We start from the raw sequence: 57,137 nt of genomic DNA, 5'->3' as shown, positions 1-57,137 counted from the left end.
GAATTTGGGTTGGCCTCGCGTCCATTGCTCCAGGCAATCGAGAAATCGGCGGGGCCGACGAAGACACCGTCAATGCCGCGCACATCGAGAATGGCATCCAGCGCATCATAAGCGTCACGCGTTTCGATCATCGCGAAAGCCAGCGTGTCCTGATTTGCCGTGGTCAGATAATCGTTGGAGCCGGGTGTGCCATAATCGGCATTGGCGCGGAAAACACCCCATGAACGTTCGCCCACCGGCGGATATTTCATGGCTGCTGCGAACTTGCGCGCATCTTCGGCGGAATTGATCATTGGAGCGATCACCGCCTCCGCGCCGAAATCCAGTGCGCGGCTTGCCATGTCGAAGCGTCCCACCGGAATACGCACCACCGGCGGCTTTCCGGCATTCAGCACGTGACCGACGCTGCGCAGCACACTCGCCTCGTCATGACCGCCATGCTGCATGTCCAGCGTCACGGCGTCAAAGGCGGTGTGTGCAAGGATTTCGACCGTCAGCGGCTCAGGGAGAGACGACCACGCGGAGAGCACGGTTTCACCGGCACGCAGACGCGAAGACAGGGACATAGGAATTTCCTTCATTTCATAAGAACGGCATTTCACAATAGCAGGTAAATAAAAATGGGGTGGAAGCACTAGCCGCACTTCCACCCCATGATATCAATCCTGCTGTATCTGACGGATCGCTTCCTCTAGGAACAGTTGCATTTTTTCGCGGATCGTTTCGTCGCTATCGGTGACACCGCCTTCGTCGAAATCGGTGCGGATCTTGCGAAACACATCGTCATCACCGGCCTCGATGAAATCGGCTGCTATGACATCGCGGGCATAGGTCTCGGCCTCGCCATCCTTTTTGCCAAGACGCTCGGCAGCCCACAATCCGAGGAGCTTGTTTCTGCGCGCTTCGGCCTTGAAGCGTAAATCAGCATCGTGCGCGAATTTCTTTTCGAAAGCATCGCGGCGATCATCCATACCTGTCGTCATTCACAAAACTCCCAACAACTGCCATTAGGAATGAGATCGTCACCCATTCTCTTGCCTAAAGCTGGCAAGGGGCGCAAGATTATACAAGAGCGGCAAATCAATTTCTTGCTGTTCGTCCATAATCTTGCATGAGAACGCATCCCGAAAAGGGTAAAACCGTTTTCGGAGAAGATGCGCACCAAAACAAAGGATTGGAGTGCCAGGCTGATAGAATCGGATCGAAACGCGTTTCAGAATCACCGAAAACGGGGGAACGGGCACGAAGCAGGATTGTTAAAAGCCCTTATTTGCTATAGGTAGCCCGCGAGAATAGCGGCTTAGAGCCGATCACCATAGATATGGAAATCCGAGAAAAGCCATGAACCGTCGCCGCCGTATTTACGAGGGCAAGGCCAAGATTCTTTACGAAGGCCCCGAGCCAGGAACGCTTGTCCAGTTCTTCAAGGACGATGCAACCGCGTTCAACAAGAAAAAGCACGAAGTCGTGGACGGAAAGGGTGTACTCAACAACCGCATTTCCGAATATATTTTTACGCAGCTGAACCGCATTGGAATTCCGACCCACTTCATCCGCCGTCTCAACATGCGTGAGCAGCTGATCAAGGAAGTGGAAATCATTCCGCTTGAAGTCGTGATCCGCAACGTTGCAGCAGGCTCGCTGTCCAAGCGCCTCGGCATCGAGGAAGGCACGGTTCTGCCGCGCTCGATCATCGAGTTCTATTACAAGGCCGATGCGCTCGAAGACCCGCTGGTCACCGAAGAACACATCACGGCATTCGGCTGGGCCAGCCCGCAGGAAATCGATGACATCATGGCGCTTGCCATTCGCGTCAACGACTTCCTTTCCGGTCTGTTTCTTGGCGTTGGCATCCAGCTTGTCGATTTCAAAATCGAATGCGGACGTCTGTGGGAAGGCGACATGATGCGTATCGTCGTCGCCGACGAAATCTCCCCGGACTCGGCTCGTCTCTGGGATATCAATACCAATGACAAGCTCGACAAGGACCGTTTCCGCCGCGATATGGGCGGATTGGTCGAGGCCTATCAGGAAGTGGCGCGCCGTCTCGGCATCATGAACGAGAATGACTCGCCCCGTCCTTCCGGCCCTGTGCTTGTGAAGTAATCCGATCGGCCCGGGAGCCGCCAAGACAGACACCTTCCGGGCTGTTTCGTTCGCGACAGGCAATTCCAGATTTTCATCTGAAGTTGTAAGAACCAAATCTAGAGCTACAGGAACTTAAGAGTGATCAAGGCACGCGTCACCGTTACACTGAAAAACGGCGTTCTGGACCCGCAGGGCAAAGCTATCGTCGGCGCACTCGGCAGCCTCGGTTTCGCCGGCGTCAATTCGGTCCGTCAGGGCAAGGTTTTCGACCTCGAACTCGAAGGCACCGACAAGGCCAAGGCCGAAGCAGACCTGAAGGCCATGTGCGACAAGCTCCTCGCCAATACGGTGATCGAAGATTATTCCATCGCCATCGGCTGAGCCAAACAAAGGAAGCAGACGCCCATGAAATCCGCTGTCATTCTCCTTCCCGGCCTCAATCGTGACCGCGACATGATCGCAGCGCTCACCAAGATCACCGGTCAGGCTCCTGTCACTGTCTGGCAGACCGACACCAGCATTCCGGACGATGTCGACCTGATCCTCATCCCCGGCGGCTTCTCCTACGGCGACTATCTGCGCTGCGGCGCAATTGCTGCCCGTATGCCGGTTCTTCAGGCCGTGCGTGAGAAGGCCGACAAGGGCGTCATGGTCATGGGCGTTTGCAACGGCTTCCAGATTCTCGTTGAAGCCGGACTGCTGCCGGGCGCGCTGATGCGCAACGCGTCGCTTAAGTTCGTCTGCCGCGAAGTGAAGCTTGAAGTCAGCAATGCGAACACCGCCTTCACCCGTGGCTATCAGCCGAACCAGATCATCCGCTGCCCGGTCGCGCATCATGACGGCAATTATTTCGCCGATGCCGAGACGCTGAAGCGTATCGAAGGCGAAGGTCAGGTCGTGTTCCGTTATGCGGAAGGCACCAATCCAAACGGTTCGGTCAATGATATTGCCGGTATCGTCAATGCGCGCGGCAATGTGCTTGGCATGATGCCGCATCCGGAAAATCTGATCGAAGCGGCCCATGGCGGCGACGATGGGCGGGCGCTTTTTGCGGGCGCGCTGGGCATCGCAGCCTGATAAGTTTCGAAAAGGGCGGTCGCTATAAGGCCGCCCTTTTTCATTTTCTTCACCGAATTGCATTGCCGGTAAGATAACGTTCCCTGCCCGCACCCTCGGCAACGAAAACCAGTCTAGCTTGTCGCCTGCATTCGTGGCAGTTTTGCCTTCGGAGAATTCCTTGGCAACCGAATCGGGGGGACAAAATCATGCAGCTTTATTCTCGGCCTCTGTCTCCTTACTCCGCTTTCGTGCGCAGCGTTCTCTATCTGAAGGACCTGCCTTTCAAGCCGATCACACTGCCCTATCCCTTCCCGGCCGATTTCGGTGAAATCACGCCTTTGCGCCGTGTTCCCGTGCTGATTACCAGTTCCGGCGAAACGCTTTTTGAAGCCGTTGTGATTGCCGAATATCTCGAAGATCATTTTCCTGAAAAGCCGCTCCTGCCCGGCACGCCGCGCCAGCGCGCGCTGATCCGGCTTCTGGCCCGCGTTGTGGAACTGGAAGTTCTTGGACCGGCGATGAAGCTGTTCATCCTGCTGAGCAAACCGGAGCGTGACAGCGCAACCATCGACCGCCTGTTCGAAAAACTGAATACCGGCCTTTCGGTGATCGAACATCGCCTCCCGGATACGTTTTATGCCGTTGGCGAAGAGCCGACGCTGGCTGATGCCTGGCTGCTGCCGGTGCGCTTTCTCATGGAACCGTTGAAGAAGCTTTCGGGAAAGCCGGATTTGCTGGACGCGTTTCCAAAATTCGATGCCTATGCCGCGAAGGCAAAGCAACATCCGGCTTTTGAGCGCATCTGGAACGAGATGAGCGATGGACTAAAAGCCTTCATGCCGCAGCTGGCCTGAGAGCCCGCTGCGCCGCCCCTTCCTGTCATTATTCCCCCTCTGCGCGCCTCCAGTCCTCCCCGGTGGCACGCCCTTTTGGAGTTCGTTTCTTGACGAAAAAGACCATCGCTTTCATCGCCTTGCCTGCGATTGCGCTTCTTGCGGCCTGTACGCCGCGCCCAGCCAGTGGACCAGTCACGCAGAATGTCAGCAAGGCTGCGCTACCGACGATGGAACGCATTGCACTGGCAGCCAACAGCTGCTGGTTCAAATCGAAGGACAAGGATTTCCGCAGCTATTCGCTGGCGCCGGAACTCAATTCTTTCAGCGGTCGTCCGCGTATCCTCGTCGTGCCGGGGCACAATCCGGCAGCGCGCCCGCTGCTAGTCGTTCAGGCGGAAGGCAATCCCGCCCGTGTCGAAACCTTCGGCCCGATGCTCCAGGAAAGCCACGGCAACCGCATTCTCAGTGACGTCAACCGCTGGGCATCTGGCCAGAAGGGCTGCTAAAATTGAAACCCTCCCGCAAAAATGCGGGAGGGGTCATCTCTATAACAGCTGTCGACGACAGCGAATGTGTGTTTCAGTTCTTCACATCGAATTCGTTCTTGGCAGCGCAGGCGGTCGCTTCCCGTTTCAAAGCTTCAGATTTCGTCCCGCCTGATGCCAATGTCTTTAAGCTGTCTATCGTCCAGCTCCATAAGCATCTTCCGGGTCCGACGTCTTGACGAAGATGCCCGGACTTTATCGACAAGCCCTGTCCAAGCCTTGCGTATCCTGTGCGGCACAACCGAAACTGACCGAGCGCGCAAGCCCTTGCTTAAATCACTCGCAATATCGACTTCCGGCAGAATAGTAATTGCGTCAATCACATCATTGGTTGGCCTGATGTAGTTCATTACAGCAGCCTCCTCTTTTCAAACATTAGCTTCATGCGAATGGATTGATAATTAGGATGCTACCAAATTCACCAATATGAACAATTACAAGTACTTGCGCTGGATTTCTGCCTCGCTATTTTGCCATAGCCATTATTTCGATACTGCTCATATAGAACTCGACGATTGCAGGCATGTTCCTGCACGCGCGTAAGCCCGGAGCGGGTTTGGGAATTTCAGCGCAGATGAAAACGTACCTTGCGCGCTTCCCGCTCGGCTTCGCTTCTTCTGAGGCCAATATCGCGCAACTGCTCCTCGGTCATTTCGAACAGCGCGAGGCGACTGCGACGCATCATGCTTTTGTGTGACAGCCAGTTGAAGAGCCGACGCAGCAGGCCCGCATCCGTCGCTTCCCCCGACGCAGCCTCCAGCTGAGCATGCAACCCACGGGGCAGTTCGCTTATACGATCCGCATCCGGCATGGGGGAAATTGTATCTATTGTCTCTGTCTGCAGTCTGAAGTAAAACATCGTCCCGTCCATTCATGTGCGCGCCTGATGCCATAGGGGGGCCAGATTTGAAGGTGATTCACGGCAAATCTGGATATAGGGGCATCAATCGGCTGTGAAATGACTCTATAATTGACTCCGCAACCGATACAATTTATAAGTTGTCACCATGACAAATTGGATTCCTGACCTATCGAGCAAAACCGGCCCGCTTTACCTGCAATTGGCGGATGCCATTGAGGAAGCGATCGGCAATGGTGGATTGCCTGCGGGCGTGAAACTGCCGCCGCAGCGCAATCTCGCTTACGATTTGAAGGTGACAATCGGTACAATCGGGCGCGCCTATGCGCTTGCCCATGAGCGTGGCCTCGTCACCGGTGAAGTCGGGCGCGGCACCTATGTGCTGAGCGAAGAGCCGTCCGAATCCGGGCTGGTTCCGCCCGGACTGATCGGCACGAAACCCGCTGACGTGCCGACGGGCAAAATCCGGCTTGATTCCACGTCGGCGCCAGAAGTCGGCCAGCATGATGTGCTGGCGCGGATCAGCGCCGACATTCACCGCGATTTTCCGCAGGAGATCGCCAATTATTCGCGTCAGTTTCCGCAGCATTGGCTGGAAGCGGGCCAAAAATGGCTCGGCAGGGCCAACTGGCAGCCGGATCTCGACAATATCGTCATCACCAATGGCGCGCAGGCCGCAAGCATTGCCATCATCACGGCTTTCACCAATCCGGGCGACCGCATTCTGTTCGAAAACCTGACCTATGCGCAGATCAGCCGTTCGGTGCGACTTCTCGGTCGTCGCACTATTCAGGCGGCGCATGATGAATATGGCCTTATCCCGGATGAATTCGAGCGTGCCTGCCGCCAGCAGCACCCGACTTTGGCGTTTCTCATGCCAACGCTGCACAATCCAACGCTTGCGACCATGACGGCGGAGCGCCGTCGCGCGATAGCCGATATTGCGCGGCGGTATAATGTCTGGCTCATCGAGGACGACATTTACGGCAGCATGTGCGAAAGCGACATTCCGCTCTTGGCAAGCTTTGCACCGGAGCGCACTTTCGTGGTGTCTAGTCTCTCCAAGGCGGTTGCCGCTGGCATACGCAGCGGCTGGGCCGCCTGCCCTTCGCATTGCGCGCAACGGGTCAAGGTCACGCACAAGATGATGACGGGCGGCGTGGCTTTTCTGCTGGCTGAAACCGGCGCACAGCTTGTGCTGTCCGGCGCCGCCGACGATATCCGCCAAAAAAGCCGTATAGAAACAAGAGCGCGTGAAGAAATAGCGCGCCGCGTGTTTTCCGGCTTCGATTTCGTATCCCGCCCCAATATCCCGTTTCTCTGGATGGGACTGCCCGAGCCATGGCTATCCGGCACATTCAAGGCTGCGGCCTATGAAAGCGGCATTCTGATTGACGATGAGGACGAATTCAAAGCCGGTCGCGTCGATCAGATTTACCACCGCGTGCGCGTCGCCTTCTCGTCACCGATAGACAGGAACATTGTCGAAGACAGCTTTCTGACGTTGCGGCGTCTGCTTGAAAACGAACAGGCGGGCTATGAGGGCAGCGTGTAAACGCCGCCCCTTGCCGGTCTGATAGAGTTTCGATGCAATCAGATGCTGAATCAGGCCGGGAAAGCGGCATTTTCCTGTCGCGCTTCCAACAGAGTTGGGTTAAAGAGACCCCTTGAAACCTTAGGTGTCCGCCCTTCGCCAGAAGTTTCCGGGTGCCACAGCCTGCGACGGGGTCCCTCATCTCCATGACTATTTCCAATAAGCGCGATATCACGCCGGAACTTATCGAAGCCCACGGTCTCAAGCCGGACGAGTATCAGCGCATCCTCGAATTGATCGGCCGCGAGCCGAGCTTTACTGAACTCGGCATTTTCTCGGCCATGTGGAACGAGCATTGTTCCTACAAGTCCTCGAAGAAATGGCTGCGCACGCTGCCGACCACCGGTCCGCGCGTCATTCAGGGCCCCGGCGAAAATGCAGGCGTCGTGGACATTGGTGACGGCGATTGCGTCGTCTTCAAAATGGAAAGCCACAACCACCCGTCTTATATCGAGCCCTATCAGGGCGCGGCGACCGGCGTGGGCGGCATTTTGCGTGACGTGTTCACTATGGGCGCGCGTCCCGTTGCTGCGATGAATGCGCTGCGCTTTGGCGAGCCGGATCATCCGAAGACCCGCCATCTGGTGTCCGGTGTCGTGTCCGGCGTCGGCGGCTATGGCAACGCGTTTGGCGTGCCGACCGTTGGCGGCGAAGTGAACTTCGACAAGCGTTATAACGGCAATATCCTCGTCAATGCTTTTGCAGCTGGTCTTGCCAAGCATGACGGCATCTTTTTGTCGGAAGCCAAGGGCGTCGGCCTGCCGGTCGTCTATCTGGGTGCCAAGACGGGCCGTGACGGCGTCGGCGGCGCGACCATGGCTTCGGCTGAATTCGACGAATCGATTGAAGAAAAGCGCCCCACCGTTCAGGTCGGCGACCCATTTACCGAAAAATGCCTGCTTGAAGCCTGCCTTGAGCTGATGGCGTCGGGCGCAGTTATCGCCATTCAGGACATGGGTGCGGCGGGCCTCACCTGTTCTGCTGTTGAAATGGGCGCAAAGGGCGACCTCGGTATCGAACTCATTCTCGATCATGTTCCGGTTCGCGAAGAGAACATGACCGCCTATGAAATGATGCTTTCGGAAAGCCAGGAGCGCATGCTCATGGTTCTGAAGCCGGAAAAGGAAGCCGAAGCCCAGGCGATCTTTCGCAAATGGGGTCTCGACTTCGCCATTGTCGGCAAGACGACTGACGATCTGCGTTTCCGTGTCATCCATCAAGGCGAAGAAGTCGCCAATCTGCCGATCAAGGATCTGGGCGACGAAGCGCCGGAATATGATCGTCCGTGGATGGAACCGGGCAAGCATGCGCCACTCCCGGCCAGCAATGTGCCGCAGGTGGAAGACTATTCGGCAGCGCTTCTCAAGCTCATCGGCTCGCCTGACCTTTCGTCGCGCCGCTGGGTCTACGAGCAATATGATACGCTCATTCAAGGCAATTCGCTGCAGGTTCCGGGCGGCGACGCCGGTGTGATCCGCGTTGAAGGCCATGACACCAAGGCGCTCGCCTTCTCGTCGGACGTGACGCCACGCTATTGCGAAGCCGATCCCTTCGAAGGTGGCAAGCAGGCGGTTGCCGAATGCTGGCGCAACATCACCGCGACTGGCGCAGAGCCGCTGGCTTCGACCGACAATCTCAACTTCGGCAATCCTGAAAAGCCGGAAATCATGGGCCAGCTCGTCAAGGCCATCGAAGGCATTGGCGAAGCCTGCCGTGCGCTCGATTTCCCGATCGTTTCGGGCAATGTCTCGCTTTATAACGAGACCAACGGTCAGGCCATTCTGCCGACACCGACCATTGCCGGTGTCGGCCTTATTCCGGACTGGACGCAAACGGCCAAGATCGGCGGCATGCAGGACGGCGACGCGCTGGTTCTGCTTGGCGGCGACGGCACGCATCTCGGCCAGTCGATCTATCTGCGCGATCTCTTCGACCGTGCCGACGGCCCTGCCCCGTTCGTCGATCTCGCGCTTGAAAAGCGCAATGGCGAATTCGTCCGCTCGGCAATCCGCAATGGTCAGGTTACGGCCTGCCACGATCTTTCCGATGGCGGTCTGGCAATCGCTGTTGCCGAAATGGCGATCAAGTCCGGCAAGGGCGCAACCCTCAATGCTGGCGATGGCCTGCCGCACGCTGTTCTGTTCGGTGAAGATCAGGCGCGCTATGTGATCGCCGCCACGCCAGAAATGGCCAAGCTCATCGCGCTCAATGCCGAGGGAGCAGGCATTCCGTTCCGCATTCTGGGTCAGGTCGGCGGCGACCGTCTGACCATCGGCGATAGCGTCAATGTCGGCGTTACCGAACTGACGCAGGCTTTCGAAGGCTGGTTCCCGGGCTTCATGAGCGGTGAGTTGGTCAGCGATAACTGATAGTTGCTAAACCGGCAGAAGTTAAAACGCCCGGATGAACATCTCATCCGGGCGTTTTGCCTGTATGGACCACCTGTGTGGCATTTAAACATTAGACAGATACACATTGACGTTCCACGATGGTGCGGTACGATTCGATGGGTAACAAGAAGCTGGAAACGGCGGGAGTATTTGCATGGCTATGGACGCACATGAGATCGAAAAACTGATACGCGAAGGGATTCCCGGCGCAAAGGTGACGATCCGCGACCTTGCCGGTGACGGGGATCATTATGCAGCCGAAGTGGTCGCGGAGAGCTTCCGCGGCAAATCGCGCGTGCAGCAGCACCAGATGGTCTATGACGCGCTGAAGGGCAATATGGGCGGCGTGCTTCACGCGCTTGCCTTGCAGACCAGCGTTCCGGAGTGAACCGAAGCGCTTATTGAGCGGACAGCATCTGCTGCGGCAAGATGTTGCCCCTTCAATCCTGCACTTCGCGCGTATTTGACTTGCTTTCACCCGCACGGGGTGGTTACGAGCATGGAAATGATTATATTGGGAGAGACCTCCCAATTAAGCCGGAAATCGACCCGGCGAGTTTGTTTGAAGCGTGATGCGGCCCCATATGTTCCAACGACATTGGGCACACGCTCTGAAAGGAAACGAGATGACCGGCATTAACGATTTCATCGACAATGAAGTGAAGACCAACGACGTCGTGCTTTTCATGAAGGGCACGCCCGGCTTTCCGCAGTGCGGCTTTTCCGGTCAGGTCGTTCAGATCCTCGACTATCTTGGCGTCGACTATAAGGGCGTGAACGTGCTTGCCTCCGACGAGATTCGCCAGGGCATCAAGGAATATTCCAGCTGGCCGACCATCCCGCAGCTTTATGTGAAGGGTGAATTCGTCGGTGGCTGCGATATCGTGCGCGAAATGTTCCAGTCCAACGAATTACAAGCACTTTTTACCGATAAAGGTATTGCCACCAAGGCTGCTTGAGGATTAATAGCCGGTCATACGGCTTTAGTCTTAGCTTTTTACAAAAGGCGCCGTTTATCGGCGCCTTTTCGTTTTTATCCGACGGCAGTTTCTGCCGGGTGCCTCATTTTCGAGATTTCGACGTTCGTACCGCCCTTTACTGGCGCGGCGCGTCATTATGCCAAGGAATGTCAGTCATGCCGATCGACATAAAGAACGCCTCGCCGGACCAGAAGACCTCCATACACGGGCGCGGCGAATTCATTGCACTGATCGCGGCCATCATGGCCATCAATGCGCTGGCAGTTGATATCATGCTGCCCGGCCTGCCGCAGATTGGCGCGAGCCTCGGCGTGCAGTCGGAAAACCATGTGCAATTCGTGATCACCGCCTATCTGCTGGGATTCGGTGTCTCGCAGCTGTTCTATGGGCCGCTGAGCGACCGGTTCGGTCGCCGTCTGCCGCTGTTCGGCGGCTTGGTGATCTATGTGCTGGCTGCGCTCGGTGCCGCCATGGTCACGGATTTCACCACGCTCATCATATTGCGCGTGCTTCAGGGACTGGGTGCCGCGGGCACCCGCGTCATTGCCGTTTCAGTGGTGCGCGACCGTTTTGCCGGTCGCCAGATGGCGGAAGTCATGTCGCTGGTGATGATGATCTTCATGATCCTGCCGGTCGTCGCACCCGCCACCGGACAGCTGATCATGCTGTTTGGCGAATGGCACCTGATCTTCCTGTCCATGGCCGTGATGGCGCTGATCGTCGGCATATGGGCCTTCATCCGCCTGCCTGAAACGCTGCCCACAGACCAGCGCCGCCCGCTGACCATCAAAAGCGTGATCGGCGGCTTCGGTATCGTGCTGTCGAACCGCGTCGCGCTGTTCTACATGCTTGGCACGTCGTTCATCCTCGGCGCGCTGTTCGGCTATATCAATTCCGCCCAACAAATCTTCGTGGATATCTACAAGCTCGGCTCCTACTTTCCGCTGGCGTTTGCTGCGGTCGCCATGACACTGGCGCTGGCGTCGTTCCTCAACTCCCGCCTCGTCGGACGGTACGGCATGCGCCGCATCTCCCAGTCCATGCTGCTGGTTTTCACCAGTTTCAGCCTGCTCTGGATGGTGCTGTCGATTGTGCTGGTCGATCCGGTGCCGTTCCCGCTGCTGATGGCGATCTACATGACCATCATGTTCTCGTTCAGCCTCGTGACGGCCAATTTCAACGCGCTTGCGATGGAGCCGCTTGGCGAAGTTGCAGGCACGGCATCGTCCGTTCTCGGCTTTGCCCAGACGGTCATCGGTGCTGCGCTGGGTGCGATCATCGGTCAGGCCTTCGACGGCACCACGACCCCGGTCGCCATGGGCTATGGCGTTCTTGGCTTCGTCGCGCTGATCTGCGTGCTGATCGCCGAACGCGGCAAACTCTTCCGGGTGCAGAACCCGCCTGCCGAACATGTGGTCGGTTGATTTTCAACGAGAATAAAAAACCCGCCATTCCGGCGGGTTTTGTTTTTACTCTTCCCAGAGCGCGGCCTGAATGGTCTGCCAGCTTTCCTTGCTCGGCGCGGCCAGTATGCCCCCGCCGATATGCGACGGGTGATAATCGCTACCGTCCCAGCGAGCGAGATGGCCGCCTGCTTCCTGATGGATCAATGCGCCGGGCAGATGGTCCCAGGGCATCAGCTTGTTATAGACCGCGAAATGCGCGCCGCCGGTCGCGAGAATGCGATAGTCATGCGCTGCACAGCGATACCCGATCTGCGACAGGAATTTCGTATGATTGCGCGCAAGACGTGACCGTAGCGGTTCCGCCATGTACTGCCACGAGATCGTGCCTGTCATCTGGTCGATACCAGCAGGTTCGGCAACGCGGACCTTGCGCGTGCTGCCAGTGCCATGGCGAATATAGCTGCCGCTGCCCTTTGTGGCCATGATCCAGTCATTGCCGACCGGATCATGAATGATGCCGGCGACGGTCTCGCCTTTCGACACGACCGCTAGCATCACACCGAACAGCGGTACGCCGGATGCGAAATTGAACGTGCCGTCCACCGGATCAATGGTGAAAGCAAAATCTGCATCCCCGAGTCCGTCGAGCAAGGCTGGATTGTCGGAGCACGCTTCCTCGCCCACAATCATCGCATCGGGATAGCGTTCTTTCAGCTTTGCAGTGATAAAGCGCTCTGCATTGATGTCGGCTTCCGTCACCAGATCGGCGGGGGACGTTTTCTGCCGGATATCGTCCGCGTCGAGCGTGCGGAAACGCGGCATGATTTCTTGCTGGGCAGCTTCTGCCAGAAGATCGGCAAGCCAGTCGAGCTGGCCTTCATCAAAGCGCACTGTCATTCCCTTCATTCTTCTCGTCATGCGGACCAGCCATCAGGCCCGCGAAATCGAACAGTTTGCGGTCCAGAAGATGGCTCGGGCGCACATTGGTCATGGCGCGGATCATCGTGTCCTTGCGGCCCGGCATGCGCTTTTCAATATCCGTCAGCATGGCCTTCATGGCATTGCGCTGAAGCCCTTCCTGGCTACCGCACAGGTCGCAGGGAATGATCGGAAACTGCATGGAGGTTGCAAATTTTTCCAGATCGTCTTCCGCCGCATAAGCCAGCGGGCGGAACACCATCAGATCGCCTTCGTCGTTCAGAAGTTTCGGCGGCATGGCGGCAAGGCGTCCGCCATGAAACAGGTTCATGAAGAAGGTTTCGAGAATATCCTCGCGATGATGGCCGAGAACGATGGCCGAGCAGCCCTCCTCGCGCGCAATGCGATAGAGATTTCCGCGACGAAGGCGCGAACAGAGCGAGCAATAGGTGCTGTTCTCTGGTAGCTTGTCCGTCACAATGGAATAGGTGTCCTGATATTCGATGCGATGCTCGATACCATAACGGTTCAGGAAATCCGGCAGAATGTGCTTTGGAAAATTCGGCTGTCCCTGATCCAGATTGACGGCCAGCAGTTCGACCGGCAGCAATCCGCGCCATTTGAGATCAAGCAGCAGCGCCAGCAGACCATAGGAATCCTTGCCGCCGGAAAGACAGATCATCCAGCGCTCGCCGGACTTCACCATAGCAAAGTCTTCGATAGCCTGACGCGTCAGACGCAGAAGGCGCTTGCGCAGCTTGTTGAATTCGACCGTGGCGGGCACGTCGCGAAACAGCGGATGGCAACCGTCTCCACCGGTCTCTTCCGAGATACCGGGCAAATTATCTGGCGCAATATTCGGATCAAAAGCGTTCATGGTTCTTCTCGGATACTGTCTCGTACTGCGCTTTACATACAGAAAAGCCGCCCATGGGGAAACCATGGGCGGCCATTTCTTTGCGATAAGTGGTGCCCGAAGGCGACCAGATTAACGCGAGTAGAATTCGACCACGAGGTTCGGTTCCATCTGGACGGCGTAAGGCACATCCGTAAGGGTCGGAACGCGGGCGTAGGTCGCAACCATCTTGTTGTGATCAACTTCGATGTAGTCCGGCACATCGCGTTCTGCGAGCTGAACAGCTTCGAGAACAACAACCAGCTGCTTCGACTTTTCGCGAACTTCAACAACGTCACCAGCCTTCAGGCGGAAGGACTGGATGTTGACGCGACGGCCGTTCACGTTCACGTGACCGTGGTTGATGAACTGGCGTGCAGCGAAGATCGTCGGAACGAACTTTGCGCGGTACACAACAGCATCCAGACGTGATTCGAGAAGACCGATCAGGTTTTCACCCGTGTCGCCCTTGCGGCGAGCGGCTTCGTCATAGGTCTTGCGGAACTGCTTTTCCGAGATATCGCCGTAGAAACCCTTGAGCTTCTGCTTGGCGCGCAGCTGCACACCGAAGTCCGAGAGCTTGCCCTTGCGGCGCTGGCCGTGCTGGCCCGGGCCATATTCACGACGGTTAACCGGGGACTTCGGGCGGCCCCAGATGTTTTCGCCAAGACGGCGATCAATCTTATACTTTGCGGATTCGCGCTTGCTCATCGCATTTCCTTCAAAAAGTTAGTGCGCCATACGGCGCAGACAGGAAACGCGCCCTCCTCTGCCCTCCGTTTTCGAGGACTGACAGGATGAAGCGCGCGAGCGCAATCTTCATCCACGGGACACGTCAAATGAAACGCCAGCGCATTAAAACGCCAGCGATGGCGGGCTTTTAGTCATGTGCATGTCATCTTGTCAAGTTCGAACGCTTGCCAAAGCCCAGATAACCGGGCGTTTAAAGCGCTTTTCGCCGTCTTTTGCAACATATTGCCATCAAGCGTGAAGGAACGCGGCTTCTCTTTGCGGCATTATGCAGTCGGGGCTGTAGAAAATGAGGTATTCATTGGTGTTGCTGGTCCTGCCCCGTTTCCTATCCCAACGAAATTCAATTGCCGCAGTTCTCCTCCTCAGTTTCCTCGGTTTTACGGGAGAAACGGCTCTTTATCCTCAGCCCGCACAGGCGCAAAACTTCATCGAAAAAATCCTGAAGCGCGATGCGCAAAAGGCAAAGCAACAGCGCAAGCGCCCGTCGGCCAAGCCGCAAAAGAAACGGCAGGAAAGAAAGCCGCCAGCCCGGCAGGATAAAGTTCCGACAAAACCTGCACCACAGTCAGCATTGCCTGTTGTCGTTCCGGTTCCAACACCGGCCCCCAGACCGGAGCCTACTCCCGAATCGAAGACCGAGGTAGAGCCCGCCGTCATCATTCCGCCTGAAAAGCCCACCCCGCCACAACAGGCGGAGCCAGAACAGCCGCAGCCTTCAAAACCTGCCGCTGATGAACGCGTCTATCAGGTGGCGTGCCCCGCGCTGATTTCCGGCGATGTAGAGGGCAAACTTCTGACCCCCATCGAAGACGGCGCGCAATGCGGTCTCCATTCGCCGCTCTCGCTGACGGCAATCGGCAAGAATGAGCCGCTCAAGCTTGCCAATCCCGTCACGACGAACTGCGCCATGGCGGTGACACTCGCCCAATGGAGTAACGACGTTAAAAACGCAGCACAGGATATCTACGGCAAGGACATCAAGATTACCCAGATCGGCACCGGCTCTGATTATCAATGCCGCAAGGTGAATGGTGCATCCACGGGCCGCGTCTCTGAACATGCTTTCGGCAATGCGCTCGACATCATGTCCTTCACATTCTCCGACGGCAGCAAAACGCAGCTGGAAAGTGGCTGGAATGGCGCCGACAAGGAAAAGGCCTTCTGGCGCGCTGTGCACGGCGCAAGCTGCAAGCTTTTCATGACCGTCATCGGCCCGGATGGTGATGCGGCGCACCGCACCAACATGCATCTTGATCAGGGCTGCCACGGCAAAAGCTGCACGGCCCGGATATGCCAGTGAGAAAAGTGCATAACCGCCCGGAATTCATAAAAAAATCCAAATCCGGTTTCTAGTTTGATGCGGTATTATCGATTCCAGAACGGGTCCGCCTGTGACAGAATCACTGGAACCGCTCTCTTTGCCTATTTTGCAGGGTTTCCGAAAAGGATATGGGGCATGCAATTGACCAAAATTATACTTTCCACCCTTTGCGCCATCGGCTTTGTGACCGCCGCTCACGCAGACGCCGTTCCGAAGCGCTCGAAAGATTTTACGGGTAATTACCAGACATTGGTCAAGGACCAGCAGGCCTCGCCACAGGTGGCCGATTGTGTGGCCAGCGGTTATGATCTGGTGAAAAAGGACAAGAAATACGACCGTCTAGGCTTCACCAAAGACGATATTTCGTCAGCTACAACCAATGACACATCATCGAAGTTCAGCGCCAAGGACCCGCGCAAGGTCTCAGCCGTCATCTCGGTGCCGGGCGAAGCGCGTATCAAGAGCACGGGCTATAAATGGGATGGCGTCAATCTGCGTTGCGGCATCACCAATGGCAAGTTGACTGCCATCGAGGTGGTTCAAACCAAAGCCGCACAATAATTTGACCGGCGACAGCCACGCAGAACCGAGCACCTGATCCCAAGTCAGGTGCTCTTTTTGTCGTCGACATGCTGCGGCAGACCTTTGCGCTTGGTCTCGGCGAATTCTTCCAGTTCTTTCTCGCTCATCGATTCGTACATCTCTTTCGATGCGCCGATTAACTCGCTGACCTTGATCTCGCCGCGCTTGGCCGCCAACGCAGCACCGGCAGCCTTTTGCTGGGCTTGAGATTTTGCAGGCATGAACTCTTCTCCTGTTGCGCCGCCCCAAGGCCAACGCGACGGATAGAAATCAGTTCCCGCCGCTAGTCCTGCTCACTGTCGAAACGAGCGCGCGCACTGCGTAGCGATGCCCGGTTTGCAACCGCCCATTGCCCCAGACTGTCGATAGGCCCCGCCAGCGAATGACCAAGCTCGGTCAGCGAATATTCGACTTCCGGTGGTGAAGTCGGTCGTACATGGCGCGAAACCAGCCCGTCGCGTTCGAGCGAACGCAGCGTGACCGTCAGCATACGCTGCGAGATTCCTTCAATTTCTCGCCGTAAGGCATTGAAACGCATGGAACCGCTCTGCAAGCTGAAGATAACAAGAATGCTCCACGTGTCGCCAACCCGGTCGAGCACATCACGGATCGGGCAAGAACCCTTGCCGTCCGTCTCAAAAGCCGGTGTGGAAGACAAAAGCGGCGTGTTGGCGTCTGGTCGTGTCGGTATCGTCATAGTCACTCTTATCACATACTCGCTTGTTGGGATCAAACCGGATGCTTGCGTCTGCGCTCCCGCCAAGCCCATGCACTCGTCAACCCTGCACGTCCAAACGTCCTTGTCTTGCCTTTTGGACGGTTACTTCCATGTTTCCTACCCATGTAGAAGTGCGTTCTTCACAAGCCCGGTAGCCTGACATATGTAGTTACCAGAAATAACCTGATTATGAAACATACCTTAAATGGCTGAAATACAAAAGCGTAAGGAAGGAACTGGAATGGCTAAAATCGCACTGATCGGCGCAACGGGTTTTGTTGGCGCAGCAATCTTGAAGGAAGCCGCATCGCGCGGCCATCATGTTACGGCGCTGGTACGCCACCCGGAAAAGGTGGAAAAGCTTGCCAACGTGACCGCCGTGAAGACGGACGTGTACGACACGGATGCGCTCGCCAGCCAGCTTTCAGGACATGACATCATCATTTCCGCATTCAATCCCGGCTGGGGCGACACGAATATTCGTGAAAACCACATCAAGGGCAGCCGCTCGATCAACGAGGCGGCCAAGAAGGCAGGCGTCAAGCGTCTGATCGCGGTCGGTGGTGCTGGTAGCCTGTCGATCAACGGCCAGCAACTTGTCGATTCCGCCGAATTCCCGGCAGAATGGAAAGAAGGCGCTCTGGGCGCCCGCGAAGCGCTGAACGAGCTGCGCAAGGAAAGTGGCCTCGACTGGACCTTCGTGTCGCCAGCGATCATTCTTCAGCCGGGTGAACGTACGGGCAAATATCGTCTTGGCGGTGACGAGCCGGTTTTCAACGACAAGGGCGAAAGCACTATTTCGGTCGCCGATCTGGCTGTCGCTATCGTCGATGAGGCCGAACAGGGCAAGCATATCGGCAAGCGTTTCACCGCAGCCTATTGATTACTGCTTCTTGATCGCATTTCTGCTTTAAAAGCAAAGCCGGACGGTCAATGCCATCCGACTTTAGAGCGCATCCCGAAAAGTGTGAAACGATTTTCGGAAAAAGATGCGCGTTAAAACAAAGAGTTAGAGCGCCGATCTGAGCCAATCAGATCGAAACGCGCTTTAACGTATCAAAACAACCGGCGGAGACCGTATGGAACTCGGAATCTATACTTTTGGCGATCTTGGTCCAGACGTGGAAACCGGAAAGCCGATCTCGCCGCAACAGCGCATCAGCAATCTGATTGAGGAAATCGAGCTGGCCGATCAGGTGGGGCTCGATGTCTTCGGCCTTGGCGAACACCATCGGCCCGATTATTCGGTATCCGCACCCGCCGTTGTTCTGGCTGCTGCGGCCTCGCGCACCAAAAACATCCGGCTGACGAGCGCAGTCACCGTCTTGTCGTCCGACGATCCCGTGCGCGTTTACCAGCAGTTTTCGACGCTGGACCTGATCTCGAATGGACGCGCTGAAATCATGGCCGGACGCGGTTCGTTCATCGAATCCTTCCCGCTCTTCGGGTACAATCTCGACGATTACGACACGCTTTTTGCCGAAAAACTCGATCTGCTTCTAACGATCCGCGACAACGAACGCGTGATCTGGACCGGGACGACGCGCGCAGCCATTGACGGGCGTGGCGTCTATCCCCGTGGCGTGCAGGAACAGCTGCCCATATGGCTCGCCGTTGGCGGTACGCCAGCTTCCGTCGGTCGCGCCGCCCTGCTCGGATTACCATTGGCTCTCGCCATTATCGGCGGCTATCCGGAACGGTTTGCCCAACTGACCGATTTCTATCGTGAAGCTGGCGCAAAAGCGGGTCATGCGCCGGAAAAGCTCAAAGTTGGAATCAATTCGCACGGCTATGTAGCTGAAAACGCTCAACAAGCAGCGGATGAATTCTATCCGTCCTATTCACAGGTCATGGCAAAGCTTGGCCGGGAACGCGGCTGGCCGCCGACCACGCGAGAGCAATTCGACGCTATGCGCGAGCCGCGTGGATCGCTTCTGGTGGGCAGTCCGCAGCAGGTCATCGACAAGATTCTCGCCCAACACAGCTACTTCAAGCACCACCGCTTTTTGTTCCAGACAGCGCTCGGCAATCTGCCGCATAAATATACGATGAAATCGATTGAGCTGTTCGGCACCAAGGTTGCGCCGGAAGTTCGCAAAGCGCTCGGCGTGGTATCCGCGACATGAAAAAAAGCCCGGTCTCGCGACCGGGCTTTTTTTTAAACCAGTTCCACGTCCACGACGCCCTGAATGGCTTTCATTGCGCTCGCAATCTGCGGGCTGACGCGATAGCGGTGCGGTAGTTCGATTTCGACTTCGCGCTGCCCATTGTCCTTGATGACGATGAGGCTGACCTGTCCATCGCCGCGCGTGTTGAAATGCGGCGCGATATGGCGAATCGCTTCTGCCGAGCGCAGATAAAGCCGCAGCGCCTTCTGCATGCGGCAGGCCTCGTCTTCCAGCGATTGCACGGTCTGGATGCGCAAACCGATACCTTCCGGGCGATCCTCCGCCTGCACCGTGATCACCACCGATTTCCCGCTTTCCAGAAGATCGCGATATTGCGCGAGCCCTTCCGAAAACAGCACGGCTTCAAACTGGCCGCTGGCATCCGACAATTGCACAATGCCCATCTTGTTGCCGGTGCGGGTCTTGCGCTCCTGACGCGCCGTCACCGTGCCCGCCAGACGCCCGGCATTGGCGCCGCGCTTCACCGCAGCCGAGAAATCAGCCCAGCTTTGCACGCGCATACGATCCAGAACCGCGCGATATTCATCGAGCGGATGCGCCGACAGATAGAAGCCGACCGCCTGAAACTCTCGATGCAGCATTTCCGACGGCAGCCAAGGTGCGGCCTGCGGCAGAATAAGCTGTTCCTTCGGCGCACCGGACAGGCCGAAAATATCGGACTGGCCGCTGGCGGCATTTTCCTGCGTGCGCTGGGCAAAGCCCATGATGCGGTCCATGCCTGCGCTCATTGCCGGGCGTTCGCGCTTGAAGCAATCCATTGCGCCCGCATTGATCAGGCTTTCCAGCACACGGCGATTGACGATCCTCGGATCGACCCGTTCGCAGAAATCCTCAAGGCTTTCAAACGGCTTCTCGGCGCGCACATCCACAATATGATCGACAGCGGCTTCACCGACGCCCTTGATGGCAGCCAGTGAATAGAAAATCTGCTTCTCGCCCACTTCAAACGGACGGAACGAGGTCATGACCGAAGGCGGCACGACCTCGATCCCCAGACGATTCGCTTCGCGACGGAAATCGTTGAGCTTGTCGGTGTTAGACATATCGTAGGTCATCGACGCGGCCAGAAATTCGACCGGGTAATGCGCCTTCATATAGGCTGTCTGATAGGAAACGATGGCATAGGCTGCCGCGTGCGACTTGTTGAAGCCGTAATCGGCAAACTTGGCGAGCAGATCAAAGATCATATTCGCCTGAGCCTTGTCGACGCCGCCATCAATAGCGCCCGAGACGAAACGGACGCGTTGCTTGTCCATTTCCTCGCGAATCTTCTTACCCATGGCGCGACGCAGAAGGTCAGCTTCGCCGAGCGAGTAGCCCGACAGCACCTGTGCGATCTGCATCACCTGTTCCTGATAAACGATAACGCCTTGCGTTTCCTTGATCAGGTGATCGATCTTCGGGTGAATGGAAGCGATTTCCTCTTCACCATTCTTGCGCGCATTATAGGTCGGGATGTTCTCCATCGGACCGGGACGATAGAGCGCGACGAGCGCAATAATGTCCTCGATCCGGTCAGGACGCATGCCGAGCAGCGCTTTACGCATGCCAGCACTTTCAACCTGAAACACGCCGACGGTTTCGCCGCGCGACAGCATTTCATAGGTCAGCTCATCGTCGAACGGCAGCCGAGTCAGATCGATGTCGATCCCCTTGCGCGCTACAAGCTTGACCGCCGTTTCCAGCACCGTCAGCGTCTTCAGCCCGAGAAAATCGAACTTGACCAGACCCGCTTGCTCCACCCACTTCATATTGAACTGGGTGACTGGCATATCGGAACGCGGGTCGCGATACATCGGCACCAGTTCCGACAGCGGACGGTCGCCGATCACGATACCGGCGGCGTGGGTCGAAGCGTGGCGATAGAGACCTTCCAGCTTGAGCGCCATATCGAGAAGCCGCCCAACGACCGGTTCCTTCTCGCGTTCCTCGGTGATCTTCGGCTCGGTTTCGATGGCCTGCGCCAGCGACACCGGATTGGCTGGATTTTGCGGCACCAGCTTGCAGAGCCGATCCACCTGCCCATAGGGCATTTCGAGAACGCGGCCGACGTCGCGCAACACGGCGCGCGCCTGAAGCGTACCGAAGGTTATGATCTGGGCTACCTGATCACGCCCGTATTTCTCCTGCACATAGCGGATCACCTCTTCGCGGCGATCCTGACAGAAGTCGATATCGAAGTCGGGCATCGATACGCGGTCCGGATTGAGGAAGCGTTCAAACAGCAGCGAGAAGCGCAGCGGATCGACGTCCGTAATCGTCAGGGCATATGCGACGAGCGAACCCGCACCCGAACCACGGCCCGGCCCGACCGGAATGCCATGTGCCTTGGCCCATTTGATGAAGTCCGCAACGATCAGGAAGTAGCCGGGGAACTTCATGCGGGTGATGATGCCGATCTCATATTCGAGACGTTCGGCATATTGTTCCGGCGTATAGCCTTCGGCAAGGCCCACGCTTTCCAGCCGCATCTGCAAGCCCTCACGAGCCTGACGTGCAAGTTCTTCTGCTTCCGCAGCGACAGCGGCTTCAGGATCGTCGGATTCACCCGTGAAGCGTGGCAGAATTGGAGCGCGGGTTTGCGTGTACCAACTGCAACGCTCCGCAATCTCAATCGTGTTGTCCAGCGCCTCGGGCAAGTCGGCAAACAGCGCCGCCATTTCGGCGCGGCTTTTCAGATAATGATCCGGCGTCAGGCGGCGGCGATCATCATTGGAAAGGATCTGCCCCTCGGCGATGGCCAGCAGCGCATCATGGGCTTCGTAATCCTCCGCCTTGAGGAAGAACGCCTCATTGGTGGCCACCAGAGGCAATTCCATCTCATAGGCTAGCGCAACAGTCTTGGCTTCCAGAGCACGGTCATAGCCCGCATAACGCTGTAACTCGACATAAAGCCGATTGCCGAATGTCTCATGCAGGAACGCCAGACGCGATTGCGCCCTGTCTGGCCGGTCTGCCGCAAAAGAGCGACCGATTGGCCCGAGCGGCCCGCCTGACAGGACGATGACGTCCTTGGACAGTGCTGGCAGCCAGCCTGCATCTATATGGACCGGATCGCCCGCAGGCGTATCCAGAAACGAGCGGCTGACCAGCCGCACGATATTCGCATAGCCCTCTTCCGTCGAAGCAAGCAGGACGAGAGGAGCCAGATCAAGCGCGAGCCTGCGATTGATACTGCGCCCATTGTCGTTGTGGTCGCCGAAGGCAACATCGACCTGACAGCCGATGATCGGCTGCACACCATCCTTCGATGCCTTCTGCGCAAATTCGAGTGCACCAAACAGATTGTTGGTGTCCGTTATCGCGATGGCCGGCGCTTCGTCGGCAATCGCCTGTTTGATGACCTTGCCGAGCGGCAATGCGCCCTCGAGCAAGGAATAGGCCGAATGAACACGCAGATGCACAAAACGCGGCGTGGAAACGCTTCCACTGGCTGCATTGTCTGCTGCTGCATCATTCATTCTATTCACCCTGATCAAACCGAACCGTGCGGGTGGACATACACCCGTTTCATAGGACCGCCTACTGAAATGCTGCTGGTCGCCGGCGACTCTGTCGCATTGAGCTTTCAGTTTCAGGGAATGTCCCGGCGATGTCCAGAGAGACAGCCGCCGGTATCAAATGGGTACACAAGAGAACCCTCAAAAGCGCGTTACTTCGAGCCGGTTCAGACGGCGAACTTCAGTGATCGCACTCCAAGCTTTGTTACGCATATCAGTGTCCAAAACAGGTTTTCCGCTTTGGATGATATGCTTCAGTCACTTCAGATCGCGCTGACCCAGATGGCGAAGGTTGCAATAAACAGGCTGACGGAGACGAATGACAAAACGTCGTGGACGAGATCGGTCATGTGGAAAACTCCTCTGTGTTCACGTATGTTTATTTTTTGTTCTATTTTTGTTCCGAAGTCAACACCCTGTTTGAGTCGCCAGTTACATTAGGGTTTACGAATAATAAACGCAGAACCGCAGGCGGTATCACGCGCCTGCGGTTTCAATAGCTTAACGATGGAGAAAGTTGGCCGTCTTACAGATCGACGACCTTGCCGTCCTGCAAGGTCACGCGCCGGTCCATGCGGCGGGCCAGCTCGTGATTATGCGTGGCGATCAGCGCCGCCAGACCGGACTGGCGCACAAGGGCTTCCAGCGCCCCGAACACATAGGAGGACGTCGTCGGGTCGAGATTGCCGGTCGGCTCGTCGGCTAAAAGCACAAGCGGCGCATTGGCGACGGCGCGCGCAATAGCGACACGCTGCTGCTCACCACCGGAAAGCTCGGCGGGACGATGCGAAGCGCGCTTGCCGATCTTCATATATTCGAGCAATTGCTGTGCGCGTTCCGATGCGGCCTTCTTGGTCAGGCCACGGATCATCTGCGGCATCATCACATTTTCCAGCGCTGAAAACTCCGGCAGCAAATGGTGGAACTGATAGACGAAGCCGATATCGTTACGACGCACCGCCGTACGGTCGTCATCCGAGAGCGCGCTGCAGGAGCGACCGTCGAGAAAGACATCGCCATTGTCCGGGCGTTCCAGAAGCCCAGCCGTGTGCAAAAGCGTGGACTTACCGGCACCGGACGGGGCGACGAGCGCCACCATCTCGCCGCGACGCAGCGTGAAATCGGCGTCTTTGAGGATAACCAGTTCGCGGTCGACTTCCTTATAGGCGCGACTGACCTTCTCCAGCCGCAGAATAATTTCAGCCGCCATTATTCGTACCTCAATGCTTCGACCGGATCGAGCTTGGCAGCGCGCCAGGCTGGGAAAATGGTGGCGATAAAGGAAAGCACCAGTGCCATGACGATGACGGAAATCGTCTCGCCAGGGTCCATCTTTGCTGGCAGCTGGCTCAGGAAATAGAGCTCCGGATTGAACAGCGTCGTTCCCGAAAGCCACGAGAAGAACTCACGCAACCGTTCGACATTCAGGCACACCACCACGCCGAGCACCACACCGGCGACCGTGCCGGTCACGCCGATGGCTGCACCCGTCATCAGGAAGATGCGCATCACCGCTCCGCGTGTCGCGCCCATAGTGCGCAGAATAGCGATATCATGCCCCTTGTCCTTCACCAGCATGATGAGACCGGAGATGATATTGAGCGCCGCGACCAGCACGATCAGCGTCAGTATCATGAACATGACATTGCGCTCGACTTCCAGCGCCGAGAAGAAGGTCTGGTTGCGCTGGCGCCAGTCAACAAGTGTCAGCTGGCGACCTGCCGCCTCTTCCACCGGCGCGCGCATCGCATCCACCTTGTCTGGATTATCGACAAAGATTTCGAGCGACTGCACCTTGCCTTCCTGATTGAAGAAAAGCTGCGCCTCGGAAAGCGGCATCATCACGATGGAATTATCATATTCCGACATGCCGATCTCGAAGATCGCGACAATCGGATAAGGTTTCACACGTGGGGTGACGCCAAAAGGCGTGACATCGCCGTCAGGTGTGATCACTCGCAGCGTATCCCCAACCGATAGACCGAGATTTTCGGCCATGCGTGTGCCGATGGCGATACCACCGCTCTGGTCGAACCCCTTTAATGTGCCCTGACGGATATTGCCCGATATAAGATTCAGCTTGTCGAGGTCTTCTTCACGCAAGCCTCGGACAAGTGCACCTGTTCCCGGTCCAATAGTGCCTTGCACCAGAGCCTGCCCTTCCACTACGGGAATGGCGAATTTGATGCCGGAAATACCGTCGATACGCTTGATCAGGTCCGCGTAATCGTCCAGCGGACGATCAATCGGCTGCATGATCAGATGGCCATTGATGCCGAGAATGCGCGTCAAAAGCTCGGCGCGAAAGCCGTTCATCACCGCCATAACGATGATGAGGGTCGCCACGCCCAGCATGATGCCGGTGAAAGAAAACCCGGCAATAACCGATATGAACGTTTCACGGCGGCGCGCACGCAGATATCGCCACGCGATCATCCGTTCGAAGGCCGAGAAAGGGCCGGACTTCGGCGGCTTCACAGCTGCCTTGGCCTGCCCTTCGGACTTTGCTGCCGCCGCGCCGCTCATGCTTCAGCCGTCAGCATGTTGATGGCCGCTTCCACCGTCAGGTTCTGGCGTTCGCCGGTCTTGCGGTCCTTGACTTCAACCTCGCCAGCGGCAACGCCGCGCGGACCGACGATCACCTGCGTCGGCAGGCCGATCAGGTCCATGGTGGCGAATTTTGCACCGGGACGGTCATCCGTATCGTCCAGCAGTGGATCGACACCGGCATTGGTTAGCGCTTCGTAGAGCTTCTCGCTGACGCTATCGCAGCCTTCGTCGCCGGGCTTCATGTTCACAATGCCTGCGCCGAACGGTGCAATTGCCTTTGGCCAGATGATGCCCGCATCGTCGTGGAAGGCTTCGATGGCTGCGGCCACGAGGCGCGACGGACCGATGCCGTAGGAGCCCATCGACACCAGATGTTCCTTGCCGTCCGGGCCCTGCACTTTCGCGCCCATCGGTTCGGAATATTTCGTGCCGAAATGGAAGATGTGACCGACTTCGATGCCGCGCGCCGAAACCTGATCATCAGCCTTGACCTTGGCCCAATCGGCTTCGTCGTGCATTTCGTCGGTTGCCGCGTAAGGCGTGGTCCAGCGATTGACGATATCGGTCAGCTGCGCATCGTTGCGGAAATCCGTATCCGCGCCTGGCACGGCCAGATCGAGATAGGCCTTGTCGCAATAGACCTGGCTTTCGCCGGTTTCGGCCAGAATGATGAATTCATGGCTGAGATCACCGCCGATTGGGCCGGTGTCGGCGCGCATCGGGATCGCCTGCAGACCGACGCGCGCAAACGTGCGCAGGTAGGAGACGAACATGCGGTAATAGGCCATCTTCGCGCCCTCATAATCGAGGTCGAACGAATAGGCGTCCTTCATCAGAAACTCGCGTGAGCGCATCACGCCGAAACGCGGGCGGACTTCGTCGCGGAATTTCCACTGGATATGATAGAGGTTAAGCGGCAGATCCTTGTAGGAGCGCACATAGGAACGGAAAATATCCGTGACCATCTCTTCATTGGTCGGGCCGAAGAGCATTTCGCGCTCCTGACGGTCCTGAATACGTAGCATTTCCTTGCCGTAAGCGTCGTAGCGCCCGCTTTCACGCCACAGATCGGCGGACTGGATGGTCGGCATCAGGATTTCGTTGGCGCCAGCGCGGTTCTGCTCTTCACGGATGATATCGCAGACCTTGTTCAGCACCTTCAGCCCAATCGGAAGCCAGGAATAGATGCCTGCCGACTGCTGGCGGATCATGCCCGAACGCAGCATAAGCCTATGAGAGACGATTTCCGCCTCTTTAGGATTTTCCTTCAGAATGGGCAAAAAATACCGCGACAAACGCATCGTAACCACCGATCCAGAGAGAATGCCTGCTTGCTTCAAGAATCAGGCAAAAATTAAGCATATTTGAAGGTTTCTTATCGGGTTATGCTTGCGTTGAAAACCCGCCTGAAAAAGCTTTGCGCGGAGCGGTTTTCACCATCCACAGGCAGGACAGGCAGGTAAAACGCCCAAAGCCACAAAACACCGCCTCCGAATTCACATTCAATTTCAATATATTACAGATATATCATTAGCTTTTAGGAAAATTCACGAAAGAATTATGACGCAGAAGAAGATTTTTCGTGACAAAAGCTGTGCAGTTCGCTATTTTTTTCATCATAAGAGCAACAACGGAATAAAACCGTTGTTTTCACGCGGTCAAAGTCTTGGGAGGATGGATCCAGGCGCGAGCTACGCAGCCGCCAGTAACATGGAAACGGATCGAACGCGTATTTTATTAGCAAGGCGAAAGCCTTGCTTTTTTTTTGCATTTGCATTGATCGCGACCCTCGCCGTCAGCTTCCCGAAAAGCCGCGCAATAACCCATTGAATTTGTGTGATTTATAGACCTGCTTCTGCAGGCGACTATTTGCAATATGTTGCCAAAGTAAAACTAGTTTTATTCTTAGGCGCATATCGCGACCAGAGCGAACGAGGACCGAAGCGTGAAATTCCTTTAGTCCGTTATAATTCAGCACCTTACGATAAGATCATAAGTTTTTGATTCAGAGCGTATTTCCCAGCAGTCTGTTTTGCGCATAAAAGAAAGACTGCCTAAAAATGAGGCAGTCTTGGATTTCTCATTCTGTTTTCGTAAATGCGATTATGTCAGATCCGGGAAAAAATGCGGAATGTCGTCCAGACCAAAACCAATGATCTGCGTCACATAATAATAGACAGCGAAGATAAGCGTGGCGACAATAGTGGTGCGCAGAAAGGCGCGACCGATGCGCGGTGTTGCCGGAGCGCTGGCCACCGTGCCAAGCGTGACATTATTTTCCTCAGCCTGTGTGCGCAGGCCGACCGGCAGCAGCGCAAAAAGCGACGTCCACCAGATAATGAAATAGATCGCAATGCCGGACATGATGGACATGATTACACTTCCTCCAGCTCAATCAGCGTGCCGTTGAAGTCTTTCGGGTGCAGAAACAGGACCGGCTTGCCATGGGCGCCGGTCTTCGGCTCTCCATCGCCGAGAATACGTGCGCCTTCCGCCTTGAGCTTATCCCGCGCTGCGATAATGTCCTCCACCTCATAGCAGAGATGGTGCACACCACCGGACGGGTTCTTTTCGAGGAAGGCTGCAATGGGTGATCCCTCACCCAAAGGCTCCAGCAGCTCGATTTTCGTGTTGCCGACGTCGATGAAAACCACGGTCACACCGTGTTCCGGCAAGGCCTGCGGCGCACCGACATTTGCAGCCAGTTTGCCACGATAAAGCGCGGACGCAGCCTCGATATCCGGAACGGCAATCGCGACATGGTTCAAACGTTCGAGCATCAGCACCTCCCTTGCTGCTTATTTATTGCGTGACGGTCAGCGTATCCTATTCACGAATACGGTCACCACAGGCTTTTTGCCCCACGTCTGATTTGCCGCAGCGCGCACCGCTCGGCGCGCGGATTCACGCACCAGCTCGACATCCTTGCGGCGGACGCGGGGAATGCTATCGACGGCCTCGACGACCGCATCGAGCAGGATGTCTTCCATCAACTCGCCCTGACCGTCTTCTTCCGGCAGACCAAATGTCACCAGATCGGGTTCGTCGAGAAGCTTGTGGTCGCGGTCCAGCAGGATGGAAACGGCGACATGGCCGACATAAGCGAGCTTGCGGCGCTCGACCATGCCGATCTCTTCCTCGTCACCGATCAGCTTGCCGTCCTTGTAGATACGGCCAATCGGCGCTTCGTCGATAATTTCGGCCTTGCCGGGGGCAAGACGCAGCACGTCGCCATTGCGGATCTGGGCGACCTGCCCGATCCCTTCCATCGCGCCAAGCGAGCCCTGCGCCACCAGATGCGCAGCTTCGCCATGCACCGGAACGAGAATTTGCGGGCGAACCCAGGAATACATACGCTTCAATTCGCTGCGACGCGGATGGCCGGAGACGTGCACCAATGCATCATCGTCGCCGATGATCTTGATGCCCCGGTCGATCAGGCGGTTCTTGATGTCGAGAATGGCTTTTTCGTTGCCCGGAATGGCGCGCGACGAATAAATGACCGTATCGCCCGGCGACAGGGCCAGACTGCGCATTTCATCGCGGGCCAGCTTGGCAAGTGCCGCACGCGGCTCGCCCTGACTGCCGGTCAGGATCATCACCACGTTTTCACGCGGAATATAGCCGTAATCCTCTTCGCTCAGATATTCCGGCAGGCCTTCCATGTAGCCAAGCTCGGTCGCGACCGAAATCGCGCGCTTCATCGAGCGACCGACGACCAGAACCTGACGGCCCGCATCGCGCGCCGCTTCCGTGATGGAGCGTATGCGGCCCACATTGGAAGAAAAGGTGGTGATGGCCACGCGTCCACGCGCATTTTCGATCAGCTCGCGCAGGCTTTCGCCGACCTGACGTTCCGACGGGGATTCACCCTCGCGCATGGCATTGGTGGAATCGCAGATCAGCGCCAAAACACCGGCATCGCCAATGGCGCGGAAGCGCGCTTCATCGATGACGGGACCGAGCGACGGTTCCGGGTCCATCTTCCAGTCGCCGGTATGCACGACCGTGCCGAGCGGCGTGGTGATCGCGAGCGATACAGGTTCCGGGATCGAGTGCGTGACAGCGACCGCTTCAACCTTAAACGGGCCAACTTCGAACTTTTCACCAGCCTTGTAGACGGTGATCGGAATTTCCGGCGCGCTGATCTCGGACTGGCGCTTGGCTTCCAGCAGACCGGCGGTGAACGGCGTCGCATAGACTGGAACCTTCAGGCGCGGCCACAGATCGAGCAGCGCACCAAAATGGTCTTCATGCGCGTGGGTGATGATGATACCGCGCACATTGTTCTTTTCCGCTTCAAGATAGCGAATGTCCGGCAGGATAAGGTCGGCACCCGGCTGTTCCGGCCCAGCAAAGCTCACGCCCATGTCGACGACCAGCCATTCGCGATTATCCGCAGGTCCAAAGCCGTACATAGCGAGATTCATGCCGATTTCGCCCACGCCGCCGAGCGGCAGAAAGACGAGTTCCGGGTTATTGGATCGGGCCATGAAATTTCCTCTGTAATTATACCCTGCTTATAAAGTGGAACCGGATCAGTTTGCACTTCGGGAAGACATGCTTTCGCCGCATCCACTGAACCTAAATGGCTTTAGTTGCAACCCCGGCAAGATAAAAGAAAGCTGTTATTTACGCAGTGTTGCTGCCGTTCCGAAATAAACATCGCCCGCTGTGACCGTAATGCGCGCGCCGTCATTGTCGCGGATCACGAAACGGCAGGCTTCATCGATGGTCTCGAACCGGCCTTCGATGACCTTGCCTTCAACCTGCATCGTGACATTTCCACCAAGACCGTGCGCCCGCTCCAGCCAGCGTTTGCGGATCGTATCCAGCCCACGTCCCTCGTCCCAGACACGATAATTCACGGACCATGCGTCAGAAAGGGCTGCAAACAGCGTTTCGGCATCGCACTTGCTGCCAAGCGCCTGCAGCGACGTGGCGGCGTATGGCAGATCGTCGGGAAAGGCCACGATGTTGGTGCCGATGCCGATGGCAATCGCAAAGCTATCCTTGGCGAGAATTGATGATTCCAGCAGAATGCCCGACAGTTTCGCACCATCCAGCAGCACATCATTCGGCCATTTCAGGCCGATCTTCGGCGGCACGGCTGGTCCGGTTGCTGCAAAAGCCGCTTCCAGCGCATCGGCCAGCGACAGGCCCGCAACGAAACCGAGTGTTGCCGCCGTTTTCAATTCGTAGGATTCGATCAGGAGAAGTGTGGAGGCCAGATTACCTTCCGGAGTAGACCAGGCACGACCGCGTCTTCCGCGTCCACTTTCCTGCCTCTTCGAGACAAGCCAGAGCTTGCCCGGATCACCGCCAGCTGCTCGTTCCAGAGCCACCGCGTTTGTGGAGCCTACCGTCTCGAAAACCTCGAGACGGTAGCCAGCATTTTCAGCGACAGGCGAAAGCGCAAAATGCATTCGATCACCTGTCACAGTTTACTTAGAAGAACGTCTTTGCTGCGGCTTCGGCAAATCCGCCGATTGGACCAGCGAGGAAGACGTAGAAGAGCACGAAAGCGCCCGTAACGCCGAGAACGAGACGCAGCTCGCCCGCGACCGGCACGAAACCACCAACCGGCTCATCGAACCACATGATCTTGATCATGCGCAGGTAGTAGAACGCGCCCACGACCGAAGCCACGATACCGATGATCGCCAGCGGATAGAGACCCGCCTGCACGGCAGCAAGGAAGGTGTACCACTTGCCGAAGAATCCGGCGAGCGGCGGGATACCGGCGAGCGAGAACAGGAAGATCGTCATGATCGTTGCCAGCACCGGATTGGTGCGCGACAGACCGGCCAGATCGCCGATGTTCTCAACATTGCCATCCTTGGTGCGCATGGCGAGAATGAAGGCAAAGGTGCCGAGCGTCATGGCAAGATAGATCGCCATGTAAATGGCCACGCCCTTCACACCGATGGCCGTACCAGCAGCCAGACCCACAAGGGCATAGCCCATGTGGCTGATCGACGAATAAGCCATCAGACGCTTGATATTGCGCTGGCCGATAGCGGCGAAGGCACCGAGAACCATCGAAGCGATTGCGATGAAGATCACAACCTGCTGCCAGTCATGGGTGACCGGAGCGAAGGCTTCGGAGACGACGCGGATGATAAGCGCCATGGCGGCCATCTTCGGAGCGGCGGCAAAGAAGGCCGTTACCGGGGTCGGCGCACCTTCATAGACGTCCGGCGTCCACATGTGGAACGGAACGGCGGAAATCTTGAATGCCAGACCGGCCAGAATGAAGACCAGACCGAACACCAGACCAAGCTCACGCTGGCCGCCCGAAACAGCCTGGGCGATTTCGGCGAAACCGATATGGCCGGTATAGCCGTAAACAAGCGAGATGCCGTAAAGCAGCATGCCCGAGGACAGCGAGCCGAGAACGAAATACTTCAGACCGGCTTCTGTGGAGCGAACGCTGTCGCGGTTGAACGCAGCCAGTACGTAAAGCGCCAGCGACTGCAGTTCGAGACCGAGATAAAGCGACAGCATGTTGGAGGCCGACACCATCAACAGCATGCCGAGCGTCGAAATGACGATCAGGACCGGGAACTCGAACTTGTCGAACTTTTCCGCCTTGGCGAAACCGACCGACATGACGAGCGTGACGATGGAGCCGATCAGCGTCAGCACCTTCATGAAGCGGCCAAAACCGTCATTGACGATGGCGCCGCCGAAAGCGGAACCATTCGCCGGGAATAGAACAACCAGTGCCAGCGCTGCAATCAGCACTGCGACGGACAGTCCGTTGACGAGCGTGGTTGCACGCTCGCCAGAGAACACGCCGATCATAAGCAGTGCCAAGGCGCCTACAGCCAGGAGAACCTCCGGCGCTGCAAGGGTCAGATGAGCTATCAGATCAGTCTGCATGACCTTACGCCTTTATTTTCTTACTGTGCCAGCATTGCATTGGCGGCTCCGCCAATTGCAGCGTCGTAATGTTGAACCAGAGCGGTCACAGCACTTGCAGTCGCATTGAAGACCGGTGCCGGATACACGCCGAAGAAGATGGTGAGTACCACGAGCGGATAGAGAATGATCTTCTCACGCGGGCTGAGATCGAGGAGCGCCTTGAGGCTTTCCTTGTCGAGCGCACCGAAGATCACCTTGCGGTAAAGCCACAGCGCATAGGCCGCCGAGAGAATGACGCCCGTGGTTGCGAACAGCGCCACCCAGGTATTGACCCGGAACACACCGAACAGCGTCAGGAATTCACCGATGAAGCCCGAAGTACCCGGCAGGCCGACATTCGCCATCGTGAAGATGAGGAAGGCCACCGCATATTTCGGCATGTTGTTCACCAGACCGCCGAACGCCGCGATCTCACGGGTATGCATACGGTCATAGATCACGCCGACGCAAAGGAAGAGCGCGCCCGACACGATACCGTGCGAAAGCATCTGGAAGATTGCGCCCTGAATGCCCTGCTCATTGGCCGCGAAGATACCCATGGTCACATAGGCCATGTGTGCGACGGACGAGTAAGCAATCAGTTTCTTGATGTCTTCCTGAACCAGAGCCACCAGAGACGTGTAGATGATGGCGATCACCGACAGCGTGAAGACAAGCGGCGCGAAATCGGCAGAAGCCAGCGGGAACATCGGCAGCGAGAAACGCAGGAAGCCGTAGCCGCCGAGCTTCAGAAGGATACCGGCCAGAATGACCGAGCCTGCCGTCGGCGCTTCAACGTGCGCATCCGGAAGCCAGGTGTGGACCGGCCACATCGGCATCTTGACCGCAAACGACGCGAAGAAGGCAAGCCATAGCCATGTTTGCATGCCAGCGGGGAAGCTGAACTTCTGCAGTTCGACGATGTTCATCGTGCCAGCCTGCCAATACATGGCCATGATGGCGATGAGCATCAGCACGGAGCCCAGCAGCGTATAAAGGAAGAACTTCAAGCTTGCATAAACGCGACGCTTGCCGCCCCACACGCCGATGATGATGAACATCGGGATAAGGCTTGCTTCGAAGAACACGTAGAACAGGAAGAGGTCGAGAGCGCAGAACACGCCGATCATGAGCGTTTCCAGAATGAGGAACGCGATCATGTATTCCTTGACGCGCTTTTCGACAGACACCCAGCTTGCAAGAATGCAGAACGGCATCAGGAAAGCGGACAGCACCACGAACAGGACGGAGATACCGTCCACGCCCATATGGTAGCTGATACCGCCGCCCATCCAGTCGACCTGCTCGACCATCTGGAAGCCAGCGTTCGAATTATCGAACCCGGCCCAGACGACGAGCGACAGGATAAAGACGAACACCGTTGTCAGCAAAGCGACGTTGCGGATGTTGCGACGCGAAGCCTCGCTGTCGTCCTTGATCAGAAGGATCAGTAACGCGCCGACGAGCGGCAGAAACGTGACCGTTGAGAGAATTGGCCAGTCGGTCATCAGAAAGAGCTCCCGAGCATCATCCAGGTGACGAGCGCGGCGACGCCGATCAGCATCGCGAATGCGTAATGATAAAGATATCCGGACTGCATCTTGACGACGCGGTTGGTGACATCAAGCACACGGGCCGAGATACCATCCGGACCGAAGCCGTCAATGAGCCAGCCGTCGCCACCCTTCCAGAAGACACGACCGAGCCACTTGGCCGGACGAACGAAGAGGAAGTCGTAGAGTTCGTCGAAATACCACTTGTTCAGCAGGAACTGGTACAGACCGCGATGGCGTTCTGCCAGTGCCTTCGGCATTTCCGGCGACCGGATGTAGAAGATCCAGGCAACGATGAAGCCGATGATCATAGCCGTGAAAGGCGACAGCTTAACCCAGGTCGGAACATGATGGTACTCATCGAGGATCTCGTTGGTCGGCAGCGTGAACAGAGCGCCCTTCCAGAATTCGGCATAGTCATGACCGAAGAAGAATTCCTTGAACACCACACCGGCAAGGATTGCGCCGACAGCAAGAACGAACAACGGCACCAGCATCACGGGCGGCGATTCATGGACGTGATGCATGACTTCCGCCGAAGCGCGCGGCTTGCCGAAGAAGGTCATGAAAATCAGACGCCAGGAATAGAAGCTCGTGAACAGAGCCGAGACGACGAGCAGCGTGAAGGCGTAGCCAGCAGCCGGGCTGTGCGAAGCGAACGTCGATTCAATGATCGCATCCTTCGAGAAAAAGCCTGCCGTACCGATAATCGTGCCCGGAATGCCAAGACCCGTAATAGCAACCGTACCGATGAGCATCATCCAGTAGGTAACCGGGATCAGCTTGCGTAAGCCCCCCATGCGACGCATGTCCTGCTCTTCCGACACGGAATGGATAACCGAACCGGCGCAAAGAAACAGGAGAGCCTTGAAGAAGGCGTGCGTGAACAGGTGGAACACCGCAGCGCCGTAAGCGCCCACGCCGAGAGCCACGAACATATAGCCCAGCTGCGAACAGGTCGAATAAGCGATAACGCGCTTGATATCGTTCTGCACCAGGGCAACCGTTGCCGCAAAGAATGCGGTGGTGGCGCCGATGATGGTGACGACCAGAAGAGCTGTATGCGACAGTTCGAAGATCGGCGACATGCGCGCGACCATGAACACACCCGCGGTCACCATGGTTGCGGCGTGAATGAGAGCCGAAACAGGTGTCGGGCCTTCCATAGCGTCCGGAAGCCAGGTGTGCAGCAGGAACTGCGCCGACTTACCCATCGCGCCCATGAACAGAAGCAGGCAAACAACGGTCAGTGCCGTTTCCTTGTGCAGTTCATAGCCGAGGAAGTTCAGCACGACCTGACCTGCATCCGCAGCGCCTTCTGCCGGCAGATAATTGGCGGCAGCAGCGAAGATCGTGTTGTAATCAACCGACTGGAACAGAGCGAACAGGCCGAAGATGCCAAGCAGGAAGCCGAAGTCACCAACGCGGTTGACGACGAAGGCCTTCATGGCGGCGGCATTGGCCGAAGGCTTCTTGAACCAGAAACCGATCAGAAGATAGGACGCCAGACCCACGCCTTCCCAGCCGAAGAACATCTGAACCAGATTGTCCGACGTAACCAGCATGAGCATCGCGAAGGTGAACAGCGACAGATAGGCGAAGAAGCGCGGACGATGCGGATCGTGGTGCATATATCCAATCGAATAGATATGCACGAGAGCCGAAACCGAGTTCACGACAACGAGCATGACGCCGGTCAGCGTATCGACACGCAGCGCCCAATCGAAGGACAGCGAACCGGACGTGACCCAATGCAGCACCGGAATGCGCACAGTTTCACCGTCGCCCATTGGAATCTGGAAGAACACGATCCACGAGCAGATCGCGACGATAACCATAAGGCCGGAAGTGATGTATTCACTCGCTTTTGCGCCGATCTTATTGCCGAACAAGCCAGCAATAAGAAAGCCGATAAGCGGAAGGAAGACGATCGCGTAGTAGAGCATTTGCCCGTCAACCTTTCATAACATTGACGTCTTCCACCGCGATGGAACCGCGATTACGGAAGAAAACAACGAGAATTGCCAGACCGATGGCCGCTTCAGCAGCCGCAACAGTCAGAACGAAAAGGGCGAAGACCTGCCCGACCATGTCGCCGAGCTGGCTGGAGAACGCCACGAAGTTGAGATTGACCGAAAGCAGGATCAATTCGATCGACATCAGGATAACGATGACGTTCTTGCGGTTCAAAAAGATGCCGAAGACGCCAAGCGTGAACAGGATGGCCGAAACGGTCAGATAATGAGCGATACCGATTTCCATATGCTTATCCTTAGATGCCTTTGCCCGTTTCGACCTTCTTGATCTCAATCGCCGTTTCCGGCGTGCGAGCAACCTGGGCCGAGATGGACTGGCGCTTGACATTCGGCTTGTGCCGCAGCGTCAGAACGATAGCGCCGATCATCGCGACCAGAAGGACGAGACCAGCAACCTGGAAGTAGAAGACGAAGTCGGTGTAGAGAATGTCGCCCAGAGCAGCGGTATTGGACCGCTCGGCGATATTCGGGATCGGCACAGCGCCCTGCCCCAGCTTCGGTGCAAACATGTTGCTCGCGAAGACGAAGATCAGTTCGCCCAGCAGGATCAACCCGACCAGAGCGCCGACCGGCGCATATTGCAGCGCACCGCGCTTCAGTTCCGAGAAATCCACATCCAACATCATGACGACGAAGAGGAAGAGAACCGCCACAGCGCCGACGTAAACGACGAGCAGGATCATGGCGAGGAACTCGGCCCCGGTCAGCAGGAACAGAGCTGCCGCATTGAAGAATGTGAGGATCAGAAACAGCACCGAATGCACGGGGTTGCGTGCCGCAATCACCATGAACGCGCTTGCGATCATGATGAAAGCGAACAGATAGAAAAACGCTGCCGCAATACCTGTCAGCATGGGGATCCCCCAACACCTTTCCGTGAGCAAAGCCCTATTGCTTTGCCCGCTTTATTCATAAACTCTTGTCCGAGCATCGGACTGACCGAAAATTCGATCTGACACTCGAACTGATCGGGAACCCGATCAGCGATAAGGCGCATCCATCGCGATATTGCGCGCGATTTCGCGTTCCCAACGGTCACCATTGGCGAGGAGCTTGTCCTTGTCGTAGTAAAGCTCTTCGCGCGTCTCCGTCGCGAACTCGAAGTTCGGGCCTTCGACGATGGCATCCACCGGACATGCTTCCTGGCAGAAGCCGCAATAAATGCACTTCACCATGTCGATATCGTAACGCACCGTACGGCGGGTGCCGTCGTTGCGGCGCGGACCGGCCTCAATGGTGATGGCCTGTGCCGGGCAGATTGCTTCGCAAAGCTTGCAGGCGATGCAGCGTTCTTCACCGTTGGGATAACGCCGCAGCGCATGTTCGCCACGGAAACGGGGCGAAACGGGGCCCTTTTCATGCGGGTAGTTCAACGTCGCCTTCGGCGCGAAGAACTGGCGCATGGAAAGAAAGAACGCGCCGACGAATTCCTTGAGAAGGAGCGATTTGGCTGCTTGAGCGATTGAAGCCATTGTTATTTCTCCTTACGCCAGACCGAAGACTTTGAGGAAGGTCGCGGTGGCGACAACCATGAAGAGCGAGATCGGCAGGAAAACCTTCCAACCCAGACGCATCAGTTGGTCATAGCGGTAACGCGGTACGAAAGCCTTCACCATGGCGAACATGAAGAAGCAGAGGCAGAGCTTGAGCATGAACCAGATGATGCCCGGAACCCAGTTGAGGAACCAAACGTCAACCGGAGGCAGCCAGCCGCCGAGGAAGAGCGTGGTCATCAGGGCGCACATCAGCGTGATCGCCACATACTCGCCGAGGAAGAACAGAAGGAACGGCGTGGACGAATATTCGATCATGTGACCGGCCACGAGTTCGGATTCAGCTTCGACAAGATCGAAAGGCGGACGGTTCGTTTCAGCAAGCGCCGAAATGAAGAAGATCACGAACATCGGGAACAGGCAGAGCCAGTTCCAGTCGAGGAACGATGCAGGCAGGCCGAGCATGGTGCCGAGGCCGGTGTTCTGCGAAAGCACAATGTCGGTCAGGTTGAGCGAGCCAACCGTCAGCAGAACGGTAACAATCACAAAGCCGATGGAAACTTCGTAGGAAACCATCTGCGCCGCCGAACGGAGCGCGCCGAGGAACGGGTACTTTGAGTTGGAGGCCCAGCCGCCCATGATCACGCCGTAAACTTCAAGCGAAGAAATGGCGAAGATATAGAGAATGCCGACATTGATGTTGGCGATAGCCCAGCCTTCATTGACCGGGATAACGGCCCAGGTTGCCATTGCGAGAACGGCAGAGACGAAGGGCGCAAGGAGGAAGACACCCTTGTTTGCGCCCGACGGAATGATCGGTTCCTTGAAGACGAACTTCAACAAGTCGGCGAAAGCCTGGAACAGACCCCAGGGACCGACAACGTTCGGGCCGCGACGAAGCTGCACCGCTGCCCAGATCTTGCGATCCGCATAAAGCAGGTAAGCGACGACGATCAGCAATACGACGAGCAGAACGACCGACTTCAGCGCCATGATCAGCGCGGGTAAGACGTAAGCTGCAAAAATTCCTTCCATTGTTCCGTCTCTCTCTCGCTTACTCGGCAGCTTGGCTGAAGCCGCCAGCCGCGAGCGCCGAGCATTCGGCCATGACGGCGGAAGCGCGCGCAATTGGGTTCGTCAGGTAGAAGTCCTTGACCGGGGAAACGAACGCAGCGCCGCCGCCCAGGTTGGAAGCCTTGCCTGCCAGCGCGACGAGATCGTCGGCGGAAGCAGGCGTGATGGTGTCGATGGCCAGCATGTGCGGGTAGTCCGCATAAAGCTTGGCGCGAAGCTGCTGCAAGCTATCGAACGGCAGGCGCTTGCCCAGCGTATCGGAAAGAGCACGCAGGATTGCCCAGTCTTCCTTCGCTTCGCCCGGTGCGAAACCGGCGCGGCTGCCAAGCTGTACGCGACCTTCGGTGTTGAGCCAGGTGCCCGACTTTTCCGTATAGGCTGCGCCCGGCAGGATCACATCGGCGGCGTGTGCACCGGCATCGCCGTGCGTGCCGATGTAAACAACGAAGCTCGGGCCCTTACGGGTCATGTCGAGTTCGTCTGCACCGAGCAGGAACACGACATCCAGATTGCCCAGCATGTCGCCAGCTGCCTTGCCGCCCTCACCCGGCACAAAGCCGAGGTCCAGAGCGCCAACGCGCGAAGCGGCAGTGTGCAGAACGGAGAAGCCGTTCCACTCATCCTTGATCGCGCCAACGTCCTGAGCAAGCTTGGCGGCCGTCGCCAGAACCGCACGACCGTTTTCGCCGGTGATCGCGCCCTGACCGATGATGATCAGCGGACGTTCGGCCTTGGCCAGCACGTCGCGGAACGCGTTGGCGCCAGCAGCGACCGATGCCAGTGTGTCGGCACCTGCGCCCAGATATTCGTAATTGTAACGCAGTTCTGCCTGTTCGCCGATCAGAGCGACCGGGAAATGGCCCATGCGCTGACGCTTGCGAATACGTGCGTTCAGAACAGCGGCTTCAACGCGTGGATTGGAACCGATGATGAGCAGAGCATCAGCGTTTTCAATGCCTTCGATGGTCGCGTTGAAGAGATAGCTTGCACGACCGAGAGCCGGATCAACGGCAGCGCCATCCTGACGGCTGTCGATATTGGCAGAGCCGAGCGAAGCCATCAGGCCCTTCAGCGCATAGATTTCCTCGACCGAAGCCAGATCGCCTGCAACAGCGCCGATCTTATCAGCCGACGTTGCCGAAACCTTGGCTGCAATGGCAGCGAAAGCTTCCGGCCAGCTTGCGGCGACCAGACGGCCATCCTTGCGGACATAAGGGCGGTCGAGGCGCTGGGTGCGCAGGCCGTCCCAGATGAAGCGGGTCTTGTCGGAAATCCACTCTTCGTTCACCGCTTCGTTGACGCGCGGCATGATGCGCATCACTTCGCGGCCACGCGTATCGACGCGGATGTTTGAACCGACCGCGTCCATCACATCGATGGTTTCAGTCTTGTTCAATTCCCACGGACGCGCCTGGAACGCGTAAGGACGCGAGGTCAGAGCGCCAACCGGGCAAAGGTCGATCACGTTGCCCTGCAATTCCGAGGTCATGGCGCGTTCGAGATAGGTGGTGATCTCGGCGTCTTCACCACGGCCGATGAGGCCGAGTTCGGAAATGCCAGCCACTTCCGTCGTGAAGCGGACGCAGCGCGTGCAGTGAATGCAGCGCGTCATCACCGTCTTGACGAGCGGGCCGATATATTTGTTTTCGACCGCGCGCTTGTTTTCGCGATAGCGCGAACCGTCGGTGCCGAAAGCCATTGCCTGATCCTGCAGATCGCACTCGCCGCCCTGATCGCAGATCGGGCAATCCAGCGGGTGATTGATGAGCAGGAATTCCATCACGCCTTCTCGGGCCTTCTTGACCATCGGCGTGTTGGTGAAGATTTCAGGGGCTTCGCCGTTCGGGCCGGGACGCAGATCGCGCACGCCCATAGCGCAGGATGCCGCCGGCTTCGGCGGTCCACCCTTTACTTCAACCAGACACATACGGCAGTTTCCGGCGATGGAAAGCCGTTCGTGGAAACAGAACCGCGGCACTTCAGCGCCCGCGGCTTCGGCAGCCTGAAGGAGCGTATAGTGATCGGGTACTTCGATCTCTGTGCCGTCAACCTTGATCTTTGCCATCGTTTATCCAAACCTGCGGCTTAAGCCGCATTTTCCAGATCTCAAACTCTTGCGCCTGCCCTTGTATTGGCATGGCCTTTTCCGAAAACCGCCAGGCACTTTTCGGGGCCATGCCCTGTCGGGCAGGCTCACACAAACCGTTCAGCCTTATTCCGCTGCTTCCAGACGGATATTGCGGCTCTGCACGGCGTTGCGTGTATAATCATCAATGCGCTTTTCAATCTCCGGACGGAAATTGCGGATCAGACCCTGAATCGGCCATGCAGCCGCGTCGCCAAGCGCGCAGATCGTGTGACCTTCAATCTGCTTGGTCACGTCGAACAGCATGTCGATTTCGCGCTTCTGCGCATTGCCCTTGACCATGCGTTCCATCACGCGCCACATCCAGCCGGTGCCTTCGCGGCACGGCGTGCACTGGCCGCAGCTTTCGTGCTTGAAGAACGCCGACAGACGGGCAATCGCCTTGATGATGTCGGTGGACTTGTCCATGACGATCAGGCCGCCGGTGCCGAACGACGATTTCTTGTCGCGCATGCCGTCGAAATCCATGATGGCGTCCATCATGTCTTCGCCCTTGATGACCGGGCAGGATGCGCCGCCGGGAATAACCGCCAACAGATTGTCCCAGCCGCCGCGAATGCCGCCAGCGTGCTTTTCGATCAGCTCGCGGAACGAAATGCCAAGGCCCTCTTCCACGACGCAAGGCGTGTTCACATGACCAGAAATCTGGAACAGCTTGGTGCCGACATTGTTCGGACGACCGATGGACGAGAACCATGCACCGCCGCGACGCAGGATCGTCGGCGCAACCGCAATCGATTCCACGTTGTTCACGGTCGTCGGGCAGCCATAAAGACCCATATTGGCCGGGAATGGCGGCTTCAGGCGCGGCTGGCCCTTCTTGCCTTCAAGGCTTTCGAGCAGCGCGGTTTCTTCGCCGCAGATATAAGCGCCAGCGCCATGGGAGACAAAAATGTCCATATCCCAGCCGCACTTGTTGTCCTTGCCAAGCAGACCAGCTTCGTAGCACTCGTCGATTGCTGCCTGCAGGGCTTCACGCTCACGCATGAATTCGCCGCGAATATAGATATAAGCGGTGTGTGCGCCCATGGCGCAACCGGCGATCACGCAACCTTCGATCAGCGTATGCGGATCGTGGCGCAGAATTTCGCGGTCCTTACAGGTGCCCGGTTCGGATTCGTCGGCATTGACGACGAGGTAATGCGGGCGACCGTCACTCTGCTTGGGCATGAACGACCATTTGAGCCCCGTCGGGAAGCCGGCGCCGCCGCGACCACGCAGGCCCGACGCCTTCATCTCGTCGATGATCCAGTCACGGCCCTTTTCGATGAAACCCTTGGTGTTGTCCCAATGGCCGCGCGCCATGGCACCCTTGAGGGAGCGATCCTTGAAGCCGTAAATATTGGTGAAGATGCGATCTTTATCAGCCAGCATGTCTCACCTGTTTCCGTTCGTGTTTGCGAATATCGAAGTCATCATACCGGCTTCTTTCCGAATACCTTGATGTATTCCTCGACGCCGCCCTTGGCCAAAGCCTTGGCTTGCTTCACCCAGTCTTCGCGCTCGATACGACCATGGAAGCTGAGATAACCGTCAACCCATTCACGCTCGGCCTTCTTCCAGGCCGCAACCTGCTTGAAGGTGAAGATGCCAAGCTCATGCAGGGTTCCTTCAATCTTCGGGCCAACGCCGGAGATCAGCTTCAGGTCGTCAACTACTTCCGGGCGCTCCATGGCAACCGGACGATTGGCATCGTCAAGCTTGAACGACTGCTTCGTATCAACCGAAGCGGCCTTCTCGGCAGTCTTCGGCACCTTGACGTCCGAAGGCGTCTTCAGGGCCGGATCGGTTTCGGGCGCATTGGTGACCGGCTTTGCAGCGTTCGACGGAGCGACGTTCTTCGCTTCTTCGGCGGCCTTGGCTTCGGCTTCCGCCTTGGCCTTTGCTTCCGCTTCGGCCTTCGCCTTGGCGGTCGCGGCATCCGATGCCTTGCGGGTTTCGAGACCGATCTTCTTGTAATCCAGATCTTCGGTCAGCGACGTCAGACCGTCAACCGGATTGGACGTTTCACGGCCAATCTGCGGGCCCGGCTTGACGGTGTCGCCCTTGCCAGCTTCGAAAGCGTCGATGATCTCAGCAAGGCGTTCCGGCGTCAGATCTTCATAGGCGTCCTTGAAGATCATGACCATCGGCGCATTGGCGCAAGCGCCCTGGCATTCGACTTCTTCCCACGACAGCGTACCGTCGGCATTAAGCTCGAAGGGATCGTGGTTGATCTTGTGACGGCAGACATCCATCAGCGCTTCCGAGCCACGCAACATGCACGGGGTCGTACCGCAAACCTGAATGTGAGCGCGCGTGCCGACAGGCTTGAGCTGGAACTGCGTATAGAAAGTAGCGACTTCCAGAACGCGGATCAGCGGCATGTCGAGCATGGCTGCCACATGTTCGATGGCAGCTTTCGTGACCCAGCCGTCCTGCTCCTGCGCACGCATGAGCAACGGAATGACAGCCGACTGCTGACGGCCATCGGGGAATTTTGCAATCGTCTTGTGCGCCCAGTCCTGATTTTCCGCGTTGAACGCGAAAGCGGCTGGCTGGACGGCATCATCTGCGAGACGGCGAACGGACATCAGCGGTCAACCTCACCAAACACGATATCGAGCGAGCCAAGAATTGCCGACACGTCAGCCAGCATATGGCCGCGGCACAGGAAATCCATGGCCTGAAGATGGGCAAAGCCCGGAGCGCGCAGCTTGCAGCGATAAGGTTTGTTGGAGCCGTCCGAAACGAGGAAGACGCCAAATTCGCCCTTCGGCGCTTCAACTGCTGCGTAAACTTCACCGGCAGGCACATGGTAGCCTTCCGTGTAAAGCTTGAAGTGGTGGATGAGCGCTTCCATTGAACGCTTCATCTCGCCGCGCTTCGGCGGCACGATCTTGTTGTCGGTATTGGAAACCGGACCGACGCGCTCCTTGCCGAGAAGCAGGTCAACGCACTGGCGCATGATGCGCGCCGACTGGCGCATTTCTTCCATGCGGATCAGGTAGCGGTCATAGCAGTCGCCGTTCTTGCCGATCGGAATGTCGAATTCCATCTCGTTGTAGCACTCATAAGGCTGCGACTTGCGCAGATCCCATGCAGCGCCCGAACCGCGCACCATGACGCCCGAGAAGCCCCATGCCCATGCATCTTCCAGCGACACCACGCCGATATCGACGTTACGCTGCTTGAAAATACGGTTCGGCGTGATGAGGTCATCAAGGTTGTTGAGCGTCTTGAAGAACGGATCGATCCATTTGCCGATGTCTTCAACGAGCTGATCCGGCAGGTCCTGATGGACACCACCCGGACGGAAATAGGCAGCGTGCATACGAGCGCCACAGGCGCGTTCGTAGAACACCATCAGCTTTTCGCGCTCTTCGAAGCCCCAAAGTGGCGGCGTCAGTGCGCCAACGTCCATGGCCTGCGTGGTCACGTTCAGAAGGTGGTTCAGGATACGGCCGATTTCCGAATAGAGAACGCGGATCAACTGACCGCGCTTCGGCACGTCGATGCCCATAAGGCGTTCAACGGCAAGCGCATAGGCATGTTCCTGGTTCATCGGCGCCACGTAGTCGAGGCGGTCGAGATAAGGCACAGCCTGAAGATAGGTTTTGGCTTCCATCAGCTTCTCGGTGCCGCGATGCAGCAGACCGATATGCGGATCGACGCGGTCGACGACTTCGCCGTCGAGTTCAAGCACCAGTCGCAGCACACCGTGCGCGGCGGGATGCTGCGGACCAAAGTTGATATTGAAATTGCGGACCTGAGTCTCAGCCATGTTCAGCTTCCCGTCGCTCAGTTCGTCTTTGCCTTCTCATCGCCCGGCAGGACGTATTCCGTCCCTTCCCATGGCGAGAGAAAATCGAAATTGCGGAATTCCTGACGCAGTTCGACAGGTTCGTAGATGACGCGCTTCAGCTCGTCGCTGTAACGCACTTCCACAAAGCCGGTCAGAGGGAAATCCTTGCGCAGCGGATGGCCTTCAAAACCATAGTCGGTCAGGAGGCGACGCAGATCCGGGTGGCCGGAGAACAACACGCCATACATGTCGTAGGTTTCGCGTTCATACCATTCGGCGCCAACGAAAACCGAAACCGCCGATGGAACCAGCGTGTCTTCGTCTGCCTGAACCTTGACGCGGATGCGCTGGTTCTGACGCGGCGACATCAGCTGATAGACCACATCGAAGCGATTGGCGCGCTGCGGGTAGTCAACGCCGGAAATATCCGTCAGATTGACGAACTGGCATTGAACATCGTCACGCAGGAAGGTCAGAACGCTGATAAGGCTCGTCACCGGAACAGAAAGCGTCAGCTCGCCATAGGCCAGCTTCGCCTCTTCGATTGCATCGCCGAGGCGTTCCTTGATGTAGCCGGAAAGTTCACCGAGAGCTTCTTCGCTCATTTCCCTAACTTCCTTATTTAGAACTCACACTGCACATGCCCTGGGAGACTTTTGGGAGAAATCCCACGCGGCGGTGTCAGTCGAACCCTAACAAAACCTGTATGACGCAAACCGGTCCAGTGACCGGATTAACGCTCGATCGTACCCGTGCGGCGGATCTTCTTCTGCAGCATAAGAATGCCGTAAAGCAGCGCTTCCGCAGTGGGCGGGCAGCCCGGCACGTAGATATCGACCGGAACCACGCGGTCACAGCCACGAACCACCGAATAGGAATAGTGGTAGTAGCCGCCGCCATTGGCGCAGGAACCCATCGAGATCACATAGCGCGGCTCAGGCATCTGGTCGTAGACCTTGCGCAGAGCGGGCGCCATCTTGTTGGTCAGCGTCCCTGCAACGATCATCACATCGGACTGACGCGGAGACGCGCGCGGTGCGATACCAAAGCGTTCGGCGTCGTAGCGCGGCATGGAAATGTGCATCATTTCCACAGCGCAGCAGGCGAGACCGAAGGTCATCCACATCAGAGAACCGGTGCGCGCCCAGGTGATCAGAGCGTCAGCAGATGTGACGATGAAGCCCTTGTCGGACAGTTCGCTGTTCAGATCGTTGAAGAAAGCATCGTCGGAACCGACAGGCTTGCCCGTGCGCGGGTCAAGAATGCCCTTCGGCTGCGGAGCCACGAGTGTGGTGTTGGCTGTGGTCAATCCCATTCCAGCGCTCCCTTCTTCCATTCATAGATGAAGCCGATGGTGAGGACGCCAAGGAACAACATCATCGACGCGAAGCCAAACCAGCCGATGGAACCGAAGGACACAGCCCACGGAAACAGGAAGGCGACTTCAAGATCGAAGATGATGAAGAGAATCGACACGAGATAGAAACGGATGTCGAATTTCATACGGGCGTCATCGAAGGCATTGAAGCCGCACTCGTAAGCTGAAAGCTTTTCCGGGTCTGGCTGTCTATATGCGACGAGGAACGGCGCAACCAGAAGGGCTACACCGATTACCATTGCGATGCCGAGAAAGATGACAATCGGCAAATAGGAACTTAAAAGCTCGTTCATGATCCTTTATCCGGCTTGAATACGAGGCTGCGCCGCCTGTCATAAGCTTTTTGAAGCCCACGACCATGCGACACATTGCATCTATTGCATCCTCGTCGCCCCAAGCAGCTTCAAAAGGCATGCCGTGCGAACTAAGCGCTTTCGCGGGGACGGTTAGCGCAGCCCGCGTTGAAGCGCAACCCCTCCAGCGCCTTCAGGTGGGCATAGTCGGGTCGAGATGCTTAATAAGGCATGACCTCGGGCCCGAATAACCCGGCTGAACTCGTTCTGCCCCCGTCCTGGCACAGTAAGATCATAATTTTGTGAGGCACTGTCTCATGATGCCTTCCCGCTGACAACAGCAAAGAGAATCAACGGCATTATTAATAAACTACGTTTGCGAACCATTTCGAACGCTTCGTCAGGCGGGAGAAATGCGAGCGCGCCCATGCGATCCATCCCGCTCCCCGCCTCCCGCGAATACACCCGCGCTCTGCTGTACGCAAATTTCTTTCGCGCAAGCCGCAATATGGAGAATGGAACCAGCTCCGCACTGTCTCAGCACGCCAAGCCATGCCTTCAGATCGGCAGAGCAGACTTTATCATAAGGACATTGCTTGGAATCGGAACGAAGGGAGGTCACACATGCAAGATTTTCTGCTCGCTGGCGGCGACCTTCTCGTGATCGGCGTGATCGTTCTCTCGGTCGCTTATCTCTCCTGGAAGCAATTCTCCCGATAAGAGAGACTGGCTCGCACAAACCGGCGGACGAACAAATTCGTCTAAACAGTTTTGGCGATCATTTATAAGGAAAGTTCGAGAAATGGCGTGGAGCGCCACTTTCAGTTCAACAGTGCATTTGATTATGTTGAAGGAAAGTGGCGCGAGTGACGGGGCTCGAACCCGCGACCTCCGGCGTGACAGGCCGGCACTCTAACCAACTGAGCTACACCCGCGCATTTTTTAAAGCCCGTAGGCTTCGGTCACCACCGCCGTTTCCGTCGGTGTGAGCGGTCGTTTAAGGGGTTCGCGAACAAGTGTCAAGCGCATGTTTGGAGAAGAATTGCGATATTCTGCAATTCATTCACAAGCTTTGCAAAACACCCCGAAAACAGGCCGCTAGTGGTCTGATTCCAACATTTGCCTCCCTCGGTTCACGCGCTGAGCAAATGTTGGAATCAAAAAGACCACTAGCAACTATATGTATCTAGTGGATTTTTCGAATTTGACGTTTGAAACAGCATCTATGTCAGCCGGGATTCAAACGTCAAATTCAATCCACTAGAATAGGCCCACGGCGCAGCAGCACACAAATGCTTGCACGACATGAAATACAAAAAAAGGGAAACAAATGAGGAGGCGTGGAGCGCCACTTTCAGTTCAACAGTGCATTTGATTGTGTTGAAGGAAAGTGGCGCGAGTGACGGGGCTCGAACCCGCGACCTCCGGCGTGACAGGCCGGCACTCTAACCAACTGAGCTACACCCGCGCATTTTCTAAAGCCCGTAGGCTTCGGTCACCACCGGCGTTTCCGTCGGTGTGAGCGGTCGTTTAAGGGGTTCGCGAACAAGTGTCAAGCAAGTGCTGAAAAAGAAAGCAAAAGAATTTTTGCCTTTCTGTGAAAAGGCCGGTTTTCCCGGCTTTTTCAAAGACATCCTGTTATCCACACCACGCTGACCGCCGCAACAATGACGGCGACCAGCGCGATGAATCACCTGCTGCTTCGGATATTCGCCCTCTCACCCGAACTTGCGATTCAAAATCCCTCATAGCGGGACATTACGAAGAATGTAACTGTGGTGTTACGCGACAATTCTCTCTATTCCATGTATCCATGCCTTCCCGATCCCTTTTAGCCGCCAAGGCGTGCAGAAAACGGATCGGTATAATATGAAGATCGCGCCGCGATAGACTGACTTGCTGCAAGAGCAGATGGAAAGGAATTGAGATGAGCTGGACACCCCATGGACAACACCTGATAGCTGGCGAGTGGGTTGCGGGGGAGACGACTTTTGCCTCGACACCGGCGACGGGTCCATCACATGAATTCGCAGTCGGTACGCCCGATCTGGTGGCGCGCGCCTGCGAAGCGGCAGAAGATGCTTTCTGGACTTATGGTTATACAAGCCGCGAAGAACGCGCCCTGTTCCTCGAAGCCATTGCCGACGAAATCGAAGCGCGCGCTGCCGCCATTACTGAAATCGGCACGCAGGAAACCGGCCTGCCGGCGGGTCGCCTTGAGGGCGAGCGTGGACGCACCACCGGCCAGCTGCGCCTTTTCGCCAGCCATATTCGCAAGGCTGACTACCTCGACCGTCGCGTGGACGAAGCCCTGCCCGATCGCAAGCCCGCACCCCGTCCGGAAATCCGCCTGATGCAGCGCCCGATCGGCCCAGTTGCCGTTTTCGGCGCATCCAACTTTCCGCTCGCCTTCTCGACCGCTGGCGGCGACACCGCCGCAGCGCTTGCCGCAGGCTGCCCGGTTGTGGTTAAGGGCCACTCCGCCCATCCCGGCACCGGCGAAATCGTCGCTGACGCCATTCAGGCCGCCATCGCCAAGACCGGCGTGCCGAAGGGTGTGTTCAGCCTCATTCAGGGTGGCGACCGCAAGGTCGGCGAAGCGCTGGTCACTCATCCGCTGATCAAGGCTGTCGGCTTTACCGGATCGTTGGGCGGTGGCCGCGCTTTGTTCAATCTGTGCGCCAAGCGCCCGGAACCGATTCCTTTCTTCGGCGAGCTTGGCTCGGTCAATCCGATGTTCATGCTGCCGGAAGCCATGAAGACCCGCGCGACGTCGCTCGGCGAAGGTTGGGCTGGCTCGCTGACTATGGGCGCCGGTCAGTTCTGCACCAATCCCGGCATTGCTGTGGTGATCGACGGTTCGGATGCCGACAGCTTTGTGCAGTCAACCCGCAGCGCTCTGGAAAAGGTCGCGCCGCAGGTCATGCTGACCGATGGCATTGCCAAGGCCTATCAGGACGGCAAGGCGCATTTCGACAGCCGCAACTCCGTCAAGCCGGTGCTGACCACCGAAAGCAAGGGCCGTGAGGCTTCGCCCAATCTCTATGAGACCACCGGCGACGCCTTCCTCGGCGATCACAGCATCGGCGAAGAAGTGTTCGGCCCGCTCGGCGTTGTCGTTCGCGTCAAGTCGGTCGATGACATGGTGCATCTGGCAAAAGGTTTTGAAGGCCAGCTGACGGCAACCTTGCACATGGACAAGGACGATGCCGCCGCAGCGCGCAAGCTTCTGCCGGTTCTGGAACGCAAGGCCGGACGCGTTCTGGCCAACGGTTTCCCAACCGGCGTGGAAGTGGTCGATTCGATGGTTCATGGTGGCCCCTACCCGGCCAGCACCAATTTCGGCGCCACCAGCGTCGGAACCATGTCCATCCGTCGCTTCCTGCGCCCCGTCAGCTATCAGAACATCCCAGCCGATGTGCTCCCTGCTGACCTCGCGTAAATAAACAGATGAGACGCAGATCAAAGTCTCAAAGAGCTTTGGTCTGCGTCTCATCATTACGGCGTGCAGCGGCGACGGTCTCAAAAGTCCAAGTCAGTTTCCATGGACGGATTCCTCAAGGCGCGCACGTTCGCGCAAGCGAAAGCTGCGGGGCGTTTCGCCTGTGAAATTCTGGAAGAAACGCGAGAAATAGGCCGGGTCCGCAAAGCCCAGCGAATAAGCAATGTGCTGGACTGACGACGGCATGGCGATCAGATCGTGCTTGGCCACCTCGATCAGCTTATGCGCAATCATATGTTGTGTCGTCTCGCCGGTGAGCCGCCGCACCAGCCGGTTGAGATGGGTTGGCGACAGGCCGAGTTGATCGGCATAAAACGCCACCGGGCGATGCTCCCGAAAATGCCGTTCGATCAGTTCCAGAAATTTTTCCACGCGCACATCGCTATAGTCTGGGCGTCCGGTCTCATCAAGCGACCCACTCAATCCATGACGTGAAACCAGCACGATCATCGTTTTAAGCATCGACTCCAATATGCTGTTTTTATATGGCTTTCTGGAATAGAATTCGACCTGTATCCGATTGACGGTCAAGGCTGCCAGTTCACGATCCTCCAGCGCGGCATCTTCCATCGCCACAAGTCTCGGCTCATTCAGCCAAGCTCCGAACGGCCCACCGCGGCGGTCGCCGACAAAGGGCATTTGCGGGCGCAATATCGTGATGATGTGCCCATTGATATCGCGTGAGAACGAAAACCCATGGTTGAATCCGGGCGGCACAAGAATAGCGCATGGCGTGCGAAAACTGTGAATCACGCCGTTGAAACTGGCATTGCCTGCGCCATCCTGAATGTACAGGAATTGAAAGAAATTCTCGTGACGATGCAGCGATATTTCAAACTGATACAGGCTGGATCTGGAATAAAGCGTCTCACAATGTAGCCAGAAATCGGGCTTTTTATCGGTCCCTTCCCCATAGAGTTCATAGGTTGGAACATCGACGCGCATCATTCTCTCCTGCAGATTGTGTTCGATTTGTACAATTAATTGCAGCAAGAATCCATTGCCAGTTTGCAACGATTCCAAAAAATAAGGGGCATCGTTGCGTTGGGAGGAAATCATGCGCACTAAAGTCGCTATTATTGGTTCGGGTCCGTCCGGCTTGTTGCTCGGACAACTCTTGACGCGCGCCGGTATCGACAATGTCATTCTCGACCGCGCCAGCGAAAATTATATTCTGGGCCGCGTACGCGCCGGGGTGCTCGAAGAAGGCACCGTTCGCCTGATGGAAGAAGCCGGCGCTGCCGAGCGCCTGCACCGCGAAGGCCTGCCGCATGACGGCTTTTCGCTTGCTTTCGACGGTCGTGATCACCGCATCGATCTTCACGCCCTCACCGGCAAGCGCGTGACCGTCTATGGTCAGACGGAACTGACGCAAGACTTGATGGATGAGCGGCACAAATCCGGCACTGTCGGCATTTATGAAGCCGCGAATGTCGCGCCGCATGATTTTGACGGCGCATCGCCTTACGTCACCTACGAAAAAGATGGCGTCACGCACCGGATCGATTGCGACTTCATCGCCGGTTGTGATGGCTATCACGGCATCAGCCGCAAATCGGTGCCCGAAAAGGCCATCACCAATTTCGAAAAGGTCTATCCTTTCGGATGGCTTGGCGTTCTGGCGGATATTCCGCCGGTCGATCACGAACTTATATACGCCAATCACGAACGCGGTTTCGCGCTGTGCTCAATGCGGTCGGAAACCCGCAGCCGCTATTATCTGCAGTGCTCGCTGGACGAAAAGATCGAGGATTGGAGCGACGACCGCTTCTATGACGAATTGCGCCGTCGTCTGCCAGTGAACCATGCGGAAGCTCTGGTGACAGGCCCCTCTTTCGAAAAGTCGATAGCGCCGCTTCGCTCCTTCGTTGCCGAGCCGATGCGTTTCGGAAAACTGTTCCTCGTCGGCGATGCCGCCCATATCGTTCCGCCGACCGGCGCGAAGGGCCTCAATCTGGCGGCCAGCGATGTCCACTATCTTTTTGAGGGCTTGCGCGAGTTCTATCTCGAAAATTCTGCAGCGGGCGTGGATGCCTATTCGGCCAAAGCACTGGCGCGCATTTGGAAAGCGGAGCGTTTTTCCTGGTCGATGACGAAAATGCTGCATCGCTTTCCGGACATGGAAGCCTTCGATCAGAAGGTTCAGGAGGCGGAGCTTGACTATATCAGCCATTCTCACGCGGCATCGACCGCGCTGGCGGAAAACTATGTAGGATTACCGTTCTAAACATAAGCAATCGAACATACGGCGCGCTGCTTTGTACTTAAGTGGCGCGCCATCGTGCCGATCGGTGCGCGTCGGGCTTGAATGCGAGGAAATATCGGACTTAAATCCTCGAAAGAAAGTCTGTGCGCAGCGGTGTTGAATCATTTCTTATTTGGACGCAAACATAACCATTGAGTTATGATTTCGACAGACAATATCATTTTACATAAACAGTCAGATCGACATTCTAGAGCGCAACCCGAAAAGTGTGGAGACGGTTTTCGGAAAGATGCGCGTTAGGCAAAAGTTGGGACGCGCCGATCTAATGCAAACAGATCGAAACGCGCTCTAAAATAGGACATTCCATGCGATACTGAGACGGTCAGGCGCAGGAATGTTGGGCAACCGGGAGGAAGTTATGAAGAAAATTGCACTCACCGCGCTGGCGGTATTGTCGCTCACCGCATCCGCGGCTTATGCCGATGCGGTCAAGGTTGGCGTTATCGGTCCGTTTTCGGGACCGTTTGCCATTCAGGGCAAGAATTTCAAGGCCGGTATCGACGCCTATATGGCCGAACACGGCAACAAGGTCGGCGAAGACACGGTGGAAGTCGTTTATCGCGATGTACCGCAGGCCGATCCCGCGCAGTCCAAGGCACTGGCGCAGGAACTCGTCGTCAAGGAAGGCGTGCAATATCTGGCAGGCTTCTATTTCACGCCTGACGCCATGGCCGTCACGCCGATCTTGAAGCAGGGCAATGTGCCGATGGTGGTGATGAATGCCGCCACGTCCGCAATCGTGACCAAGAGCCCCTATGTGGTGCGCACATCGTTCACGACCTGGCAGACCTCAACCCCTATTGCCAAAGTGGCAATCGACAAGGGCGTGAAGAAGGTCATCTCGGTGGTGAGCGATTACGGTCCGGGCGTCGATGCGGAAAATGCTTTCAAAGCCGCTTTTACGGAAGCTGGCGGTGAAGTGGTGGAAGCCATCCGCATGCCGCTTGCCACCAATGATTTCAGCCCGATCATGCAGCGCATCAAGGATTCCGGTGCGCAAGGCGTTTTCGCCTTTCTACCGTCCGGTCCCACCACGCTCGGTTTCATGAAAGCCTATGTCGATAACGGCCTCAAGAAAGACGGCGTACAGCTTTTTGCGCCGGGCGACCTGACGCAGGAATCCGATCTTCCCGCCCTTGGCGAAACGGCGCTTGGCGTGCTGACGACCTTCCATTATGCGATTTCGCACGATTCTCCGGAAAACAAGAAGTTCGTCGAAGAAGCGGGCAAGGCCATCGGCAACCCAGCTGAATTGTCCTTCCCGTCTGTCAGCGCCTATGACGGCATGCATGTCATCTACAAGATGATCGAAGCAACCGGCGGCAAGAAGGATGCGGAAAAGGCTGTGGAAGCCGTCAAGGGCATGGAATGGATCAGCCCGCGCGGCCCGGTTTCCATCGATCCGGAAAGCCGTCACCTGACGCAGAATATCTATCTGCGTGAAGTCGCCAAGGCGGAAGACGGCACCTATTACAACAAGGAAATCCAGACCTTCGAAAAGCAGGGCGATCCGGGCCTCAAGGCCAAGTAATTCACCTGCTTCACGGTTCAGCCCGCCTTATATTCCAAGGGATATGAGGCACTTGCGCTCCCGGAACGTTCCGGGAGCGACTTTCTCTCCGCCTCCGGCCAGAGAATCGATCTAGAGCGTTCCGGCTAGAACGGAATCATGGAACCGCTCTATCTCTTTGTTTTACGCATTATCCTACGCAAAACCGCTATGCACTTTTGCCGGAAATGCTCCAATAGGATTACTCAATGCAGACTGTGCTCAGCATTGCTGTCGATGCCCTCGCCTATGGCATGGTGCTTTTCGTCATCTCTATCGGCCTTTCGGTCACCATGGGCCTGATGCGCGTCGTCAATCTGGCGCATGGCGCCTTCGCTATGATCGGCGGCTATTTCGCGTCTTACGCCGCGCATCAGCTTGGCCTCAATTACGGTTTTGCCATCATCATTGCCGTTATCGGCACGATGATTATCGCTGTTCCGGTGGAGCGCCTGCTCTATCGCCGCATCTATGGCGCACCGGAGCTGACGCAGGTTCTGATGACCATCGGCATCACATTCTGCATCATCGGTCTGACAAACTATATTTTCGGCCCGACGCTGAAGACCATCCCACTGCCGGAAATGCTGCGCGGCTCGATTGATCTCGGCTTCCGCGCCATCGCCAAGCATCGCGTTTTCGCCATCGGCTGTGGCCTCGCCGTTGCAATCGGCCTCTGGTACATCGTTGAACGCACCGCCTTCGGCGTCAAACTTCGCGCTGCTGTCGATAACGCCAATATGGCTGCCGCGCTCGGCGTTCGGACCGAAATCGTCTATGCGATCAGCTTTGCGCTCGCCATCGGCCTTGCCGCATTCGGCGGTGTCGTCGGTGCTGAACTGCTGCCCGTCGAGCCCTATTACGCGCTGCGCTATATGGTGACGTTTCTTGTGGTCGTTTCCGTCGGCGGCGCTGGCTCCATCCCGGGCGCTCTTATCGCCTGTCTGCTGCTGGGCGCTATCGACACGACGGGACGCTATCTCGCGCCAGAATATGGCGAATTCTTCTTCTATCTGGCGGTGATCGTGATCGTTACCCTGTTTCCACGCGGCCTTGCCGGAAGGTTGGCCAAGAAATGACCGACATGTCGCAAACTCTCCCCCAAAACCGCAATTCCTATGCGGGCCTGATTGGCGTCATCGCCATCATCGTGGCCAGCATCGTCGGCTGGTTCCTGTTTCCCGATAATCTGGCGCTTCTGACGCGCATCATCGCGATTGCGCTTCTCGTACTCTCGCTCGATCTCGTCACCGGCTATTGCGGCATCGCAACGCTCGGCCATGCAGCCTTGTTCGGCGCTGGCGCTTATGGCGCGGGCATTGCCGCAGCGCATTTCGGCGTGACCGACCCGCTGCTGATGACGTTTATCGGCCTCGCCACTGGTGCCGTCACCGGACTGGTTTCCGGCTTCGTCATCTTGCGCGCCCATGGATTGGCGCAGCTCGTATTGTCGATTGCCGTGGTGCATCTTTTCCACGAAGCGGCCAACAAGGCATCCAACTGGACCGGCGGCAGCGATGGCCTGAGCGGCATTTCGCCCGATCCGATCTTCGACATGTTCGAATTCGATCTTTATGGACAGACCGCCTATATTTTCGGTGTCATCCTGTTGGTCGTGTCGTTCATTTTCCTGCGCTATGTCGTGCGGTCGCCTTTCGGCATGCTTTGCCGGGGCGTGAAGGAAGATCCGATCCGTATCCACGCCATGGGTGCTTCGGTTCATTCGGCGCAGCTTCGCATGTATGTCATTTCCGGCGCCATTGCCGGTATCGGCGGCGCGCTGAACGCCATTTCAACGCAGGTCGTGGGTCTCGACAGCCTCAGCTTCACCATGTCGGCGGAAGCGCTGGTCATGCTGGTTCTGGGCGGCACGGGTACTTTGTTTGGCGGTCTGATCGGCACCGTCGTCTTCATGTGGTTCGAAGATCTGGTTTCTGCCGCCAATCCGTTCCACTGGCTCACCATGGTTGGCGCATTGCTGATCCTCGTGGTGCTGTTCGCCCCGCGCGGCCTCTATGGCACCGCCGTTCACTATTTCGAAAAGCGGAAGGCGCGCAACACATGAGCACCGTGTTTGAAGTCTCAAAACTGCGCAAGAATTTCGGCGGTCTTGCCGTCACGAACGATGTCTCGCTCAGCATGGCCAAGGGCGACCGTGTTGCCCTGATCGGACCGAACGGCGCAGGCAAGACCACATTCGTCAATCTCGTGACGGGAAACCTTCCCGCCACCTCCGGCACAGTGACGCTGGGCGGCGAGAATGTCTCGAAACTCAACGCCATGCAGCGCGTGCGGCGCGGTCTGGTGCGCTCATTCCAGGTCACGCGGCTCTTCTTCGACATGACGCCGGAAGAGCATGTCGCGCTCGCCGTTTTGCAGCGAGAAGGCAAGACGGGCCGCATTCTCGGCGATTATCATAAAATGCCGGGCGTGATGGATGAGGTGCGCGATATTCTCGACACGCTCGGCCTGCTGCCGCTCAGTCAGCTGCGCGTCAGCCAGATCGCTTATGGCCAGCAACGACTGCTGGAGATCGCGCTGGCACTGGCGCTACGTCCAAAGGTGCTGTTGCTGGACGAACCCGCCGCCGGTGTGCCGCAAAGCGATACGGGCCGTATCGAAGAAGCGCTCGAGCGCCTCCCCGCCGATCTTGCTGTTCTCATGATCGAGCACGACATGGATCTGGTTTTCCGCTTTGCAAAACGCGTTATCGTTCTGGCCGCTGGAACCGTGATTTTCGACGGACTGCCGCAAGATGTCGTGCAGGATACCCGTGTCCGTGAAGCCTATCTGGGGAGCTATGCGCAATGAGTGCAGCCTCGCTTGAAATCCGCAATCTTTCGTCCGGCTATGGTCCTACACGGGTCATTGAAGATGTGTCGTTCAAAGCCGAACCCGGCTCACGGCTGGCCATATTAGGGCGCAACGGCGTCGGCAAGACCAGCCTCTTTGCGACCATCGCCGGACAAACCCGGCGCTATGGCGGTGAAATCCTGCTGGGCGGCCAGAATATCGCGACACTTCCATCTGCCGCGCGCGCATTGGCCGGTCTTGGCTATGTGCCGCAGACCCGCGATGTGTTCCCCACGCTGACGGTGGAAGAAAACCTGTTCGTCGGCTTGAAAAAACGACCAAAGGACGCGCTCGAAGAAGCCTATGCCATGTTCCCTCGCCTCAAGGAGCGGCGGCGCAATCTGGGTTCGCAGCTTTCCGGCGGGGAGCAGCAGATGCTTTCAACGGCACGCAGCATTCTCGGCAAGCCGACGGTGCTGCTGCTGGACGAGCCGCTTGAAGGCCTCGCGCCGGTCATTTGCGAAGAGCTGATGGCAGCATTCTCGACACTGGCGCAAAAGGGCGACATGACCATCCTGCTCGTCGAACAACGGATCCAGAGCGCGCTCGACTTCGCCGATCACGTTATCATTCTGGAGCGCGGACGCATTGCGTGGTCCGGTACGTCCGAACAACTGGCGTCAGATCATCACGCAGTTGAAGAACACCTGGGCGTCGGCGGTTTGCATTGATCGAGCGCCACTCGGCGCCAATTGATATATATTTATAGAGGTTATGGCGGGCATTGTCCCGCCATAGTCGTTTTAGCGGCTTGGCGCCTAAGCAGAACATGAAGACGTCTATATCCAAAGCGGCGACGTTCATGCGCCAGCTCCTTCATCCGCTCGCGAAGGTCATGATCATCGCTGCGGCTGAAAGAAGGACGTGGATGATGCCTCCCACACACGGCGGGAGCGGGAGGCGGGCGTTTTGAGGTCGGGCCAGCTCAATCGCCGTGGGCGGCCCTGATAAAAACGGTAACCTCGAGGGAGATCCACCATCGTGGGCTTTTCAGATCCACTTCCGATCGTCCAGATGGCGCAAGAGCACTATTCGACGCGGGTGTTAGAGTCCGTTTGAGAATTTAGTTTCCTTGGTCTCTGGTTCGTGATTCAGATTAACGATGTGGACACGAGAGACGC

Annotated in this window: 54 protein-coding genes and 2 tRNA genes (1 of these 56 running past the window's edge); 22 read left to right on the top strand and 34 right to left on the bottom strand. The window is 57.1% G+C overall.

Annotated elements, in window-relative coordinates; translation table 11 throughout:
- Together FIC94_RS12665 and FIC94_RS12660 are read right to left on the bottom strand one after the other, a co-directional pair.
- On the bottom strand, window positions 1–572 hold the 5' portion of the coding sequence (locus FIC94_RS12665) for an HpcH/HpaI aldolase family protein (protein WP_180917987.1). It extends 196 nt beyond the left edge of the window; 572 of the gene's 768 nt are visible here — the first part of the coding sequence; the start codon lies at window positions 570–572; its stop codon lies beyond the left edge, outside the window.
- Between the two features lie 87 nt (window positions 573–659).
- Window positions 660–983 (bottom strand): DUF1476 domain-containing protein, encoded by a 324-nt coding sequence (locus tag FIC94_RS12660; protein ID WP_140025105.1) that lies wholly within the window; start codon window positions 981–983, stop codon window positions 660–662.
- A gap of 358 nt (window positions 984–1,341) precedes the next feature.
- Here FIC94_RS12660 and purC point away from each other — a divergent pair, with 358 nt between their 5' ends.
- The 5 genes from purC to FIC94_RS12635 all read left to right on the top strand — a co-directional run bounded on the left by purC (window position 1,342) and on the right by FIC94_RS12635 (window position 4,489).
- Window positions 1,342–2,106 carry a phosphoribosylaminoimidazolesuccinocarboxamide synthase gene (gene purC, locus FIC94_RS12655; RefSeq protein ID WP_109368827.1) on the top strand — a complete coding sequence of 255 codons (765 nt, stop codon included), beginning with the start codon at window positions 1,342–1,344 and terminating at the stop codon, window positions 2,104–2,106.
- 120 nt (window positions 2,107–2,226) lie between these two features.
- Complete coding sequence (gene purS / locus FIC94_RS12650; protein WP_124915641.1) at window positions 2,227–2,469, top strand: phosphoribosylformylglycinamidine synthase subunit PurS; 243 nt, start codon at window positions 2,227–2,229, stop codon at window positions 2,467–2,469.
- Window positions 2,470–2,493: 24 nt separating this feature from the next.
- Window positions 2,494–3,165 (top strand): phosphoribosylformylglycinamidine synthase subunit PurQ, encoded by a 672-nt coding sequence (gene purQ / locus FIC94_RS12645; RefSeq protein ID WP_109368825.1) that lies wholly within the window; start codon window positions 2,494–2,496, stop codon window positions 3,163–3,165.
- A gap of 188 nt (window positions 3,166–3,353) precedes the next feature.
- Window positions 3,354–4,001, top strand: coding sequence for a glutathione S-transferase family protein (locus FIC94_RS12640; RefSeq protein WP_109368824.1), 648 nt, complete (start codon window positions 3,354–3,356; stop codon window positions 3,999–4,001).
- 89 nt (window positions 4,002–4,090) lie between these two features.
- Window positions 4,091–4,489: a hypothetical protein gene (locus FIC94_RS12635; protein ID WP_121535884.1), complete on the top strand. Its 399-nt coding sequence runs from the start codon at window positions 4,091–4,093 to the stop codon at window positions 4,487–4,489.
- 134 nt (window positions 4,490–4,623) lie between these two features.
- Here FIC94_RS12635 and FIC94_RS12630 read toward each other — a convergent pair whose 3' ends face one another.
- Both FIC94_RS12630 and FIC94_RS12625 read right to left on the bottom strand, forming a co-directional pair.
- The gene (locus FIC94_RS12630; protein ID WP_109368822.1) at window positions 4,624–4,878 is read right to left on the bottom strand and encodes a YjiS-like domain-containing protein; all 255 of its coding nucleotides are present in this window, start codon (window positions 4,876–4,878) and stop codon (window positions 4,624–4,626) included.
- 215 nt (window positions 4,879–5,093) lie between these two features.
- Window positions 5,094–5,399, bottom strand: a complete 306-nt coding sequence (locus FIC94_RS12625) for a DUF1127 domain-containing protein (RefSeq protein ID WP_109368821.1) — start codon at window positions 5,397–5,399, stop codon at window positions 5,094–5,096.
- A 136-nt stretch (window positions 5,400–5,535) separates the two neighbouring features.
- On the opposite strand from FIC94_RS12625, the gene FIC94_RS12620 reads away from it, so the two are divergent.
- From FIC94_RS12620 to FIC94_RS12600, 5 genes are all read left to right on the top strand, one after another.
- The gene (locus tag FIC94_RS12620; RefSeq protein ID WP_140025104.1) at window positions 5,536–6,942 is read left to right on the top strand and encodes an aminotransferase-like domain-containing protein; all 1,407 of its coding nucleotides are present in this window, start codon (window positions 5,536–5,538) and stop codon (window positions 6,940–6,942) included.
- A gap of 185 nt (window positions 6,943–7,127) precedes the next feature.
- Window positions 7,128–9,350 (top strand): phosphoribosylformylglycinamidine synthase subunit PurL, encoded by a 2,223-nt coding sequence (gene purL / locus FIC94_RS12615; protein ID WP_140025103.1) that lies wholly within the window; start codon window positions 7,128–7,130, stop codon window positions 9,348–9,350.
- Window positions 9,351–9,525: 175 nt separating this feature from the next.
- Window positions 9,526–9,759 (top strand): BolA/IbaG family iron-sulfur metabolism protein, encoded by a 234-nt coding sequence (locus FIC94_RS12610; RefSeq protein ID WP_007874594.1) that lies wholly within the window; start codon window positions 9,526–9,528, stop codon window positions 9,757–9,759.
- A gap of 238 nt (window positions 9,760–9,997) precedes the next feature.
- Complete coding sequence (grxD, locus tag FIC94_RS12605; protein WP_078338449.1) at window positions 9,998–10,330, top strand: Grx4 family monothiol glutaredoxin; 333 nt, start codon at window positions 9,998–10,000, stop codon at window positions 10,328–10,330.
- Between the two features lie 176 nt (window positions 10,331–10,506).
- Entirely contained in the window at window positions 10,507–11,775 is a 1,269-nt protein-coding gene (locus tag FIC94_RS12600; protein ID WP_121535875.1) for a multidrug effflux MFS transporter, read from the top strand.
- Between the two features lie 45 nt (window positions 11,776–11,820).
- On the opposite strand, the gene FIC94_RS12595 is transcribed toward FIC94_RS12600, so the two are convergent.
- The 3 genes from FIC94_RS12595 to rpsD all read right to left on the bottom strand — a co-directional run bounded on the left by FIC94_RS12595 (window position 11,821) and on the right by rpsD (window position 14,281).
- Complete coding sequence (locus FIC94_RS12595; RefSeq protein WP_140025200.1) at window positions 11,821–12,648, bottom strand: inositol monophosphatase family protein; 828 nt, start codon at window positions 12,646–12,648, stop codon at window positions 11,821–11,823.
- Window positions 12,638–13,552 carry a tRNA 2-thiocytidine(32) synthetase TtcA gene (gene ttcA / locus FIC94_RS12590; RefSeq protein WP_140025102.1) on the bottom strand — a complete coding sequence of 305 codons (915 nt, stop codon included), beginning with the start codon at window positions 13,550–13,552 and terminating at the stop codon, window positions 12,638–12,640. Before ttcA ends, FIC94_RS12595 begins: the two co-directional genes overlap by 11 nt.
- Window positions 13,553–13,663: 111 nt before the next feature.
- Complete coding sequence (gene rpsD / locus FIC94_RS12585) at window positions 13,664–14,281, bottom strand: 30S ribosomal protein S4 (protein WP_140025101.1); 618 nt, start codon at window positions 14,279–14,281, stop codon at window positions 13,664–13,666.
- A 328-nt stretch (window positions 14,282–14,609) separates the two neighbouring features.
- Here rpsD and FIC94_RS12580 point away from each other — a divergent pair, with 328 nt between their 5' ends.
- Window positions 14,610–15,623: an extensin-like domain-containing protein gene (locus tag FIC94_RS12580; protein WP_140025100.1), complete on the top strand. Its 1,014-nt coding sequence runs from the start codon at window positions 14,610–14,612 to the stop codon at window positions 15,621–15,623.
- A gap of 156 nt (window positions 15,624–15,779) precedes the next feature.
- Window positions 15,780–16,205: a type IV secretion system effector BspC gene (gene bspC / locus FIC94_RS12575; protein WP_140025099.1), complete on the top strand. Its 426-nt coding sequence runs from the start codon at window positions 15,780–15,782 to the stop codon at window positions 16,203–16,205.
- A gap of 44 nt (window positions 16,206–16,249) precedes the next feature.
- Here the strand turns inward: bspC and FIC94_RS12570 are convergent, their stop codons facing one another.
- Both FIC94_RS12570 and FIC94_RS12565 read right to left on the bottom strand, forming a co-directional pair.
- Window positions 16,250–16,447 carry a DUF3008 family protein gene (locus tag FIC94_RS12570; protein WP_109368815.1) on the bottom strand — a complete coding sequence of 66 codons (198 nt, stop codon included), beginning with the start codon at window positions 16,445–16,447 and terminating at the stop codon, window positions 16,250–16,252.
- Window positions 16,448–16,509: 62 nt separating this feature from the next.
- Window positions 16,510–16,923 carry a winged helix-turn-helix transcriptional regulator gene (locus FIC94_RS12565; protein WP_140025098.1) on the bottom strand — a complete coding sequence of 138 codons (414 nt, stop codon included), beginning with the start codon at window positions 16,921–16,923 and terminating at the stop codon, window positions 16,510–16,512.
- A gap of 262 nt (window positions 16,924–17,185) precedes the next feature.
- On the opposite strand from FIC94_RS12565, the gene FIC94_RS12560 reads away from it, so the two are divergent.
- Both FIC94_RS12560 and FIC94_RS12555 read left to right on the top strand, forming a co-directional pair.
- Window positions 17,186–17,827, top strand: a complete 642-nt coding sequence (locus tag FIC94_RS12560; protein ID WP_109368813.1) for an NAD(P)-dependent oxidoreductase — start codon at window positions 17,186–17,188, stop codon at window positions 17,825–17,827.
- Window positions 17,828–18,023: 196 nt separating this feature from the next.
- A complete protein-coding gene (locus FIC94_RS12555; protein WP_140025097.1) occupies window positions 18,024–19,070 on the top strand; it encodes an LLM class flavin-dependent oxidoreductase in 1,047 nt (348 codons plus the stop codon).
- 32 nt (window positions 19,071–19,102) lie between these two features.
- Here FIC94_RS12555 and dnaE read toward each other — a convergent pair whose 3' ends face one another.
- From dnaE to proS, 4 genes are all read right to left on the bottom strand, one after another.
- Window positions 19,103–22,594: a DNA polymerase III subunit alpha gene (dnaE, locus tag FIC94_RS12550; RefSeq protein ID WP_140025096.1), complete on the bottom strand. Its 3,492-nt coding sequence runs from the start codon at window positions 22,592–22,594 to the stop codon at window positions 19,103–19,105.
- A gap of 565 nt (window positions 22,595–23,159) precedes the next feature.
- Entirely contained in the window at window positions 23,160–23,843 is a 684-nt protein-coding gene (locus tag FIC94_RS12545) for an ABC transporter ATP-binding protein (protein ID WP_109368810.1), read from the bottom strand.
- A complete protein-coding gene (locus FIC94_RS12540) occupies window positions 23,843–25,159 on the bottom strand; it encodes a lipoprotein-releasing ABC transporter permease subunit (RefSeq protein ID WP_140025095.1) in 1,317 nt (438 codons plus the stop codon). Before FIC94_RS12540 ends, FIC94_RS12545 begins: the two co-directional genes overlap by 1 nt.
- Window positions 25,156–26,484 carry a proline--tRNA ligase gene (gene proS / locus FIC94_RS12535; RefSeq protein ID WP_140025094.1) on the bottom strand — a complete coding sequence of 443 codons (1,329 nt, stop codon included), beginning with the start codon at window positions 26,482–26,484 and terminating at the stop codon, window positions 25,156–25,158. The genes FIC94_RS12540 and proS overlap by 4 nt, the downstream gene beginning before the upstream one ends.
- A gap of 259 nt (window positions 26,485–26,743) precedes the next feature.
- On the opposite strand from proS, the gene FIC94_RS22450 reads away from it, so the two are divergent.
- Window positions 26,744–27,013, top strand: a complete 270-nt coding sequence (locus tag FIC94_RS22450; protein ID WP_167836025.1) for a hypothetical protein — start codon at window positions 26,744–26,746, stop codon at window positions 27,011–27,013.
- A 273-nt stretch (window positions 27,014–27,286) separates the two neighbouring features.
- Here FIC94_RS22450 and FIC94_RS12530 read toward each other — a convergent pair whose 3' ends face one another.
- The 20 genes from FIC94_RS12530 to FIC94_RS12430 all read right to left on the bottom strand — a co-directional run bounded on the left by FIC94_RS12530 (window position 27,287) and on the right by FIC94_RS12430 (window position 47,314).
- Entirely contained in the window at window positions 27,287–27,556 is a 270-nt protein-coding gene (locus tag FIC94_RS12530) for a DUF1467 family protein (protein ID WP_140025093.1), read from the bottom strand.
- Between the two features lie 2 nt (window positions 27,557–27,558).
- Window positions 27,559–27,963: a methylmalonyl-CoA epimerase gene (gene mce, locus FIC94_RS12525; RefSeq protein ID WP_121535839.1), complete on the bottom strand. Its 405-nt coding sequence runs from the start codon at window positions 27,961–27,963 to the stop codon at window positions 27,559–27,561.
- Between the two features lie 36 nt (window positions 27,964–27,999).
- Entirely contained in the window at window positions 28,000–29,676 is a 1,677-nt protein-coding gene (locus FIC94_RS12520) for a ribonuclease J (protein ID WP_109368805.1), read from the bottom strand.
- A gap of 135 nt (window positions 29,677–29,811) precedes the next feature.
- A complete protein-coding gene (locus tag FIC94_RS12515; protein WP_140025092.1) occupies window positions 29,812–30,609 on the bottom strand; it encodes a biotin--[acetyl-CoA-carboxylase] ligase in 798 nt (265 codons plus the stop codon).
- Between the two features lie 22 nt (window positions 30,610–30,631).
- Window positions 30,632–32,068: an NADH-quinone oxidoreductase subunit NuoN gene (nuoN, locus tag FIC94_RS12510; RefSeq protein WP_109368803.1), complete on the bottom strand. Its 1,437-nt coding sequence runs from the start codon at window positions 32,066–32,068 to the stop codon at window positions 30,632–30,634.
- 20 nt (window positions 32,069–32,088) lie between these two features.
- Window positions 32,089–33,597, bottom strand: coding sequence for an NADH-quinone oxidoreductase subunit M (locus FIC94_RS12505; RefSeq protein ID WP_109368802.1), 1,509 nt, complete (start codon window positions 33,595–33,597; stop codon window positions 32,089–32,091).
- Entirely contained in the window at window positions 33,597–35,588 is a 1,992-nt protein-coding gene (gene nuoL / locus FIC94_RS12500; protein ID WP_109368801.1) for an NADH-quinone oxidoreductase subunit L, read from the bottom strand. The genes FIC94_RS12505 and nuoL overlap by 1 nt, the downstream gene beginning before the upstream one ends.
- A gap of 7 nt (window positions 35,589–35,595) precedes the next feature.
- A complete protein-coding gene (nuoK, locus tag FIC94_RS12495; protein WP_006466598.1) occupies window positions 35,596–35,904 on the bottom strand; it encodes an NADH-quinone oxidoreductase subunit NuoK in 309 nt (102 codons plus the stop codon).
- Window positions 35,905–35,914: 10 nt separating this feature from the next.
- The gene (locus tag FIC94_RS12490) at window positions 35,915–36,532 is read right to left on the bottom strand and encodes an NADH-quinone oxidoreductase subunit J (protein ID WP_109368800.1); all 618 of its coding nucleotides are present in this window, start codon (window positions 36,530–36,532) and stop codon (window positions 35,915–35,917) included.
- Between the two features lie 126 nt (window positions 36,533–36,658).
- Window positions 36,659–37,150 (bottom strand): NADH-quinone oxidoreductase subunit NuoI, encoded by a 492-nt coding sequence (gene nuoI / locus FIC94_RS12485; protein ID WP_078338429.1) that lies wholly within the window; start codon window positions 37,148–37,150, stop codon window positions 36,659–36,661.
- A gap of 12 nt (window positions 37,151–37,162) precedes the next feature.
- Entirely contained in the window at window positions 37,163–38,206 is a 1,044-nt protein-coding gene (gene nuoH, locus FIC94_RS12480; RefSeq protein ID WP_109368799.1) for an NADH-quinone oxidoreductase subunit NuoH, read from the bottom strand.
- A gap of 19 nt (window positions 38,207–38,225) precedes the next feature.
- Entirely contained in the window at window positions 38,226–40,310 is a 2,085-nt protein-coding gene (nuoG, locus tag FIC94_RS12475; RefSeq protein WP_140025091.1) for an NADH-quinone oxidoreductase subunit NuoG, read from the bottom strand.
- Window positions 40,311–40,457: 147 nt separating this feature from the next.
- A complete protein-coding gene (nuoF, locus tag FIC94_RS12470; RefSeq protein WP_121535820.1) occupies window positions 40,458–41,765 on the bottom strand; it encodes an NADH-quinone oxidoreductase subunit NuoF in 1,308 nt (435 codons plus the stop codon).
- Between the two features lie 41 nt (window positions 41,766–41,806).
- Window positions 41,807–42,964 (bottom strand): NADH-quinone oxidoreductase subunit E, encoded by a 1,158-nt coding sequence (locus FIC94_RS12465; RefSeq protein ID WP_140025090.1) that lies wholly within the window; start codon window positions 42,962–42,964, stop codon window positions 41,807–41,809.
- Window positions 42,964–44,154 (bottom strand): NADH-quinone oxidoreductase subunit D, encoded by a 1,191-nt coding sequence (locus tag FIC94_RS12460; RefSeq protein WP_109368795.1) that lies wholly within the window; start codon window positions 44,152–44,154, stop codon window positions 42,964–42,966. The genes FIC94_RS12465 and FIC94_RS12460 overlap by 1 nt, the downstream gene beginning before the upstream one ends.
- A 17-nt stretch (window positions 44,155–44,171) precedes the next feature.
- On the bottom strand, window positions 44,172–44,780 hold the full coding sequence (locus FIC94_RS12455; protein WP_109368794.1) for an NADH-quinone oxidoreductase subunit C: 609 nt from the start codon (window positions 44,778–44,780) through the stop codon (window positions 44,172–44,174).
- A 128-nt stretch (window positions 44,781–44,908) separates the two neighbouring features.
- Window positions 44,909–45,490 carry a NuoB/complex I 20 kDa subunit family protein gene (locus tag FIC94_RS12450; RefSeq protein WP_010661172.1) on the bottom strand — a complete coding sequence of 194 codons (582 nt, stop codon included), beginning with the start codon at window positions 45,488–45,490 and terminating at the stop codon, window positions 44,909–44,911.
- Window positions 45,481–45,846, bottom strand: a complete 366-nt coding sequence (locus tag FIC94_RS12445; RefSeq protein WP_078338422.1) for an NADH-quinone oxidoreductase subunit A — start codon at window positions 45,844–45,846, stop codon at window positions 45,481–45,483. Before FIC94_RS12445 ends, FIC94_RS12450 begins: the two co-directional genes overlap by 10 nt.
- 858 nt (window positions 45,847–46,704) lie before the next feature.
- Window positions 46,705–46,781: transfer RNA gene (locus FIC94_RS12440), tRNA-Asp, on the bottom strand.
- Between the two features lie 456 nt (window positions 46,782–47,237).
- Window positions 47,238–47,314: transfer RNA gene (locus tag FIC94_RS12430), tRNA-Asp, on the bottom strand.
- Between the two features lie 459 nt (window positions 47,315–47,773).
- On the opposite strand from FIC94_RS12430, the gene FIC94_RS12425 reads away from it, so the two are divergent.
- The gene (locus FIC94_RS12425; RefSeq protein ID WP_140025089.1) at window positions 47,774–49,288 is read left to right on the top strand and encodes an aldehyde dehydrogenase (NADP(+)); all 1,515 of its coding nucleotides are present in this window, start codon (window positions 47,774–47,776) and stop codon (window positions 49,286–49,288) included.
- Window positions 49,289–49,381: 93 nt separating this feature from the next.
- Here FIC94_RS12425 and FIC94_RS12420 read toward each other — a convergent pair whose 3' ends face one another.
- On the bottom strand, window positions 49,382–50,293 hold the full coding sequence (locus FIC94_RS12420; protein ID WP_124915655.1) for a helix-turn-helix domain-containing protein: 912 nt from the start codon (window positions 50,291–50,293) through the stop codon (window positions 49,382–49,384).
- A gap of 112 nt (window positions 50,294–50,405) precedes the next feature.
- On the opposite strand from FIC94_RS12420, the gene pobA reads away from it, so the two are divergent.
- The 6 genes from pobA (at window position 50,406) to FIC94_RS12390 (ending at window position 56,687) form a co-directional block, all read left to right on the top strand.
- The gene (gene pobA, locus FIC94_RS12415; protein ID WP_140025088.1) at window positions 50,406–51,575 is read left to right on the top strand and encodes a 4-hydroxybenzoate 3-monooxygenase; all 1,170 of its coding nucleotides are present in this window, start codon (window positions 50,406–50,408) and stop codon (window positions 51,573–51,575) included.
- A gap of 397 nt (window positions 51,576–51,972) precedes the next feature.
- A complete protein-coding gene (locus FIC94_RS12410) occupies window positions 51,973–53,145 on the top strand; it encodes an ABC transporter substrate-binding protein (protein WP_109368790.1) in 1,173 nt (390 codons plus the stop codon).
- 227 nt (window positions 53,146–53,372) lie between these two features.
- Complete coding sequence (locus FIC94_RS12405) at window positions 53,373–54,242, top strand: branched-chain amino acid ABC transporter permease (protein WP_109368789.1); 870 nt, start codon at window positions 53,373–53,375, stop codon at window positions 54,240–54,242.
- Window positions 54,239–55,228, top strand: a complete 990-nt coding sequence (locus tag FIC94_RS12400) for a branched-chain amino acid ABC transporter permease (protein WP_140025087.1) — start codon at window positions 54,239–54,241, stop codon at window positions 55,226–55,228. Before FIC94_RS12405 ends, FIC94_RS12400 begins: the two co-directional genes overlap by 4 nt.
- Window positions 55,225–55,974 (top strand): ABC transporter ATP-binding protein, encoded by a 750-nt coding sequence (locus tag FIC94_RS12395; RefSeq protein WP_140025086.1) that lies wholly within the window; start codon window positions 55,225–55,227, stop codon window positions 55,972–55,974. Before FIC94_RS12400 ends, FIC94_RS12395 begins: the two co-directional genes overlap by 4 nt.
- Window positions 55,971–56,687, top strand: coding sequence for an ABC transporter ATP-binding protein (locus tag FIC94_RS12390; RefSeq protein ID WP_121535793.1), 717 nt, complete (start codon window positions 55,971–55,973; stop codon window positions 56,685–56,687). The genes FIC94_RS12395 and FIC94_RS12390 overlap by 4 nt, the downstream gene beginning before the upstream one ends.
- Window positions 56,688–57,137 lie beyond the last annotated feature (450 nt).

It is taken from the genome of Ochrobactrum teleogrylli (genome assembly GCF_006376685.1).
Classification (GTDB): domain Bacteria; phylum Pseudomonadota; class Alphaproteobacteria; order Rhizobiales; family Rhizobiaceae; genus Brucella; species Brucella teleogrylli.
Note: the sequence above shows the minus strand (reverse complement) of the source record. Positions and strands in the feature narration are given on the sequence as shown.

Coding starts and splice junctions, on each gene's coding strand:
- FIC94_RS12660 (WP_140025105.1), bottom strand. CDS start 983: ATGACGACAGGTATGGATGATCGCCGCGATGCTTTCGAAAAGAAATTC.
- purC (WP_109368827.1), top strand. CDS start 1,342: ATGAACCGTCGCCGCCGTATTTACGAGGGCAAGGCCAAGATTCTTTAC.
- purQ (WP_109368825.1), top strand. CDS start 2,494: ATGAAATCCGCTGTCATTCTCCTTCCCGGCCTCAATCGTGACCGCGAC.
- FIC94_RS12640 (WP_109368824.1), top strand. CDS start 3,354: ATGCAGCTTTATTCTCGGCCTCTGTCTCCTTACTCCGCTTTCGTGCGC.
- FIC94_RS12630 (WP_109368822.1), bottom strand. CDS start 4,878: ATGAACTACATCAGGCCAACCAATGATGTGATTGACGCAATTACTATT.
- FIC94_RS12625 (WP_109368821.1), bottom strand. CDS start 5,399: ATGGACGGGACGATGTTTTACTTCAGACTGCAGACAGAGACAATAGAT.
- FIC94_RS12620 (WP_140025104.1), top strand. CDS start 5,536: ATGACAAATTGGATTCCTGACCTATCGAGCAAAACCGGCCCGCTTTAC.
- purL (WP_140025103.1), top strand. CDS start 7,128: ATGACTATTTCCAATAAGCGCGATATCACGCCGGAACTTATCGAAGCC.
- FIC94_RS12610 (WP_007874594.1), top strand. CDS start 9,526: ATGGCTATGGACGCACATGAGATCGAAAAACTGATACGCGAAGGGATT.
- grxD (WP_078338449.1), top strand. CDS start 9,998: ATGACCGGCATTAACGATTTCATCGACAATGAAGTGAAGACCAACGAC.
- FIC94_RS12600 (WP_121535875.1), top strand. CDS start 10,507: ATGCCGATCGACATAAAGAACGCCTCGCCGGACCAGAAGACCTCCATA.
- ttcA (WP_140025102.1), bottom strand. CDS start 13,552: ATGAACGCTTTTGATCCGAATATTGCGCCAGATAATTTGCCCGGTATC.
- rpsD (WP_140025101.1), bottom strand. CDS start 14,281: ATGAGCAAGCGCGAATCCGCAAAGTATAAGATTGATCGCCGTCTTGGC.
- FIC94_RS12580 (WP_140025100.1), top strand. CDS start 14,610: ATGAGGTATTCATTGGTGTTGCTGGTCCTGCCCCGTTTCCTATCCCAA.
- bspC (WP_140025099.1), top strand. CDS start 15,780: ATGCAATTGACCAAAATTATACTTTCCACCCTTTGCGCCATCGGCTTT.
- FIC94_RS12570 (WP_109368815.1), bottom strand. CDS start 16,447: ATGCCTGCAAAATCTCAAGCCCAGCAAAAGGCTGCCGGTGCTGCGTTG.
- FIC94_RS12565 (WP_140025098.1), bottom strand. CDS start 16,923: ATGACGATACCGACACGACCAGACGCCAACACGCCGCTTTTGTCTTCC.
- FIC94_RS12560 (WP_109368813.1), top strand. CDS start 17,186: ATGGCTAAAATCGCACTGATCGGCGCAACGGGTTTTGTTGGCGCAGCA.
- FIC94_RS12555 (WP_140025097.1), top strand. CDS start 18,024: ATGGAACTCGGAATCTATACTTTTGGCGATCTTGGTCCAGACGTGGAA.
- dnaE (WP_140025096.1), bottom strand. CDS start 22,594: ATGAATGATGCAGCAGCAGACAATGCAGCCAGTGGAAGCGTTTCCACG.
- FIC94_RS12545 (WP_109368810.1), bottom strand. CDS start 23,843: ATGGCGGCTGAAATTATTCTGCGGCTGGAGAAGGTCAGTCGCGCCTAT.
- FIC94_RS12540 (WP_140025095.1), bottom strand. CDS start 25,159: ATGAGCGGCGCGGCGGCAGCAAAGTCCGAAGGGCAGGCCAAGGCAGCT.
- proS (WP_140025094.1), bottom strand. CDS start 26,484: ATGCGTTTGTCGCGGTATTTTTTGCCCATTCTGAAGGAAAATCCTAAA.
- FIC94_RS22450 (WP_167836025.1), top strand. CDS start 26,744: ATGACGCAGAAGAAGATTTTTCGTGACAAAAGCTGTGCAGTTCGCTAT.
- FIC94_RS12530 (WP_140025093.1), bottom strand. CDS start 27,556: ATGTCCATCATGTCCGGCATTGCGATCTATTTCATTATCTGGTGGACG.
- mce (WP_121535839.1), bottom strand. CDS start 27,963: ATGCTCGAACGTTTGAACCATGTCGCGATTGCCGTTCCGGATATCGAG.
- FIC94_RS12520 (WP_109368805.1), bottom strand. CDS start 29,676: ATGGCCCGATCCAATAACCCGGAACTCGTCTTTCTGCCGCTCGGCGGC.
- FIC94_RS12515 (WP_140025092.1), bottom strand. CDS start 30,609: ATGCATTTTGCGCTTTCGCCTGTCGCTGAAAATGCTGGCTACCGTCTC.
- nuoN (WP_109368803.1), bottom strand. CDS start 32,068: ATGCAGACTGATCTGATAGCTCATCTGACCCTTGCAGCGCCGGAGGTT.
- FIC94_RS12505 (WP_109368802.1), bottom strand. CDS start 33,597: ATGACCGACTGGCCAATTCTCTCAACGGTCACGTTTCTGCCGCTCGTC.
- nuoL (WP_109368801.1), bottom strand. CDS start 35,588: ATGCTCTACTACGCGATCGTCTTCCTTCCGCTTATCGGCTTTCTTATT.
- nuoK (WP_006466598.1), bottom strand. CDS start 35,904: ATGGAAATCGGTATCGCTCATTATCTGACCGTTTCGGCCATCCTGTTC.
- FIC94_RS12490 (WP_109368800.1), bottom strand. CDS start 36,532: ATGCTGACAGGTATTGCGGCAGCGTTTTTCTATCTGTTCGCTTTCATC.
- nuoI (WP_078338429.1), bottom strand. CDS start 37,150: ATGGCTTCAATCGCTCAAGCAGCCAAATCGCTCCTTCTCAAGGAATTC.
- nuoH (WP_109368799.1), bottom strand. CDS start 38,206: ATGGAAGGAATTTTTGCAGCTTACGTCTTACCCGCGCTGATCATGGCG.
- nuoG (WP_140025091.1), bottom strand. CDS start 40,310: ATGGCAAAGATCAAGGTTGACGGCACAGAGATCGAAGTACCCGATCAC.
- nuoF (WP_121535820.1), bottom strand. CDS start 41,765: ATGCTGGCTGATAAAGATCGCATCTTCACCAATATTTACGGCTTCAAG.
- FIC94_RS12465 (WP_140025090.1), bottom strand. CDS start 42,964: ATGTCCGTTCGCCGTCTCGCAGATGATGCCGTCCAGCCAGCCGCTTTC.
- FIC94_RS12460 (WP_109368795.1), bottom strand. CDS start 44,154: ATGGCTGAGACTCAGGTCCGCAATTTCAATATCAACTTTGGTCCGCAG.
- FIC94_RS12455 (WP_109368794.1), bottom strand. CDS start 44,780: ATGAGCGAAGAAGCTCTCGGTGAACTTTCCGGCTACATCAAGGAACGC.
- FIC94_RS12450 (WP_010661172.1), bottom strand. CDS start 45,490: ATGGGATTGACCACAGCCAACACCACACTCGTGGCTCCGCAGCCGAAG.
- FIC94_RS12445 (WP_078338422.1), bottom strand. CDS start 45,846: ATGAACGAGCTTTTAAGTTCCTATTTGCCGATTGTCATCTTTCTCGGC.
- FIC94_RS12425 (WP_140025089.1), top strand. CDS start 47,774: ATGAGCTGGACACCCCATGGACAACACCTGATAGCTGGCGAGTGGGTT.
- FIC94_RS12420 (WP_124915655.1), bottom strand. CDS start 50,293: ATGCGCGTCGATGTTCCAACCTATGAACTCTATGGGGAAGGGACCGAT.
- pobA (WP_140025088.1), top strand. CDS start 50,406: ATGCGCACTAAAGTCGCTATTATTGGTTCGGGTCCGTCCGGCTTGTTG.
- FIC94_RS12410 (WP_109368790.1), top strand. CDS start 51,973: ATGAAGAAAATTGCACTCACCGCGCTGGCGGTATTGTCGCTCACCGCA.
- FIC94_RS12405 (WP_109368789.1), top strand. CDS start 53,373: ATGCAGACTGTGCTCAGCATTGCTGTCGATGCCCTCGCCTATGGCATG.
- FIC94_RS12400 (WP_140025087.1), top strand. CDS start 54,239: ATGACCGACATGTCGCAAACTCTCCCCCAAAACCGCAATTCCTATGCG.
- FIC94_RS12395 (WP_140025086.1), top strand. CDS start 55,225: ATGAGCACCGTGTTTGAAGTCTCAAAACTGCGCAAGAATTTCGGCGGT.
- FIC94_RS12390 (WP_121535793.1), top strand. CDS start 55,971: ATGAGTGCAGCCTCGCTTGAAATCCGCAATCTTTCGTCCGGCTATGGT.